This window comes from Raoultibacter timonensis, from assembly GCF_022845715.1.
Classification (GTDB): domain Bacteria; phylum Actinomycetota; class Coriobacteriia; order Coriobacteriales; family Eggerthellaceae; genus Raoultibacter; species Raoultibacter timonensis.
In genome coordinates this window covers 3,921,657-3,979,327 of sequence record NZ_AP025564.1, presented here as the reverse complement: position 1 = coordinate 3,979,327, position 57,671 = coordinate 3,921,657, and the positions used below count along the sequence as shown (strand labels likewise).

Genomic DNA, 57,671 nt, shown 5'->3' with positions numbered 1-57,671 from the left:
AAGCAAGAGCTCGCGCACGCGAAGCGCCAGAAGCGCTTCGACGAACTCAAGCTCGAATACCAGCAGGTGACCACGCGCCTTGCGGAAAGCGGGGAAGACCTCGCTCGGCTGCTGCTCGCCAAGCACATGCTTGAAGCCGCCATCACCGCATGGGAAAGCAAGAGCCAGCCCGAGGTGTATCGGCAGGCGAGCCGCCTGCTCTCGCTGATGACGGCGGGTGCTTGGGTGCAGGTTCGCATGAGCGAAGAAGGCAAGCTCCAGGTGATCGACCGGGTGAAAACGGTGCGCGAGCCGATCCATCTATCGCTCGGCACATGCCAGCAGCTGTATTTGAGCCTGCGCATCGCACTTCTGATGACGGCGGAAAACGTAGGGCGCGCTATACCCATCATGGCCGACGACATACTCGTGAACTTCGATGAGGAACGTCGGCACGGTGCGGTCGTGGCGCTCAAAGAGCTATCTGCGCGCAGGCAGGTCATTCTCTTTACCTGCCACGAGGAGATCGTAGAGCTCATGAAAAGCGCCGATCTGGGGTTGAACCTGGTCGAGCTATAGCGTCGGTCGACGCGAACCCGTGGGGCGTTTTATGCAAAGCTAAGCGGCCGCCTTCCGCCGCAACGGGGTAGGCGGCCGCTTTTCACGGTATATCTGGAGATCGCAGTGTATCCGTTATGGTGCTTGCGGCTATTTCTTTCGAACAGCCCTATTTGCCGCTCTCGCCGTTTTCCCAGACGGCGATCTGCGCTGTCGTTCTGTCCTCGGCTGCGGCGTTCCTGCCTGCGATCATTCCGAAGAGAAGCGCCTGTATCAATCCGTTTCCGCTTGAGTACACCGATCCGGCGCGGCAGGAGAATCCTTCGGTGCAGCCTCCTGCGGCATACAGGCCCGGTATAAGGGTGTCGTCGGGGCGGACGACATGCCCGGCAACATCGGTCGGCATGCCCCCTTGCGTATGGCGTATTTCGCCGGTGATCTTCATCGCATAATACGGGCCGTCGAAATTCTCGGGCAGGTTGGACTTATTGAAAGCATCTTCGCCCTTCTCGATGCCCGCCTTGTATGCGTCGAATGTCTTTTCGAGGGCGACGGCGTCGATCCCGAGTGCTTCCGCAAGCTCGGCTGCGGTAGCGCCTGTCGCAACGTAGCCCGCTGACTGCCTATCTGCGAACTCCTTGCTTTTCGATGCCTGTATATCGGTGAAGCAGATGTAGCCGATGTGGTCTGGCTGGGCGAGCACGTGAGGGGAGAGATCCGAGTAGCCGCCGTATTCGTTGACAAACCGCTCGCCATTGGCATTGACGATGATGGCACCGTTGGTAGCGAGAGCCTGATGGCCTGCGGTCGTATTGCTATCGACTCCGCGAAACGCATGCCCTTGGTAAGCACCCATGCATTGAAGCTCTACACCGAGCTCTTCCGCCCATTTTATTCCTTCGCCTGTTGCGCCGAGTGCAACGACCTTTACCGCATCGGCTGTTTCGGGGCAATACTGTGCGATCATATCGGGATTGTTGGCGAACCCGCTCGTGGCGAGTACCGTGTTCTTCGCGGTAACTGCGTATTTTTTCCCGTCATGCGTTCCGTATGCGCCGGCAACGGCATTGGAATCGTCGAGAACGAGGCCCTCTATTTCGAAAGAAAGCATCTGGGTGATCGATTCTTGCGCTGTCATATGTTCGATAAGCGTGTTGACGAGTCCATCGCCAGTGCCTTCGGCTATGTGCATACGACGTGCGGTTTGCCCGAAGCGCCCCCTTTCGTCAAGGGTCCAGACGACCCCTTTCTGTTCCGTCCATTCGATAAGCTCTTTTGCGCGTTCTGCTACGGTGTATACGAGATCGGCGCGGACCGTGTAGTTGGTGGGGCGCAGAATGTCGGTTGCCATGGCGAAGATGCTGTCTTCTACCTCGGCTTCGGTTTGCTGCTTGGTTCCCACGACGGGAATTGCTCCCCCCGATAGGATAGTTGCGCCGCCGAGCTGACTGAGTTTTTCTGCCAGAATAACCTGCGCCCCGTTTTCTGCTGCGCTGATCGCGGCGCATATGCCTGCGCCACCGCCGCCGACAACCAAGACGTCGGTTGAAAGCTGCTCCCTATCGGACACGTCTGACTGTTTTTTAGCGTAAACATAGGAGTCGGCTGTCTGGCCGCTTTCGCTTGCTTTCTCGGCGGTCGTTGACGGTGCGCAGCCGGTAATGCCGGCGAGTGCCGCTATTCCAGCTGCTGCTCCCGCCCCTGCCAAAAACGTGCGCCTGCTCACCGTGCTGCGCGACGAGATGCTCTCTTTTATCATATGTGGTCCCCTTTTCTTTTCGACGGCGCCTCCCGGTGCCTTTCCTGCGCTTGCCTTAGCGGATTGCCCCGCAATGCTCTGCCATCGTATTAAGCGGAGGCGCTTCCGTCTTCGACAAGGATGGTCGAAATTGATCGAAAACGGGGTCAACACCTGTCTGTTTAGCTCGACAAAAAGTGTCTAAATTTAGAGTTTCGCCTAGTCGGCTGATTTCGGATGCATTGTCGATCGGGTCTGCTGTCGGGGTCCGGGGGCGGCCATGCTAGAATGCGGGTTGCGATCCTCGAACTCGGTGGGATGATGTTGGCATTGGGGAAATGAGTTGCGACGATTGGTCGGAGGTTATAGTGGCCTCTTCTAAGGGTAAAAACGGGCAAAGCGCGCCTGATTTGATGGGTGTCGATGACGAACGTGCCGTGCGCTCATCGCTTGAGTGGCGCTCGGGTTCTTTGCTGATCTTCGGGTTTCTCTTCGGATGGATTTACGTTGCCAAGGCTTTTTTCAAAGAGTCGTACTTCGGTATCGTTGATTACGTCGACGGAGTTCTTGCCTACTGCTTCTTTCTCGCGGTGTTGATCGGCTTGGTCGTTCTCGCCTCCGTTCTGAGAAAGAGGTTCGTACGCGTTGCGCGACATCGCTATGCCGTGCTCGGCTCAGGCCTTGTTGGTTCGTTGTGCCTCTTCTTCATTCACTCGATTGCGGGCCTTTTGGGGCAACCGTTCTCGGTAGCCGTATGCGCAGCGTGCCTTGTTGTCTTCGCAGCTTGCTTCGTTGTCGTTTTCTTCTCGTGGATCGTCGAGATACGGGAGCTGATGTTTTCGCAAAGACTCAATACGGTTGTCGTGCTTATGCTTGTCGCGATGGCGCTCGCCTACGTTGCCGCTCCCAGCAATCTGAACAACAGCGAATACCGGGCCGTTATTCCCATTGCGAGCCTGGGGCTGTCGAGCGTGTGCTATGCCGCCTACGCGAAGGTAAGGGGAGATTTGGCGGTCGGCGTTTCGACGGAAAACCTTTTTGAAGAGGGGGATCGCCGAACGGAGCGAAAGGCATGGCTCGTCCCCTTGGCGATGCTTGTGCTCACTATCAATCTGATTTCTTACGTTGAAATATTCGTGCCGGGGTATCACGTAATTACCAGCGAGTCTCCTCTTACGTACGCTTTGCCGTTCGTTTTGTGCCTTATGCTTGCCCTGATAGCCGTGCAATCGGGAAAGACCCCCTTTTTCAAAAACAAAATGTTCTGGCACGCCTGCCTCGGGTTTCTGGCAGTCATATTCTTAAGCTTCTTCATGGCCGTATTCGTTTTGGCGGTGCAGACGAATTTTTGTTTTGAGGTCATGTACCTTTTCCGACGGATGACGAAAATCATGTTCTTCGTCATATTCATGGTCATTGTTTATCAAGAGGATCTGAACCCCATTCCTGTTTTCGGGATTTGCTACATCGCGGCGCTCTTTTTGCCGTCTCTGGTAGTCAATGCCGTCAGGTTCATCCTCGCTCAGTTTGCTCCGACCGTGCTTGCATTGATAGGCGAATATGCGGTGGGTTACGCCTTGATCCTCGGCTTCTGCCTCATTCTCTGCCTCGTGTTCGTTTGCGTCATGTTCGTCAACGGGAGCATTGCGAAGATAACGTTTTCGCCGAGCCAGGCCGATGAAGACCGGGGGCTTGACAGGAGCGATGTTTGCGATCAGATAGGGAATCGCTTTGGCTTGACGCAGCGAGAGAAGGAGATACTTTTCTGCATTTCGCTTGGCTACAGCATGCGGAAAACATCCGAAGTGCTTTATATCTCAACCAGTACGGTCCACACCCATACGGCAACGATTTATCGCAAGCTCGGCGTGCATTCGCGACAAGAAGTGATCGATTTAATCGATGCGGCGGTTTGACGGCAGACGAGCGAACAGTCGTCAGCGTCGTAAGGCGCAGCTCATTCATAAAAAGCCTATGCACAAGGAATGTGGAATACTCCATTCGACCCCATTGGCTACGGAAATCACCCCATAGATTGTTATAATCGGAATTTGCTGAGGTAAGGCGAGCGAGGGCTCGCATATGCGCGGCCGCCGACGTTCGGGAAAGACCCCGTTCGCGCGGCCAGGGAAAGGAACGAACGACATGCCCAGTACGGTTCTCGTCGGCGCCCAGTGGGGCGACGAAGGAAAAGGCAAAATCACCGACATGATTTCGAGCGATTACGATTATGTCGTCCGTTACCAAGGGGGGAACAACGCGGGGCACACCGTCATTCACGGCGATCGCAAGCTTGCGCTGCACCTCATTCCGTCGGGGATCATGTACGAGAACGCGGTGCCGGTCATCGGCAACGGCGTCGTAATCGATCCCGGCGTGCTCGTGAAGGAAATGGCCATGCTCGAAGCCGAGGGCATCTCGTGCGCGCGGCTGCTCATCTCCTGCGATGCGCACGTCATCATGCCGTACCACAAAGATTTCGACGGCGCCGATGAGAAGCGCCTCGGAGAGAACAGGATCGGAACCACCAAGCGCGGCATCGGGCCGTGTTATCAGGATAAAGCCGCCCGCAAGGGCATCCGCATCCAGGATCTGCTCGACGAGAAGATCTTCCGCCTTAAGGTGGAAACGGCGCTTGCCCAGAAGAATCCCGTGCTCGAGAAGATCTACGGCATGCCCACCTACACGGTTGAGGAGATCTGCGAAGAGTACCTTCCCTACGCACGTATCCTCAAACCCCATATGACCGAATCGGCGCAGCTTTTGAACGATGCGCTGCGCGAGGGCAAGAACATCCTGTTCGAGGGTGCTCAGGGAACGCTTCTCGATATAGACCACGGAACGTATCCTTACGTGACGTCTTCGTCGTGCTGCGCTGGCGGCGCGGCTACGGGAAGCGGTGTGGGACCCACGGCCATCGACAAGGTGCTCGGCATCCAGAAGGCTTACGTCACCCGCGTGGGCGGCGGCCCCTTCCCGACCGAGCAGCGCTACGCCGAGGATGGCGGCGCCCCCGAAGAGGCTGAAGTCGGCGAGACGTTCTGCCAGGTTGGTGGCGAGTTCGGTGTAACCACCGGTCGTAAGCGCCGCTGCGGGTGGTTCGATGCGGTCATCGGACGCTATGCAGCCGAGGTAAACGGTCTCACCGACGTTGCGCTCACCAAGCTCGACGTGCTCTCCGCGTTCGAGACCATCAAGGTATGCGTTGCCTACGAGTGCGAGGGCAAGACCTACGATTACTTCCCCATGCAGCAGAGCGTGCTCTTCCATGCCAAGCCCATCTACAAAGAGCTTCCCGGTTGGAAGGGTGTCGATATCACCGGGTGCAAGACGTTCGAGGAGCTGCCGGAAAACGCGCAGGCGTATGTCGAGTACCTCGAGGAGATCACCGGTGTGCCGATTTCGATTATCGCCGTCGGCCCCGATCGCGACCAGACCATTCTGCGCGGATGGCAGAGCGTCAAGTAAACCGAAGCTGCGGCAGGTTTGCGCGGTCTCGCGCAGCCAAGCGTTTCAGGCGCCGTCCACCTGGGCAAAGATGGTACGGCGCAGAGCAGAGATCGATGTGTTTCACGTGAAACATTTGTTCGTATAGAACAAGAGGAAAGGACAAGCAGTGAACATCTTGGTTTTGGGAAGCGGCGGTCGCGAGCATGCGATTACCTGGGCGCTTGCGAAATCACCGAATTGCGATGAGCTGTTCGTGGCTCCCGGCAATGGGGGTACTGCTCAAATTGCCGAAAACATAGCCACCCTCGATGTCAACTCGGGAGCTGCCGTGCTCGGCTTTTCTCGCGATCACGATATCGATCTTGTGGTGATCGGCCCCGAAGCGCCACTCGTGGCGGGCGTGGCCGACGTGTTGCGCGAAGCGGGTGTTGCCGTGTTCGGCCCCGATGCGCAAGGCGCGCGCCTCGAGGGCAGCAAAACCTACAGCAAGCAGTTCATGGATGAAAACGGCATTCCCACTGCGCGCTATGCGAGCTTCACCGAGCTCGAGCCCGCACTCGCTTACATCGAAGAGCTCGGCGCTCCTATTGTGGTGAAGGCCGATGGATTGGCGGCTGGCAAGGGCGTTTTCGTCGCAGAGACCGAAGAGGTTGCCGAGGATGCGGTTCGCAGCTGCTTCGACGGCGAGTTCGGCGAGGCGGGATCCACCGTGCTCATCGAAGAGTGCCTGACCGGCCCCGAATGCTCGCTTCTCGCGTTCGTCACGAACGGCAAAGCGTTCTGCATGACCACCGCGCAGGATCACAAGCGCGCGTTCGACGGCGATCGCGGCCCGAACACGGGCGGCATGGGCGTGTACTCGCCGGTGCCGATCGTGACCGACGAAGAGCTTGCCGAGATGCAGAGCATCATGCAGGTCGCCGCCGCGGCGACGGCCCGGGAACCGTTCGAGCACGATTATCGCGGTGTGCTGTACGGCGGATTCATGCTGACCCCCGAGGGCCCCAAAGTCCTCGAGTTCAACGCGCGCTTCGGCGATCCCGAGACGCAGGTGGTGCTTCCCCGTCTCGAAAACGATCTTGTCGAGATCATGTACGCGGTTGCGCAGGGTCGCTCGGAAGACATCGATCTCGTTTGGTCGGATGCCTGGGCCGTGTGCGTGGTGCTTGCGAGCGAGGGGTATCCGGGCTCGTACGAAAAGGGCAAGGTCATCCTCGGCATCGACGAGGCCGAGGATCTCAAGGGCGTCACGGTGTTCCACGCGGGAACCGCGCTCAACAACGACGGCGAGCTCATTACGGCAGGGGGTCGCGTGCTCAACGTGGTGGCCTTGGGCGATGATTTCGACGATGCGCGCGAACTTGCCTACGATGCCGTCGACCTCATCAATTTCGAAGGCAAGCAGTACCGCACCGACATCGGCAAGCGCGCCGCATCGGGCCGCGGAGCTTGGGAGTAGCCGGTATGCTATCCGAACGAATGCTTTCCGCCGTTGTAGGCCAATGCACGAAAAGCTACCTTAAACTTGAGCCGACCGAGGACGCGTTTGTTCCCGCTCCTACCCCGGGGCAGGCCTACATGCTCTACATGCACGTGCCGTTCTGCGAGCGACTCTGCCCGTACTGCTCCTTCAACCGCTTCCCCTTCAACGAGGACCGCGCGGTGCCGTACTTCGAGAACATGCGCAAGGAAATGCTCATGCTCAAGGATCTCGGTTACGATTTCGAGAGCCTGTACGTGGGCGGCGGCACTCCCACCATCATGATCGACGAGCTGTGCGATACGATCGACCTCGCGAAGGAGACCTTCTCCATCAAGGAGGTTTCGAGCGAAACGAACCCGAACCACCTCATCCCGTCCTACCTCGATAAGCTGCAGGGCCGGGTGCAGCGGTTGTCGGTGGGCGTGCAGAGCTTCGACGACGGACTGCTGAAGCAGATGGATCGCTACGACAAGTACGGGTGCGGCCAGGAGATCCTCGAGCGCATCCGCGAAGCGAGCCCGTACTTCACCTCGCTCAACGTGGACATGATCTTCAACTTCCCTGCGCAGACGGAGGATGTCCTCATCAGCGATATCGAGCGCGTGGTGGAAAGCGGCACGAGCCAGACCACGTTCTACCCGCTGATGGCCTCGCCGTCGGTGGCCCGCTCGCTCGCTAAAACGGTCGGCAAGGTGGATTACCAGCGCGAGCAGCGATTCTACAAGATCATCGACGAGCTCTTGGCCGGTGGTCCGGATCCGCTGTTCAAGCACGGCAGCGCATGGACGTTCAATAAGGCCGAGGTTGCAGAGTCGGGCGAAGACGTCATGATCGACGAGTATGTGGTCGATTACGAGGAATACCCGGCAATCGGCAGCGGCGGCATCACGTATCTGGGCGAATCGCTGTACGTGAACACGTTCTCGGTCAACGAGTACAACAAGGCTATCGAATCGGGCCGCATGTCGCTCATGGGCAAGACCACGTTTTCGAAGCACGATCGGATGCGCTACCGGTTCATGATGCAGCTTTTCGGGCTGCGTCTCGACAAGAAAAAGTTCGAGCACGATTTCGGGTGCACGGTCGAGCGCGGCCTTCCCGTGGAAATGGCGTTCATGAAGGCGTCCGGCGCCTTTGCGACCGACAACGACAACGAGCTCACGCTCACCCCGAAGGGCCGTTACCTCATGGTGGTCATGATGCGGCAGTTCTTCATCGGCGTGAACAACCTGCGCGACCAAGCCCGCGCGGCGTTGACGGGCGAGGAGCGCGAGCTGATCTTCGGATAGCTTTGCGTTGCACGCCTGCCGATTCGCTCAAAGCGGTTGGCGGGCGAATGACAAATGCTTAACAAAAGGGGCCTTTGCGGGTCCCTTTTTTGTTCGAGCCGTATACTTTATATTCCATGCGAAGGATGTGATGCTTGCATGATCGTAAGGGACGGAAGGCCGAACGGGAGGCGAAAGACCGCATGCTGGACGATACACAGATCGACGAGTTGATTGCTCATGGCATCGACTATCGTGGCGGAGTCGACCGCTTCGGAGGCAATGCCGCCATGTTCGAGAAGTTCATTTTCCGCTACCTGAACGACGAGCACTACGACCTGCTTACCCAAGCGATTGAAGCAGGGGATGCCGAAGAGGGCTTTCGCGTTGCCCATACGCTTAAAGGTGTAGTTGGGAACCTGTCGTTCTCATCGTACTTCGCTGTTTTGGAGCCCGTCACTGAAGCGCTCCGATCAGGCAATATAGATGCCGCCCGCCGTTCGATGCCCGACGTTGAGAAAGCACATAAGGAAACGGTGGCTATTTTGGGGCAGTTAAGCTAAACTAGCGTCTTCTTAAATACCACGTTGTATACTAATCATTAATGAAATTGATGAGGTATACGGGGGCGCGGGCGCTCCTGTGGGCGGAGACAGATGCTGGTTTATGCTTGACCGGGATAGGAATACTCAGGGTTTCACCCTTGCCGAACTGCTGCTAGCCATTGCAATAGTCTTGGTTCTTGCGGCCTTGGCCGCTCCCTCTATATCGAACATCCAACGCAACATGCGCATGCTCGAGCTCGATGCGGCTGCGAGCGACATTGCTGTAACCGCCCAGCAGCAGATGACTTCGATGAAGGTGTCGGGAACGTGGCTCGCCCTTTTCGATGGCGACTCCCCGCAGCTTCCCACGGGAGATCAGAATGCGTTGAACGTTCCGTCCGGGGTTGTCGATAACCATCCCGAACAGAACGATCTCTATTACATGACCGCCGACCAAGCACGAACCGCTGGAATCATCCCGGCGGGATCGATCGACGCAGCGGTGCGCAACGGCGATTACTTGATCGAGTACAGCCTCTCAACCGCGACGGTGTTCGGGGTGTTCTACACCGATGGGAGAACGGGTTTCTTCCAAACGGCACCTGCGGATATCGGAGAGACGAAGCCTGCGCAGGCCTACTATGCATCGATGACGTCGGAGGTCGGCCGTATCCAGGATGCGCGCATCAAGGCCGACCCCATGATCGGGTACTTCGGCGGTACGCCTGCGGGAGCTACGAACGAAGTGGCGCTCGCCAATCCGAACATCTGGGTCGATGAAGACGGCATGCTGTGCATTCAAGATGCAAACCTGTCGAAGCATCCCGAATGGCTTACGAGTTTAGAGGTTTATTTTGAAAATCAGGAAGACGGCTCAACGGCTACGCTTGCGTTTGCCGGTTTGCAGGGAGATACATACACGGGAACGTATCTGGCGGGCGTGAACCTCGATCAAGAGAATTTGAGCCTATACGACAACGACGACAACACGGCTCTCTACGTCGTCGTCAATCGCGACGATGCGATCGCGGTCGATCAGGGAGCCGATGTATACAGGTTCAACCTCGATATGCTTAAATCATCGTCAGACGTAAACCTGAAAGCACTCGGTGGTGGGTTCACTTATGGCGATTCGGTTAAGGTAACCGCTACTGTCCGAACCGGCCAAAAACCATTTGTCCCTACGGACTCGACGGCGTATATCAAATGGCCTGAACCGATTACGAAGCTGAGCGTTGTGGTGACCGACCCTGCGAACCCCGAAGGCGAAGCCGGCGGTTCGCACATAACCGGCACGTATGCTTCCCCCGAAGTAAAGGCACAACCCAAAAGCGGAAAACCACTGGTGCTCGATAACATGAAGCCATGCACCGAAGAGCATGAAATTGCAGGCACCGATGCGGCATTGACGGACGTGGACGATGGAAAACCCGGAAACACCGAGGCGGCATACCAACGGTACTCAGGTTCTAGCATAAGCGTCGACCAAGCGATATTGGACGAAGTATCGATCGAAGCTTCGGTTGGTTCGTATACGAGCAGCAAGCGCAACGTCCACTACTACCAAATCCACGAGCTGTGGATCGGCGTTGGGTCTGATCCTCAGACGAGCCGAAAAGAACGTATCGGCTATCTGATTGACAACAAGTGGCAGTGGACGGGTTCTGGAAGCACGCTTGCGTCAAGTGTAGGCGTAACACGAAACGGTGAGAACGTTCCCCTTAACGATGGGGATGGCACTTCGGGAATCATGACGCTGAACATCGATCCGGTAGCGCTTAAGCAGGCTCAATCGGATCTGGGGATCGGCGATCAAACGCTGACGCTGTATGTGCGCACTGCGCCGAGCGTCGACGAGGCGCGTGTCTTCTTTACGGGAAAGGAAAGCGTTTACGGCGGTTCCGGGCAAGGCGGCTTAATCCCAACCATTATCGCTCAGATGGCGGACAACCTCGCCACCGGTGCCCGAGGGGTTAATCACGGAGCGGTATTCCGTGCGGCGTTCGAGGGCGAATTCGGCTGCGCGTCGTCGGTTGCAATGTGGTCTATAGCACGCAAAACCGAATCAGGTCAGTATTCCTATGACAACAAGGCGTTTCCTACGGATAAGCGCGATATTCGCATATATTATGCGATTACCCCAGGGTATGGCTTTGACGGAAACCTTTCTGCGAAGGATAACGAGTCGACCAACACGGCGCTGTGGTATTTCTCAAGAGCGGAAGACGTTGTATACCCGCAAGCCATGGTGAACAATCACGGAGACGGTTCGAAGTACGGCAACTATTTGGTTTCGACGAAGGACGGCCGAAACGTGGTCGCCGATTTCGAGTTTCGCTACGATCAGGACTACCTGTTTTATCGCCTGCTCAAATACTACGTTATGACCGAAGCCGATGGTGATTACTCCGCCGCCAGCACGGTTCCCCAGTACGTTCCGTTTTCGTTGCAGGACGATGAGCAAGTCGCAGAGATCGAGGCTGCCGATCCGATTAAGGATGATTCGGGAAAGCTCACCAAGCTTTTCTCGCATTGGACGACCGATGAAACAAGGCCGGAAAGCGTCGGTTCGATAGCCGTTGAAGCTGGAACTCTGCTCGGGCAATACCATGATCAGCTCAGCTACGTGGGAACGTCTCTGTATGCCGAATACGTTGATGCGGGCATTGGCATGATGTATTTGGAGTTTGGGGCCAAGGAGGACGGCAACCAGGTAATGGGTTATTCAGGTTACTTGACTTCTAGTCAAAGCAAGATCGAAAGCTTGCTTGAAAACGATGCGGCCATACAAAGCTGGGGTTATTACGTCTTGGTTCCCACCGCTATGAATGCTCCTCAAGCCCCGAAGGTTTCAGGCAACGATATGTCGGTGGCCACCATAGCGAAAGCGGTTACGATCAAAGGCGTTCAATACCAAGCGTATCAGGTGACGGCGCGCGGCAACGCCGCCAAGGCGCGCAACCTTACGGGAGCGTTTACGCTGCCGATTCTCGGAAACCAGAAATACCAGTATACGATCAATGCCAACTTTGCCTGTGCGGTTGAATCCTCCGAAGTCGCACAGGAAGAGAAAAAGGCAGACACCTGGGGCGATTCCGAGAGCAATCCGTGGCAAGTCAGACACGCTACCCAATTCATCGGGACGCTTTCGCTGCTCGACAAGGTGCAAGCGAGCTATGTGGGCGACTGCTTTTTGCAGACGCATACCATCGATATGAAAGATACCTCCGATCCTGCCTTGAGGGTAAGCCTCAAACTCGATCACGAGTTCTCTGGGATTTACGACGGTGGCAGCGATAAAGGAAACTCCATCAGGAACATCCAGTATTGCTTGTGGAGCTATTACGTTGTCAACGGTGGGGATACTGCGCTGGGCCGTGGCAGCGGAATGTTTCCGAAGGTGGTGGGAACCGAAAAGAAGCATGCTGAAATAAAGAATATGAAGGTTGAAATCAAGTGCTCGGACTTTGTCGACGATTCGTATACGTGGGACACTCTCAGCCCGTTCTCCCACGCGGGGATACTCGTGGGCTACATGTCGAATTGCACCATGAGCAATTGCGTAATCGAGGGAGATAGCGCAGTAAGGGACGGTAAAAAGGTATCCCCCTCGATCGACATCGCATTCGGAACCGACTCGATACGGGGATGGGGCGCGCTTTTCGGCGGCGCCACCATGAGCGAAGTATCGAATTGCGCGGTAAAGTCGATTAACTTTACCGCGTCAAGGAAGAACGGCGGCGTATGGAACAGCAACCCCAAGATCGGAGCCCTTGGAGGTCAGGCTATTGATACGACTATAAGGGACTGCAAGGTTGACGATGTGAATATAGGCACCGGTTCCAAGACGAACACGATTTTCCGCGATGACCGAGGCGTGATGTCGGTGGGCGCGCTAATCGGTGACATATCAGGGGAAAAAAGCTCATGCAGCAGCGTTGAGGCGAACAATGTGAGCATGCAAGTTGCCAACGAGCAGTACGATGCCAAATGGGAACGCGGTTTGTTCTACGGTGGATTGGCGGGTACAAGCACAATCGAATTCGATGCTACCTGCACGTTTAGCGGCATTACGCTCAAGGTGGGTTCGGATACGGTTTACGATGTGCTTGAGGCTGCAAAAAAGACTGCACGCGACGCTGTCGCTTCCTCGGACAAAGAACCCGACCAGGAAGGCGAAGGAGCTGTTGTTGAAAGCGGCGGCTCAAGTTCAAAAGAAGAAGAGCCTGCAGTTTTCCAGGATGCCGAACCCGAGGATAATGCCGCCAAACCGCCCGGCGAGGCGGTGGTGCAGCAATGAGCGTTCGGCTGCTGTCGAAGAGATTTCCTGCCATCCGCCGTGGGTTTGGGAAACCGATCGGAAAGCTCGAAGACACTTCGGGTTCATCGGTTGTCTTGGCGCTTGCGTTCTTTCTTATATGCGCGATTGTCGGATCGATTATTCTCACGGCGGCCTCGGTGAACGCAAAGACGGTGGCCACGTACAAGGAGACGCAGCAGGCGGAGTATACCGTGACAAGCGCGGCGGGCCTCTGGGCGGATTGGCTCAACGGCAGCTCGGCGGAATGGGTGCTGGGGGATGGTGGGCAGCCAGATTTTGTCAACAGCGTTTACGGTGTTGACGCTGCCGTTAATCCGACTTACCCGACGAAAAGTCTCATCAAAAGTTTGTGGGTTAATTACGGCGATGAGATCTGGCCGAAGCGAAACGTCGAATCATACACCATTCCCGCGACGTTCACCGTGAAAGCGACATCTCTTACGGGCGAGCAACCAGTTGACCCCGTATATGCGCAAGTGACATTCGATCGCGACTTCAATATCGTTGTGGTTTTCTCTCTCAAGGGGTTTGCGAACGGCGCCGTCGACCAAACAAGCCTCTACAACTTGCAATTGACGATGCAGGCAACGCCGACATTCGACAGCGACGGCTCTTTGACAAGCATATCGTGGGGGTCTCCGAAGATGGTGAAGCTCGGATCGACCTTGCAGGAGGTCGGTTGACATGAAGCGCAGCACTCGGAAGCATGCAAGCATGCCCTCGGCATTAAGCGGGAAGCTTGCCTCGGTTGCGGGCGATACGCTTGCCGAGGTACTCATTGCGTTGCTCATCGTTGTTCTTGCCACTACGTTGCTTGCGACGATGGTCGTAACCTCTACGAAGGTAACATCGCAAAGCGAAGCGGCGATGAGCGGCGCATATGCCGCCCAGAGTAATCTTGCAAGCAAGGGTGGCGCGCAGGGCAACATCGACGTGTCGATCACTTCGAGTGACGGAAAGCTCGGCACTTCGACAAGCGATAGCGTCGTATGGAAGGTTCCCCTCTACGAATCCGACGGCTTCGCTTGCTACGAAGCAGCGGAATTCTAAGGGAATTGCGCATGAGCCGTTTTTCTCGACATACAGCCTCCGTTAACCGTTTTCGGTTGCGCTTGCGCCCATCGCTTTGCGGAGCGAGGCCGAAGCTTTGCAGGCGGCTGCACGATACGCGCGGGTTTACGCTTGCCGAGCAGTTGATCAGCATCGTATTCCTCGGACTTTTGTGCGTTGTGATTGCCGTTGGCTTGAATACGGCATTTCAATCGTACCGGCTCGCAAACGAGTCCACGCGTGCGAACGAACTGCTGACCCGCGCGGTCGAAGAGGTGGGCGACGAGCTGGCGTTTGCTTCGTCGGTTGATGTTACGGGGGCAGGTCCGACATTCGTAAGCCCAACGACTAAGCAACCGGTCGCGATCGGCAACGATGCCGACGGCAGCGGCATCGTGCTCGTTTCCCAGAATGCGGGGGACGATTCAGCATTCGATCCGGTGCTGTTCGTCGCTTCGTCGCACGGTTTAACCGTAGAGGTATTTGATGTGGCGTTTAACGATGATAAAACTGATAATGGTAAGAAAAATACGTGGGATTTCAGGATCGATATAAAACAACAAGGACGCGACACCGTCATTGCGTCAACCGCCATGACGGTAGCGTGGATAGGATAAGGCTATGGCATACAAGCGTCTCGGCGACTTACTTATAGATGCGGGGCTGATCAGCAACGATCAGCTCGATTTGGCTCTTTCTCACCAAAAGGGCTCGAACCGCCGATTGGGCGAGGTCCTCATCGACGAGGGCATCATTACCGAAGCGCAGCTTATCGAGGCTCTGCAAATGCAGCTCGGCATCGAGTTCATCGATCTTTCCCAATACGATATCGATCCTGAGATGAGCAGGGTCATCTCGAAGAATGTCGCGCGTACGTACAGCGTTGTGCCGGTCAAGGCAACTCCCGAAGAGGTTTTCTTGGCCATGAGCGATCCGCTCAACTTCCTTGCTATCGAGGCGGTGAAGACCGCATCGCGCAAACGCGTGGTGCCTATGGTGGCGACCAACGATGCGATCCAGCGCGCCATCATGACGCTGTACGGCAACGAGGGTGCCGCGCGCGCCATCGAAGAGATGAAGCGCGAAGTCAAGACGAGCGACGAGGCGACCACGTTCACATCCTCGACGCTCGGCGACGATGCCGATGCGCAAAGCGCGCCGACCGTGCGCTTGGTGAACAGCATAATCGAGCGGGCGGCCACCGAGCGTGCGAGCGACATTCACCTCGAGCCGCGCGAAGCCGACATGCATGTGCGCATGCGCATCGACGGCATCATGCGCACCATCCTTACGGTGCCGAAGGAGCTGCAGCAAAGCGTTATCGCCCGCTTGAAGATCATGGGCACGATGAACACTTCGGAACGGCGCATTCCCCAGGATGGCCGTGCGAATGTTCGCATCAAGAAACAGGACATCGATCTGCGCATATCAACGCTGCCGACCATCCACGGCGAAACGGTGGTTATCCGCCTGCTCGATAAAGACGAGAAGCTTCTCGAGGCCGAGGGAATCGGTTTGGCGGGCGGCGATCTCGAGAAATACCGCACGCTCATCAACGCGAGCAACGGCATGGTTCTGATCGTCGGCCCCACGGGATCGGGTAAGAGTTCCACCATGTACACGATGATCCGCGAGCTCAATACCGATGCGGTCAATCTCGTTACGCTCGAAGATCCCGTCGAGTACAACATCGATGGCGTCAACCAAGTGCAGATCAACGAGAAGGTGGGCATGACCTTCGCCGAGGGTTTACGTGCGGTGCTGCGCCAGGATCCCGATATCGTGGCCGTCGGCGAGATCCGCGACGGGGAGACCGCCGAGATAGCCATGCGCTCGGCCATTACCGGACACCTCGTGCTTTCGACGGTGCATACCTACGATGCGGCTTCGACGATCGACCGCCTCATCGACATCGGGGTGGAGCCCTACCTTATCGCGAGCGGCGTGCGCGGCATCGTATCTCAGCGTTTGGTTCGCTGCGTATGCCCCCATTGCCGCGAAGCGTATACGCCCGACGAAGAGGATCTGGCCATGCTCGGCCTTTCACCCGATCCGTCCATCAAGTTCTACCGTGGAACCGGATGCCCCATGTGCTTCAACACCGGGTATCGCGGGCGAACCGGTGTGTTCGAAATCCTCATGCTCGACCGCGATCTGCGCTCGCGCATCACGGGCGGCGCTACGCGCGAAGCACTGCAAGATGCGATAGAGGCAACGGGTAAATACCAGAACATGCAGCACGGCCTTCAAAGGCTCGTGCTCGGAGGAACGACCACGGTTGAGGAAGCCCGCAAAACGATGACGGCGTTGGAGTAAGGCGTACCCATGAATATCGCTCACCTGATAAACCAAGCACACGACGTTAACGCGTCGGACATCCATATCGTCTGCGGTTTGCCCGTCAAGTTCCGTGTGGGCGGCAAGCTCATATCGGCAACCGAGGAGACGTTGACCCGCGAAGAATGCGAGCTTATCGCGCGCGATCTTGCCGGGGAGCGCTATGAGGCAATGAAGGACATCGGCGAGATCGACCTTGCCCGCACCATTGCCGGTGTGCGCATCCGCATCAACCTCTTTCGCGCGCAGGGCAACGTAAGCGCAGCGCTCCGTCTGCTTTCCGACGAGATACCCCCGCTCGAAACGCTGGGCCTTCCGCCTGCGGTCATGGATTTTCCGAGCATGCAGCGCGGGCTTATCGTGGTCACCGGCGAAACGGGGAGCGGCAAATCGACGACGCTCGCCGCTTTGATCGATCGCATCAACCATACGCGTGCCGAGAACATCATCACGATGGAGGATCCCATCGAGTACGTGTACAAGCCCGATCAGTCGATCATTTCTCAGCGAGAGATCGGCCAGGATACCGAGAGCTACCACAATGCGCTTCGTGCCGTTTTGCGCGAAGACCCCGATATCATCCTGATCGGCGAGATGCGGGATCTCGACACCATCCAAACGGCGCTCACTGCTGCGGAAACCGGCCACCTTGTGCTTGCCACGCTGCACACTAAATCAGCAGCCGATTCGATCGACCGCATCGTCGACGTGTTTCCCGAGGGTTTGCAGCGCCAGATCCGCATGCAGCTCTCGACGTGCTTGGTAGCCGTGCTCTCGCAGCAGCTGCTTGCGCGCCGCGATGGCATGGGCCGTTCGCTCGCATGCGAGCTCATGATGGTCACGCCCGCCATCCGCAACCTCATCCGCGAGGGCAAGACGCCCCAGATTGCCAGTTCGCTTGCAACTTCGGCGGCGGCAGGCAGCGTGACGATGGACAACGCGCTTCTCAACCTCTACCGCGCCCGCGCGATCGATTCCGAAACCGCGCGGGAGAACGCCCATGACCAAGACTACATAAGGAAGAACACGCTGTAATGCCGACATTCACCTACAAAGGAATCACCGAAGGCGGCATGCCTGCAACGGGCGTCGTCGAGGCGTTCGACGAGATCGGGGCAATGGAGGCCGCGCGGGCTCAGTGTCGCGTGGTCCAGGAGGTTAAGCTTGTGCGCGAGCGCAAGAACCTCCTTACCATGGATATCACCAAGCCCAAAGCCAAACTCAAGAACCTTGCGATCATGTGCTCGCAGTTCTCCATCATCCTGAAAGCGGGTCTGCCGATCGGAAGAGCGGTTGCGCTCGTGGCCGACCAGACCACCGACAAGTATCTCAAGCGCGTGCTTTCCGATGCTTCTTCGGATGTGGCTGCCGGTCACGGTTTTGCCGACAGCCTCGAGAACAAGGGCGAGAGCCTCCCGAACATGTTCATCGAAACCGTGCGTTCGGGTGAGGAGAGCGGTCATCTGCCCGAAGCGTTCGCGCGGCTGCATACGTATTACGACAAGCGCTCGAAGGTTGCGGCGAAGGTGGCGAGTGCGCTTACCTACCCGATTTTCGTGCTTATCATCGCGGTGATCGTGGTTGCGGTCATGATGGTGATGGTTATTCCATCCATGACGAGCATGATCTCGTCGCTCGGGAGCGAAATGCCGTGGGTGACGCAGTTTCTCATCGACGCTTCGTCGTGGCTGCGGCAGAACATCCTGTGGGTGATCTTGGTTATCGCCCTCATCGTTGCCGGGTGCAAACTTTACGGGCGTACCGAATCGGGCAAGACCGTGTTCGCCCTCATGAAGCTCAAAGCGCCGATCCTCGGCGTGGTTTCGGTGTATTCAGGTGCCGCGGAATTCGCAAACTCCATGGCGACGCTGATTGCGGCTGGCCTGCCGATGCCCCGTGCTATCCAGGTGACGTCTCGCGTGCTCAACAACCATGTGCTTTCAAGCGAGGTGAGCATGATGGAAGTGGGTTTGACCGAAGGCAAGAGCCTGGGCGAGTGCATGGGCGAAGCGGAGCATTTTCCGCGTACGCTGATCGAGATGGCTTCGGTAGGCGAACGGACGGGCGAGCTGGAGGAAACGCTCCAAACGGTGGGCAGCTTCTACGACACTGAAACGCAGCGCGTGACCGATCGGGCGCTTTCGCTGCTCGAGCCGGCGCTGTTGGTGCTGATGGCGGTTTTCGCAGGTTTCATCGTTATCGCGTTGTACCTGCCGATGTTTTCGATGTATGCGTCGATGTAGCGCGAGGCCGAACGCGGACGGCCGAGCATCGCATCGTGCAGATAGAAGGATCCGGATAGGGAATGCCGGGATTGAGGATTGTTGTTCGGCCGACAGGCCGAGCAGAAAGAAAGGAAGTGTCATGAAAGAGATGATCAAGCGCGTGCGCGAGGAGAAAGGCGGCTTTACGCTGGCCGAGCTCCTCATTGTGGTAGCGATTCTGCTGGTGTTGATTGCGATCGCAGTGCCGCTGTTCACGGGAGCGTTGGATAAGGCTCAGGCTGCGGTTGGGATTGCGAACGCGCGCTCCGCTCAGTCCGAAGCTTTGACGGCTTACCAGCTGGCAGAAACTTCGAAAAAAACGGGTCTTGCAACTCAATACTTCTATTACGACGATCATGGGAACGAAGTGGGCGAAAACGATGCCTATACATACAAGTATACGGTTACCTTAACCGAATCAAACGGGAAAACGTCAGTTCGCGTTGATATGAACGCCCCAGAGCAGAAGGACAATATTCTTAGCACCACTGGTTCATCCACCGGCGGTTCGGATGGCGGCGAAACGGACAAAAGCTAGGATTTCTTCTATCCTCGGTTTTTGCGAACGAATGTAGAAATATGGAGCAGTCTTAACACCGCATGACCACATCTCTATTCGACATAGCCCCCGGACTCGCAACGTACCTTCTGGTTCTCGTTGCGGTGCTGGGGGCGTGCATGGGAAGCTTTATGAACTGTCTGGCATGGCGGCTTGTTGGGGGGCAGAGCGTTCTTTCGGGACGAAGCTACTGCCCGCGCTGCAAGGAGCAGTTGACGGCGGTCGACCTCATCCCGATCGTTTCTTGGGTGGCGCTGCGTGGCAGATGCCGACACTGCAAAAAGCGCATCCCCGTGCGCTACGTGCTTGTCGAAATCGTTATGGCGGCGGTGTTCGTTGCGATTGTGCTCGTGTACGGATTTACCGTTCAGGCGCTGGCATATGGTGTGCTCGCATGCATTTTGTGCGGGGTTACGCTGGTCGACGCCGATACGTACACGATACCCAACGGGTTTATCCTGGCGGGAATCGCGACGTGGGCTCTCACGGTGTGGTTTATGGGCGTTCCGCCGCAAGGTTTTTGGCCAGGTAGCGATTTTGCGACTCAATTCGGCGACGGATTCTTACCGGTGCTCATCGACGGTATCGCGGGCGGCTTGTTGCTCGGCGGGGGCATTCTCGCGTTTTCGCTTTTGTTCGAGCAGGTGACGAAAAGGGAGTCGCTCGGCGGCGGTGATGTGAAGCTTCTGTTTGTAACGGGGCTGTTCCTCGGTGCTCCGCTCGGGCTGTTCGGTTTGCTGTTGGCCTGCTTTGTGGGAATCATTATCGCGTTTGTTTTGAGGCTTTCCGGCGGGTTGCCGGGTTCGGACGTTCTTAACGAATCCGATGGCGGCCCAGGGGAGCCGGAAAGCCTCAAAACAAGGGCGATACCGTTCGGTCCGGCTATAGCCGTGGCCACGGTGCTGACGCTTTTGATTGGCTCCCCGTGCATGACGTGGTACGTGGGGTTGTTTATGTAATACCGAGCCGTTTCGGCGGATGAACGCCAACGGTTGCGGGTGAATGAGAAACGGAAGATCGCGCGTATGGGAAAAACGTATACAGGAATCGATATCGGGAGCAGCACGCTCAAGATGGCCGTTTGCGACGGCGGTTCCATAAGAAAGATCGCGCTCGAAGAGCTGCCCGAGGGGCTGATGTCCGAGGGACGCATCACGAGCTTCGAAGCCATGGCCGATTTTATCAAGGCTGCCGCAAGGCGATCGGGTGGTATGACGAAGCATGCGGCATTTGTGATTCCGCAGGCAGATTGCGTAACGCGACGGATCCAGATGCCCGCCATGAGCGTGCGCGACCTCGAGATCAACCTGCCCTACGAGTTTCGCGACTACATCACACAGGGCAAAGATAAGTTCTTCTACGACTATGCCGTCGTGGGCACGAGGGCGCTTCCCGACGGTACCCCCGAAGTCATGGATCTGCTAGCCGTTGCGGCATCGAAGCAGGTGATAAACGACTATGCGCGCATGTTCTCGCGCGCTGGCATGAAGCTCGCCATCGCTTTGCCAACCGCTGCGGCATTGCAGAATCTCGTGATGGGCAACGTTTCGGCTCGGGCAAACTGCTGCATAATCGATTTCTCCCACGCAACAACGCAACTCCATTTCTTCGCCGACGGTGCCTACGACGTGTCTCGCGTAATCGAGATCGGAATGATCGATTTCGATCGCGCGCTCGGCGAACTCCATGGCCTCGACGCCCATGCGGCAAGCGGTTATCGGCAGGCAGGGCTTCGAGACGAGAAGGATCTTGAGGCAATCCGAGGCGTATGCGAGTCCATTGCCGTGGAAGTGGGCCGCGCCCTCAATTTCTACGGGTTCAACAATCCCGAGACGACGATCGACACCGTGTACACCTGCGGAGGCGGTTCGATGGTCGAGCCCCTTGTAGCCAAAGTGGCCGAACACATCGATCTTGAGCAGCGCAGCATCGCCGAGATCATGCCTTCTGCATCCGAAAACGGTTCGTTGGCCTGTCGCTGCCCTGCGGCAGTCGGTGCAACGATGGGCGGGGGGAGGTAGCCATGGATTTGCAGAAGGAGATATCTTTCAAAGGCGCAAAGAAAGTCGACTACCCGGTAAAAACCGATATCAACCTCATGAAGGCAGAGGTCGCGAGGGGAAACACCGTTGTGAACGTACTGCTGTTCCTCGTGTTCCTCGTTCTGCTTGCGTTGTTCGTGAAATTTGCCGTGCTCGATCCGTTGTCGGCAGGCTCGCAGAGCAATCAGCAGCTTGCACATGCGCGAGCGCAACTTGATGCCCTGACCGCAGAGAACGAAAGCTACACCGAATTGAGCCAAGAGTATTCGAAGTATGTTGTCACGGGGCTGACCGAAGAGGAGATGGACCTTTCCGATCGAAACGAGCTCATCGACCTTCTTTCCGATACGGTCATGCGGGCAACGTATCTTTCATCGGTGAAGGTCGTTGGGAATTCTGTGGCAGTTACGTGTGTGGGGGTGGGCTTGCAGGACGTTTCCGGGTTGGTGCAGGAGCTTGAGCAAGACGAGCGCGTTGCGTATGTGACCGTGTCGACGGCGCAAGAGAAGGATGAGGCCGCCTCGTCGGCAACCATTCAAATCGTATTGCGGGGATCGCTCGCGGCGGATGCGCAGGAGCTTCTCGAGCAAAGCGCCCAATCCGAATCGTCATCCAACAACCAATCGTCAACCACTCCCGGCGAAGATCTCGCTGGCGCCTTGGGAGTGAAGGGAGGTAGCAATGGGAACTAGCATTCTCAACAGATCGTTCTCCACGAGGGAAAAGGCGCTGATCCTCGTTCTTGCTATCGTTTTGCTCGTTGCCGCCTACTACTATTTCGTGGTTCGCAGCGTTGCGGAGACGCAGGAGGCCAACGCCGCCGCTCTCGAACAGGTGCAAAGCGAGATCGATACTCAGTTGGCGATCGCCCAGGTTCGTTCCAAGATGCAAGGCGAGCTCGAGAAGCTCGGAACGCTTGAGAACCTACCCGAGGTTGCGGTGTACGACAATCTTCGCAACGAGCTCGACGAGCTCAACAAGGTGCTCGAGCAAACCAATTCGTACGACATCAAGTTCTCGACACCCGAGATCGATGGCGAAACGGTACGGAGGATCGTGAACATAACGTTTTCGGCTCCCTCGTACGAGGAATCTCTTTCCGTGGTAGAGCAATTGCAGAACGGCAAGTACCGATGCGATGTGACCGATTTCTCCCTCGTCGGTACGCTCCTTGCCGATGGCAGCGTGAAAAGCGTGAGTGCAAACCTCAAGGTGACGTACTTCGAAACGGCGAACGGTGCGCAAAGTCTGAACGGATTGGTTGAAAAGGCCGAATCGTAAGCGGTTCCTGCGGAAATAGCTTGACCGCATCGTATCGCACAGGTAAAATAATGCTCCGCGTCTCAAACTGTGCGTTTGGGATACGAAAATGGTCGGGTAGCTCAGTTGGTAGAGCAGCGGACTGAAAATCCGCGTGCCGAGGGTTCAAGTCCCCCTCCGACCACCATTGAAACTTCTGGTAGACCTCGCGTTTGTGGGGTCTACTTGCATGTTCGGGACACGATGGCTCGCCGGATCCCATTTCTTGAAATATTTACTTGAGACAACCAACCATATAGGGGCAGAACGATTCTGTCACCTTCAACCGAAAGCTCCTTCGGGCAGGCGATATATTGATTGCCGATCTGCTTGCTAAATTTTCTTTTGAATTTATCAAGCGAGGATGTACTAAAGCGCTTTGACGACTTTACCTCCAGGGGGCTCACCCGAGGCTTTAGGCCTGCATTCTCATAGCCTTCTACAATCAGAAAATCTATCTCCATGTTTTGTGAGGCATCCGTCCGATCGCTGCGAGCGTAGAAAAAAGTTCCTGAGGCATACCCCCACAAGCATGTATCCTCCGAAAGCCTCATCGCTTTTCAATGAGGGGATGCTGGTATGGGTTTTCGTCGGACAAACGAGTCTTCTATTGCATCGGCAATGGGTTTTTCGTCCATAGCCCACAAGGCTTTTTCGAAATCAAACTGAACAAGCTGCATCGGTCGTTCCTCAGAAGAAATCAGGATGCCCTGCGCGCTTTTTCGAATAGACATCAAAGAATCAGTTCGATATAGTCATAGCGTCTATCGGCGACCAGTTGCTTAAACGCCTCCCGGGCTTTTGCGAAAGCTTGTACTTCGTCAAATATTGTAAGAGATTTACGATCATGCAATGAAACCTGGCAGTAAGCAGAAAGATATAAAGAGAGGGCCAAATGCAAAACACTGAGATCAAATACCCCGCAAACGTCTGCGAACAACAGAAGACCGGCGATGAGCCAGTACTTTTGGGAAACGAGGCCATCGCGACAGTGTCAGACTATTGGCGATGGGCCCACTCGGACCTCAACAGCAACGCCGAGCGCGGCAAGTTCGCCGAATTCTTAGTGGCTTGCAGTCTCGATCTTAAGCACGAGGTCAGTCAGGAATGGGGAGCGTACGACATCTGTTGGGCGGATGGCGAAGACGAGATCAAGATAGAGGTCAAGACCTCCGCGTACTTGCAGATTTGGGGACAGAAGAAACTCTCGTCGCCCTCTTTCAGCACCAGGCCTTCTCGAAAATGGAACATTGAGACAAACGAATACGAAGAGGTCGTTCGAAGGCAGGCCGACGTGTACGTGTTTTGCCTTGAAAAACAGAGGACGCAGGAAGGATGCAACCCCAACCCGCTCGACCTCGCCCAGTGGGAGTTCTACGTTCTGCCGACTTCGGTGCTTGATAAACGGGGTATGCAGGGGAGAGTGGACCTCGCCCAGCTCGATGCCCTGAAAGCCGAGAAGGTACTGAGTCTTCGTGGTTTGCCCGATGCCATACGCCGGGCTTTTCATGCATAGCCAAGCGCTGTTTAGAAAACGCGAACAAAAATGACCCAATTACCGGTTCGCTGCTTTTCTAGAGATTCCGCGCCTTCCCTCTGTCCGCGCGTAGTTCCCCGTATCGCGGTGTAACTGCTTGATCAGGGAGGCATACAGCGGGTTCGAGTCCCCCAACCACCATGTGCACCACGCAGGCTTCTTCGGGACCTGTTTCATTCGGGTTTCATTACGCTTGCAAGAAGCATAGCGCCTGTTCGGCCCAGGGCGATTCGCATCTCGCGCTCGAGGCTCGTATCCCATGGAAGCGCATGCTCAGCACGCAAAAGAAAGCGGAACCGAGTTGGCTCCGCTTTCACTGAGTTGGTTCTGCCTTCAGCCATGGGGCTTTTGTCGCAGACCCCCATTATCTTGGCGGGAATGGGGGTCTGCGACGTACGCAATGACTCGGGGGCTACTCGTTTTCGTTGATGTAGCGCACCGCGTGGCGACCCTCGGTCATCGTGCGGCCGACTGCGCAACCGACCAGGTACTCGGGATAGTTGCCCGAGAACATGCTGCCACTACAATCGCCTGCAGCGTACAGGCCGGGAATGGGCTCCAGCGACTGGTCGAGAACCTGCATATCCGCGTTGATTTTCAAACCGTCGAGCGTGGTGAGAATGGAGCCGCCGAACCAACAGCCATAGAACGGAGGCGTTTGGATTCCCGAAAGGCGGAAAGCCTCTTTGCCGTAATCCTCGTCGTCCTGCTTGTCGTAGAGCTCGTTGTAGCGATCGACCGTGGCAAGGAAGGAATCCTTGGGCACTTCAAGGAGATCGGCCAGCTCTTCGAGGGTGTCGGCCTTGAAGAAAGCTCCCTGTTCAAGCAGCTGCTGGCCGCCTGGGAACGCGCTGACGGCTTCTTCCGGGGAAGCGGATTGCAGCAACTGCGAGGCGATTTTCGCGCAACCGACAACCTGGAACCGTGCAGCGTCGGCAGCTATGTTGGCATCGAAGACAGAACACCACACGCCGCCCGGTTGGTTTGCCGAAGCATTAGCGCACCAATCATACGGAGCGGACTCATTGAAGAAGCGCTTGCCGTGGCGATTGATTTTGAGGAAAGGCAAGCTGCCCAGAACATTTTCCGAGCAGACGCTGGGGAAATCAGCATCCATGCCCTCGCCCACGAGACCGCAATCCACGCCGGGAAGAACGGCACCGCGGTCGAAGATCATCGGTGCAGATTCCGCATCCATCCGAGCGCCAATCCAGATGCCCGCTTTGATGCCATCCCCGGTGCAGTTCGGCATCTTATCGATCGCGGTGCAGGATTCCAAGACGGCGGGAGACAGCGCTTCGAGCATCACCGGATTCGCTGCATAACCGCCGGTGGCAAGGAGGACGCCCTTGGTTGCGTTCACCTGAACATAGCCGTCACGGGTTTCGAAGATCGCACCGGTAACGCGACCGCCTTCTTCGCGAACGAGCTTCGCCAGCGTATAGCCGAACGCGATCTCGTTGCCCTTGGATGCGATGTAGTCTGCCAAGACTTTGTTGCGGGAGAATCCGGCCTCCGCAGAAGCATTGCCCCAAAGGGCAGGGGGAGCGGCGTCGGCAACGTCAGGGAGATACCACATGTGCTGTTGGGGCGGCACGTAGAAATCGGTGCCGCCGGTCGGGTGATCGTAGCCGTCTGTATCCAAGTATATATCCATACCGGCAGCCGCCATGATGTCGTGCACGTACTCGAACGTCTCGCCGCTCTCGTTGATCCAAACCTTCCATACGTCCTGGGAGCATTTGCCCGAAGCGTAGCGGGTCAACTCGTTCAGCAGTTTGCCCTTGTCGGTTTCAACGCCGGCTTCTTTCTGCCATTTGCTGTCGATGGCGCCCGCGAAGTGACGGGTTGCCTGCACGGCGCCCGCCTTGTCGCACAGCAAAAAATCCATGTCCAAGTCGGCAGCGGTCGCTGCGGCCACCATGCCGGCGTTACCTGCGCCCACGATCAGCAGATCGGTGGTTTCGGTCTTAACGATCTGGTCTTCGGCGATTTCAGGAGCCTCGCCCAACCAAGAAGCAGATTCTTCCTTGCCGTTCGATTCGTCGCCTGCCTGCGCCTTCGGTGCTTGGCACCCCATAAGGCCCATGGCGGCAAGAGCACCTGCGCCGATACCCGCGATAGACACGAATTGGCGCCTGTTCATTTCGATACTGCTCACGATATCCTCCTCTAATGTTTTCGGGTTGGTCCCTCCCAAAACCCATTGCCATAAGTTAACAACCTGCCGAACAAAAAGAGAAATACCGATTCGAGTATGATTTATAATGGTTTGGTATGAATGATAGGCCGAGAGGGGCGTCTATGCGTACCGAACAGCTCAGAAGCTTTATCGCCCTCTACGAAACGGCGTCCTTTACCGCAGCCGCTGCGCAGCTCTACACCTCCCAACCGGTGATCACCAGGCATCTGGCGCAACTGGAAGAGGAGCTGGGCGGACCGCTTTTCACCCGCACGACACGACGAGTTGCGCCTACGAAGGCGGGGGATCTGTTCTACGAAAAAGCCCGCGAGGCGATCCTGCTTATCGATAAGGGGATTGCAGAGTGCAAAGCCCTGAACAACCACAGCAGCAGGATCGCCGTTGGATACGAGTACCTGTACATGGATCAGATTACGACACCATGGCTCGAGGAGTACGAATCGAACTGCGGCGAGGGCATCGCGGTGGATGTTATCGAGCAACCTTCGCCGCAGCTCTTTGACGCGCTCTTCGCGGGGAGCGTCGACTGCGTTTTCGTCGGCGTGACCAGTGAAGAACTCATACCGGCCTATCTGGAAAAGCGCCGCGTTGCATCATCGATGGGAGAAAACATCTTTGTCGGGAAGACGCATCCGCTGGCGAACCGTGCATGCATCACCATCGATGACCTGCTGGACGAGGGTTTCGTGTATCCGCTTACCAAGCCCACGCCCCGCGAAAGCGTCGTCGCCCGAGACTTCGAGGAACGCGGAAAGACCCCTCATTCCGTCGTTACCCTCCACCAGCCGAGCGCTCTGAGCGTGGTTGAACGCGGTAGCGCAGTCATCAACCTCCCTGAAGGATACGGGATCGAAAGCCCCAACCTGGTTCGGATTCCGTACAAATCCAACCATCACATCGACTATTTCTTCGTTTGGAATCGCGGAAACGACAACGAAGCCTTCGAGCAGTTCCGCGCATTTATCGAGCAGAAAATCACGGAATTCAACGGCTGAAGGAAGGCGTTTCGAACTAAGCGCTTGATTTCGAAGATCTGGCAGAACGGTTGGGTACGACAAGGGTTTTCGTGGTGAATCCCGTGCGGCAGCATGGCGCAGGTTGCGTTTCTCAGCCGATCTCCCGTTCGTCAACCATCACGCCCTTCAAGAGCTTGTGCACGTCCTTGAGCGAATGCGCATCGATCTTCGCGTACAGGTGCTTGATGTGCGATCGAACCGTGTCGACGGAAACACCGAGCTCATCGGCGATCTCAAGCGCCCGCATGTTTTTCCCGAACAATAGCAGCATCTCGCTTTCTTTCGGCGATCGAGCTGTTTCGGCTATGTGCGCAACGGTATAATCATTTCATGGAGAAACTCCTCGACAGATTTACGGGCAACATATCTCCTGTTGCGTTGCTTGTGTCGTCGTTCTACTGGTCGTGGTTCGACGTCGTGCCCTTCAGTCCCGCGTTGTTTTCGGCTGTGGGCATACCTGCCGACGTTATGCCGCTTGCTCTTTCGCTAGCGGTGAGCGCTGTCGTTCTTTGCATACTCGCATTGTGCCCAGCCTGGCGTGCGCGGGCCGTATCCGCAAAAGCGTTTTCTCTGGTTTCGCTCGTGGCGGGCGGCGGCGGATCGCTTCTCATGTATCTGGGCGCGCAAACGGCTTCTGCGCCGCTTCTCGTTGTCGGTGGCGTATTGGTGGGTGTCTATCAAGGTGCTGGGATCGTAACCGTTGGCGGACTTATTACCTGCGAGGGAACGACGAACGCTCTCGTGCATATCGCTACTGCGCTGCCGCTCAATCTGCTTGCGATTCTCTTTGTTATGTTTCTCCAGCCGCAGCCCTCGGTGGTTTTCGCGCTTGCTCTCCCGCTCGCTTCCGCGTGTTGCTATGCGGTTTTTTCTGCGCGCAGGCAGAACAGGATGCTCGTAGATGCGCTTGCGGATGAAACCGAGAAGAAGCTGAGGGGTTCTCGCGCCTTGAGCGGCACGGGGATAGCGCGGTATAACCCGCGGTTTCTCATCATATTGCTTGTTGTGTGCTGTTCGTTCGGATTCGTGAATTATCGAACGGTTTTCGACAGCGGGTTCGGTGGGTCGGATCTCGACTACCTATCCCTTGCCATCCGCGCCGTTGTAAGCCTGGCTGTACTGGTGGGCTATATTCGCTATTCTCAGCGGCCGTATTCCATTTTGCGTTTTGCGTTGCTGTTCATGACGTTTGGGTTGCTGGCAAGCCCGTCGTTGGCAATGCTGGGCGAAGCAGAAACCATCGTGCCGGAGTGTTTGTTTCTTGCCGGATACGCATGCTTCGATCTTGTCATTTGGGCGATAATCATCATCTTGCGCAGAAAGGCGAACCTCTCGCTTCTAAAAACCATCTGTATTGTTGACGCAGTCGATCAACTGGGGATATTCGTGGGGACCGTGCTCGGCATCGCCTGTGGAGAAAGCAGTGCTGCGTTGGCGGTTTGCATCATCTTCGGTGGGCTCTTGTTCGTTCTCATGCTGAGCTTTACCGAGAAAAGGGACCCTGTCAACGATGATCTGAATTCGCTTGAAATCGAGTTTGCGTCTGCGATCAATGTTGCAGACAGCAGTGACGAGCGAGATTCTGCGAGCGCCTTTCAGTCGGCATCGGTTTCGCCGGGCGGGTCGGTCGAAGAGCTTGCGGGCCGTCATTTTCTCACGAAGAGAGAGACGGAAGTGCTTTCGTTTCTTGTCGAAGGGCGGAGCGTTCCGTATATTTCCGAGCATCTGTGCGTATCGGACAACACTGTGAAAAGCCACGTGCGTCATATCTATACGAAGCTCGATGTGCACAATCGCCAAGAGCTTTTGGATCTTGTGCTACACCGCTAATGCGGGCGCTCGGCGAATTGCCCCATCCTCCTTGTTTTGCCGATAACGATTTCAGCAATTCTTGGGTGACATATCGTCTAGTCCGTTCGTAATCTCATCACAATCGGGTGATTTATTGAAAAACGCCCGCAAGTGATGAAGAAACTCCTTCGTGAATTTCCTTCAATTGACGGGTGTCGTCACCTAATGCATGGGTGGGGCATCTAGGGAAGGAATCAAGGAGAAGGGAAGTACCATGAAAGAAAAAGCAAGAGGCAACGCGTGCACTCGCTTGGCAACGATCATTGCATTGGCAGTTGTTGCGGTTCTGTCGTTTGGCATGCTTGCGGCATGCAGCTCGGGTTCGAGTTCTTCAGGTGGTGGTGCGACTGCTACCGATGAGGCAACCATGACTACGAAGACGTTAGTGAAAACTGCCGCAAACGAGCTCGCGCTTGTTGATTGGGATGTGTCGGCAGATGATAGCCCGCTTACCATTTCAAGCGATGATTCTCAATATGCAGATTACATCGCCGATCTGAGCAAGCTTACCGGATTCAACATCGAGAGCCTGACCATGACAGTGGATATTGCGACGACCCAGGGTGCGGAAATCGGCGCAACCCACGAGTTCACAAAACTGAACACCTACACCATCAAGAGTTTGGATGCCGTTGTCGATTCGAAGAACATCACGTATGCCGACGGCGATTTCAAATAGCTCCGGGAATACTGACCAACAAACCGCTACGTTTTGAAAGAGGGAAGAAACATGGCTGAACTTACGAGAAGAAACTTTTTGCTTGGTGCGGGCGCAGCCGGTGCGGCCATAGCTATGGGCGCTGCTACGAATCTGGCATACGCTGCCGACAAGAAGGCCGATGAGAAAACCGACTACGCTAATCAGGTATCCGAGGAACTTACTTGCGATGTGTTGATCATCGGCGGTGGCCTTTCGGGCACGTGCGCGGCTGTGCAGGCGGGCGAAAACGGCGATAATGTGCTGCTAATCGAGGGGCAATCTGCTCTGGGCGGCAACGGTACTGGCGTCGAATGCACGAACGCCTATGGCCTGCATCCCAATTCTTCGGAGACTACGCTCGGCGAAATGGTCGCATTCGAGACCAAATCTCAGGCATATACCATTAATCCGCTGCTGGTTCACGATATGGTTGGACATGCAGCTGAGAACGTGCAGTGGCTTATCGACAATGGCGTCGAATACGAGGCGATCGAGGATCTTGACCCTGCGTATCTCGAGATGTACAAGGCAGGACGTTATCGTGCTGAATTCAGTTTCGACTTCGTGTACAAAGGGGGAGCCGCTGGCGTAGGCTACTTCCCGGCAATGAAAAAGAAACTGCGCGAGTACGGCGTGAACCTCCGTCTCAATACGCGTGGACGTGATCTTATCTTGGACGAGTCGGGTAATGTCATTGGCGCGTATGCCACCGACACCTACGGTGACACCATCAAAATCAACGCGAAAGCCGTCATTATTGCAACGGGCGGATTTGGCGAAGACGAGGAGCGCATGGGCAAGTACGGAGTCGATCTGAACGACATTCGCATCATCGGCACGCCCGGGCACTACGGCGACGGCGTCACCATGGCCATCAATGCGGGCGGCATTGAGCACGGAGCATCGGCTTTCGGTATGACCAACATCATCGGATCCGCTGGACCTTGGGGCCCCATTTGGGACAAGCTCTGCTGGGGCGGACCGAGCCTGTGGGTTGATATTCACGGCGAGCGTTTTTCCGACGAAGCGTGCTCGGCATACACGCATAACATGGAGCTCCAGAACGTTCCCGTACGCTTGAACGGCGGTACGTGTTGGACCATCATGGATTCGAAAATTCTCGAAACGATGCTCGATGGCGACGAGGAAGCCGCCCAGCTTTGGGATGAGATGATCGAGAAGGGCGATGATGCCTACAAGGCGGATTCGCTCGAGGAGCTCGTTGATATCATGGGAGTTGAAAAGGACTTGTTCCTTGAAAATGTGAAAATCTACAACGAGCATGCAGCAAAGGGAAGCGATGACGACTATGGTAAGGATCCCCAGTATTTGATGGAGATATCCACTCCTCCGTTCTATTGCGGCCTTATTCGCGGCGCTCTTGAGGGATTGTACTCCGGCGGCGTGAAGACTGATCGTCAGTTCCGCGTGAAGAAGCCGGGTCGCGACCAAGCGTTTGAAAATCTGTTTGCCGTCGGAGCAGATGGCGGCATGCTGTACAACCACGTATACGGCCTCGATATCAACGGTTCGATGAGCTGCCATGGTATCAACAGCGCCCGCACGGCCGCCAACACGGCCCATGCATACATAAGCGGGAAGTAGGCGAGTACAACCAGCGAAATCCGAAAGTCTGCACATAACGCCGAATGCGTACCGCCTGAAAAAAAGAGCGGATGCTTCATGCGGGCATCCGCTCTTTATGCAACTAATAATCGAACCCCCTACGCTTCGGCGCTGCGTTTGCCCACAAGATGTTCAGCGTCGGTAAGGTGCGAATCGTCGTAAATCTTCTCGGTTGGCGCGAATCTGCCGGTTCCATGCTCTTTGTCGAAGGCGATTTGAGCTTGGGAAAGACCCTTCCAAACAGGTTTGATGTCCCGCGATTTTTCAACTGCCTGCGCAACAAGAGAAGGAGCAATGTAGCCGATCCAGCAGAAAATCGCGCCGTAAAGATTTGCTCCGAGCATGTCGGCGCACTCGCCGCTTATCTTGTGGCCGAGCAGCATCGGTGCATCTTGCGCGGTGAATTACGAGAGGATCGCGAAGGCAGAATCGAGTGTCGAACCCGCCGCCAATATCATGAGAATGCACATGAGCGGATATCCGGCACCTCCCATAGCCTGGCCGAGCGCTGCGGGGGCGTTGCTCAAGAGCGCGTAGCCGCTTAGCGTGCGGTACATGCCGATCGTGCTGATGCCGAGTTCCAAGGGGAGATGCGATAGCGCCCTTTGCGTTACGGCAGTCCCGAACCTTGTTGGCGACATCCGAGGCGATGTCTGCTATACTGCCACCTCGTGTTTGGTTCCAGTGATTTCGGGTGCATGTGCCCGTCGGAAGCCGAGCACCCGCGTTTGCATCGATGGGCCCTGCTCTCGCGGTTTATTCGTTGCCCATAGCCCGCGGCATATGCCGTGAGGAAAAAGGAGAATACCGTGAGAAACAAGAAGACGTCCTACGTCGCCCAAGCGGGCATGATCGCTGCTGTCTACGCGGCGGCAACGCTCATCACCATGTTCCTGTTGCAGGGCCTTGCTTGGGGCCCGATTCAGTTCCGCATCTCGGAGGCGGTATGTGTGCTCGCCGTGCTCACCCCGGCAGCGGTGCCCGGTCTTACCATCGGGTGCGTTATTGCAAATCTCGTTTCGCTTGCCATCAACGGAACCGGTGCGCTCGGTCTGCTCGATGTCGTGTTCGGCAGTTTGGCTACCTGCGCGGGGGCTCTGTGGTGTTGGAAGTTCCGCAGCCGCCCGAAGGTCGCGCTTCTGGGCCCCGTGCTGGCAAACGCGCTCATCGTTCCGGCATATCTCCCGATCTTGCTCCAGGGGCTTGGCTTCTACACGATTCCTTTCACTGACATCAGCCTCGACGGGGCGTATCTTCCCATGTATCTGTTCGGGGTGGTTGCAACGGGCATCGGCGAAGCGCTTGTCGTCTATGTGTTGGGCTTGCCGTTGCTTAAGGCGCTGAAGAGATTCGGTATAGCTGATGAGCCGCGTATCGAAAAACGGGCTTAAGAACAACATTCCGATATACCCGAAATAATTCCCTCGATTGGGTTCGCCGTAGCCTTTAGTTTGGCAGACTGCTATTTCGATGGAGCGCGGTGTTGCAGAGTGCAAAACGGATACAATATCTGCGTATATCCATCGTTATAAGGAAACGAATGAACCCGGTAATCGTCATCCCGACTTATATATCGGCGCGCCGCAGAAAAGAAGGCGGCAACATTCTCGCCACGTACGATCACACAACGCCGCTTACCCAAGCGGGGGAGTTGGGTCGTTGCCTCGATTCTCTGCAGAAGGTGCAGGGTCTCGGTCAGATCGCGATTCTCGTTGTGAGCGAACCTTCGATAGAAAACCAGGCTGCCGAGAAGGTGCAGGCGATAGCCTCCCAGTTCCCGAGCCTGAACGTCGTGGTCATCGGGGCTCCCGAGCACGCACTCATCCAACAGCGCATGGAGCAGCTAGGGCTTGGTCGCATGAACAAGGAGATCGGCCTTTCCGGGTACGGAGCGGTTCGCAATCTCGGGTTGGTGGTAGCCAATACGCTCGGTTTCGATTCGGTCGTATTCGTCGACGATGACGAGATCATCGAGGATCCGGATTTTCTCCAACGGGCAATGTACGGTATCGGGAAGCTTACGAAGAAGGGCATCCCGATTCTCGCCAAGACGGGCTTTTACTACAATTCCGAGGGCACCTACCTCTCGAAGAGCATGGACAAGTGGTACAACCACTTTTGGCAGCAGGGTAAAGCGTTCAACAAGTGGATCACCAAGGCCATGCAGGGGCCGCGGCTTTCGCGATCGAACCACGTATGCGGCGGTTGCCTCGCGCTTCATAAAGAGGCGTTCAAGCGCGTGAGCTTCGATCCGTGGATTCCGCGCGGCGAAGACCTCGACTACCTGTTGGGCTTGCGCATGTACGGCTCGGATATCTGGTTCGACAATCAGTGGAGCCTTGTGCATCTGCCCCCCGAGACGCCGAGCGAGGGTACGCGCTTTCGCCAGGACATCTTCCGTTGGCTCTACGAGTACCGCAAGATGGAGTACAGCCGCACGCAGATCGACCTCATGCAGGTGAAGCCGTCGTCGCTCGAGCCCTATCCGGGGCCGTTCCTCGAGCCCGGCATCAAGAGCCGCATTCGCACGACGGCGTTTCTGCGCAGCCTCGCGCGCCCCGACAAGAAGGCTTACCGCAAGGCGGCAAAAGCCGCGACGGGCGAAGCTACGACGTACGCTCAGCGCAACTGCTCGAAATACTTCGAGTTCCAGTTCGTATGGCCCGAGCTCATGGCTCGTATCGAGAACGACAAGATACTGCGGACCGCCCTGCTGCAGTCGGCTGCGAACCGCCAAGCGAGCGGAAGCGGGCAGCCGAGTCAGCAGCGGACCCGCGCGGCAAACCCCGCGCCCGCAGACGTGGCAGCCGTCGGCATCGATCCCGGATCGACAACGGAGATCCGCCTCAACATCGCCGATTAGGCTCGGATGGGAAACGATCCTGTGACAAGGGGAGAAGCGCTCCTGCTGTAGTGGCACAATCTTCGTGTGCCCAGCGCTTTGCTGCAAGAACGCGGCATTGCACGAGGGATGAACGGCTTTCGGTTTGCGACAGGTGAAAGAAGCGATTGATCGATGGACGTCTTTGTAGCATATATTGCTCCGGTGCTTGTGGGCATCGGTATCGGCATCCTGTCGGGTATGCTCGGCATCGGGGGCGGCACCGTCATGGTGCCGATATTTCGCCTTGCGTTCGACATGAGTGCGATCATGTCGACGGCTACTTCGCTCTTCACCATTATCCCGACCTCCATTTCGGGGGCGGTGTCCCACATCCGCGCTAAAACCTGCATCGTCTCGCTCGGCGTAGCAGCCGGTATCGGTGGCGCCTGCACCTCTCCGCTCGGTGTGTGGTTGGCGACTATCTCGCCCGCATGGTTGATCATGGCGGCTGCAGCGCTGATCATCGGATATTCGGCTGTCAGCATGCTGCGCAAGGCTTTCAAGATGAAGCCCGCGAAGGCGGCGGTGAGCGGAGCGGCCGTGCCGGAAACGTCGAGCACCCCGAACGTCGCACGGCCCAGCGTGTCCGATGAGCAAAACGCGAGCGTTAAGCTTTCCCGCAAGCAGCTGCTCATCGGTGCGTGCATCGGCCTTGGTGCGGGCCTTGCTTCGGGATACGTTGGCGTGGGCGGCGGGTTCATCATGGTTCCGCTCATGCTCTCGCTTATCGGCATCCCCATGAAGAAAGCCTCGGGCACTTCGCTGATCGCCGTGATGATTCTCGCAATCCCCGGCGTTATCGAGCAAGGCTTGCTCGGCAACATCAACTACGCGGCAGGCATTATGGTGGCGGTCGGCTCCATTCCCGGTGCGGTTATCGGAGCGCGGCTTGTGCGCAAGGTGCCAGAGCGTATACTGAGGCTCATCTTCGGCGGCTTCCTGATCGTGGCGGCGATTCTGCTTGTTTTGAACGAAACGGGCGTCATCGCATAAACGGCCTCGGAGGCCAATGGCAAGCACAACGCGGAGGAGATGCGCCTCATGGCCCAACCTAAGAAAACCGACAAGAATCGGCAATCGTCGACGCTGCCCCGCTTCTTCACCCTCGAAATGCTCATGTTCACGTTCGTGGTGCTGTCGGGCTTCATTCTGCTGTACTCGATCGCCATGCCCAACAAGAACATCGGCATTATGGTGGGTGCGGGCATCGTGTTCACGTTCTCGCTCGTTGTGGTTATCCGCTTGCTCATGGACCCCGATAACGTGCGGGCTCGGCAGTCGGACGCCATGCTCAAGCTGGCCAGCCAGACGCTAGCGTGCATGAAGGAGGGGCTGAACAAGTCGTCGGCACAGAAGGTGTGCCGTCTGCTTTTGCCCTCGACGGCAGCGATAGCCGTTGCCATCACCGATAAGGATCAGATACTCGGGTACGCGGGCGTCGAAGAGGACCGCAACCCCACTGGCAGCGAAATCCGCACGCATGCCACCCACGCAACGCTGCAAGATGGGCGTATGCGCATTCTGCTGACCACCGAGGACATCGGGTTTCCTACGGAAACGAGCATCAAAGCGGCTATCATCGTTCCGCTTGCGATGGGCGGTCACGTGGAGGGTACGCTCAAGTTCTACTACCGCCGTCCCCATCACATCAGCGAGACGCAGAAGTCGATCGCCGAGGGATTCGGCAAGCTGCTTTCGACGCAGATGGCTGCCGCCGCCCTCGAGCAGCAGACCAAGCTCGCGACAAGCATGGAACTTAAGGCGCTGCAAAGCCAGATCAACCCTCATTTCCTTTTCAACACCATCAACACGATCGCTTCGCTTATCAGAACGAACCCCGAGAAAGCCCGCATCCTGCTCCGCGAGTTCGCGGTGTTCTACCGCCGCACGCTTGAAGATTCGGCCGAGCTGATCCTATTTGCTCGCGAACTCGAACAGACGCTGCGGTACTTCTCGTTCGAGGTGGCGCGTTTCGGCGAGGATCGCGTTTCGATCGATGTCGACGTCGAGCCCGAGGTCGAGGATATGATGGTGCCGCCGTTTTTGATCCAGCCCCTAGTGGAGAACGCGGTGCGTCATGCCATGCCGTCAGAGGGAATGCTCGAGATCGAAGTGAGCGGTGTGCGCGAAGGCGACGATGTGCACGTGCGCGTGAGGGACAACGGCGTAGGCATGACCGAAGAGGCGCGACAGAACATCCTCCATCCGCAATCGTCAAAGGGGCTCGGCATCGCCGTCAAGAACGTGAACGACCGCATCCGCGGGTACTTCGGGCCCGGCACTCATATGGAAATCGAGAGCGAACTGGGCAAGGGAACCGTGGTAACGCTTGTGCTCAAGAACGGAGCGATTCGCGATTTTCCTTCGATTGAGGATGCCCGCTAGAAAGCGGCTGTATGGCGTCGGATTGTCCGCAAGCCAATCATCAGGATAAACGAATGCAAGGCGGCCCGGGTACAGGGCCGTTTTGTGTTTTGATCCACCACATCCGCAAAAAACTTAACTAATTATATAAAAGTTCTTGCATTCTTACCTAAAAATAGGTAATTTATTAATCAATTGAGCCGGAACCCAGAAAGGATTCACTATGGCGAAATCTGTGCAACAGCGTGGCATGGCTGTCGTGCTTGCAGCATGTCTCGTTCTGCAACTGGGGGGTAGTAATTTCTCCGCCTTCCGCTAGTGCAGAAGACGACCCAAGCGCGCACCTGCTAGCAAGCTATGCCGATCGGTCGGAATCCCGATTGTCGACCGATCAGTACAACGATCTTTTGACTCCGGCCAAGTTCGGTAAACTCTCCGGTGGAATCGAGATAGAGATTCCCGGATGGGGCGGCGAAGAGGTGGGCGTCGGCTTTTCCGAGGCCGCTAATACAACTTCTTACATAGCTCCCCTCGCGGCAACCCAGGTTTCCACCGAGGCGGGGTTGCAGGCGGCCCTTTCGGCTCAGGAGCCGGAAATCGAGATAACCGCCGGCTTTCCCATCACATCCACCAACACCATACAAGCGAATTACGACGTGCTTATCTTCAGCGATGAGGCGAGCCCCGTAACGCTTACGCGCGATTCAGGATTCAAGGGCGCGTTCTTCCTGACCACCGGCGGCGGCAAGATCACGCTGCAGAACATCGTGCTCGACGGCGGCGGCGATGCCATTGCGGGCGTTACCGGATCGCTCGTCGAGGCGAACGATCAGGGCACAATCACCCTCAATACCGGTGCGGTGCTGCGCAACAACGTGAAGTCCGCAGGCAACGGCGGCGGCCTCAGCGCCATCGTCAACTCGACGGTGCACATCAACGAGGGATCGGTTGTCGAGTACAACAAGACTCCTGGTGAAAACCACGGTATTGGCGGCGGCGTGTACGTGAGCCAGTCGTATCCCTACAACGACGCCTCGAAGCTGTTCGTTTCGGGCGGTACGATCCAGTACAACGAAGCCAAGGGCGGCGGCGGTGGCCTGGCAACCGGCTCGACCGTTGTCGAGGTGCAGATGACGGGCGGCGATATCGTCTACAACAAATCGACCCCCGACTACCTTGGCGGCGGCGTGTGCACAACCGGTTTCTTCGAGTTTTCCGGCGGTTCCATCTCCCACAACATCGGTACGCGCGGCGGTGGCGGCGTCTATGTCAGCAGCGGCGAGTTCACGATGACCGGGGGAGAGATCTCCGAGAACGAAGCCATCGTCGGATCCGGATGGGGCGGCGGCATCTGGCAGGGCGCAGGTGGATACACGCAGATCCTCGGCGGTTCCATCTCTGATAATAAGGCGAAGTACGGCGGCGGCATCTACCATGAATACTATGAGCCCTATAATGCTAAAACCGGTATCGTGATCTCGGGCAACGCGGTCATCAGCGGAAACAGCGCCACCACGACGGGCGGCGGCGTAGCCATCCTCATGCCCGACAGGAGTGCTACGCATCAGCGCGTCTTCGAGCTTTCCGGCAACGCGAAGATCACCGGCAACACCTCGAAAGACGTGGGCGGTCTTTCCATCCAGGCTGAGAATGCGAACGTGAACGCGCTCATCACCCTCGGTGGCGATGCGGAGGTTTCCGGAAACACTGCAAGCGGGCAGGCCGGAGGCATCTACCTGTGCGGTGTCGATGCAGAAATAACCGACGCGTTCACCGTATCGGGCAACACGGCGAAGTACGGCGGCGGCATCCGGCTCATGCCGTTCAGCTCCTCGCTGTCCACCGTGCTGAAACTCAGCGACGACGTGACCGTGTCGGGCAACACCGCAGAGCTCGGCGGCGGCGTGTGCCTGTCGAGTGGCGTTTCGCTCGAAACGGCCGACAGCGTTGCTATCGACGGCAACTTCGGCGATCTGGGAGCCGGCCTGTTCTTGCTCGGCAGCACGGCTACCGTCGGCGGCGCGAGTACCATCGACGGCAACAATGCGAATCTGACCGGCGGGAGTACGGCGAACAACGCGGCCGGCGGCATCTATCTCACGCAGACGACCGCTGGCGATACGTCGACGGTGAACCTGATCGATACCGCATCGGTGTCCGACAACGATGCGGTCAATGAAACAGGCGGCATCATCATCGACAAGGGCGGCATTCTGAACGTCTCCGATTCCGTAACGATTCTCGGAAACGGTTTGGCGGGCGGGTCGTCCGGCATCGCCGTATATCCGAACTCGACGCTCAACGTATGGGATACGCCGCAGATCGGCGCATCCGACACCGATAACGGCGTGTTCCTTGCATCGGGCATGTCGGCTACGGTTCCTGCGGGTAAAGATTTGCTTGCGGGTGCTCGCATCAATTTCGAAGGTCTCGAAGACGGTGCAGCCGAAGGTGCGCTCGTTGCCAAGCGTGCCGACGCATCGGCGGCGGTTACCGACGAATCGGCCTTCATGGCTTGGACGGCTGGAACCTATTCTGTCGTTCGCAATGCATCGAACACGTCCGAATATGTGCTTGAAGCCAAAACGGATGTCGATGTTCTCACGATTGCACGGCTTTTCGGTTCCGAGCGCTATGAAACTGCAAGGCAGGTGGCAAATTACGAGCGCGATATCTCGATGGAGGATGTGTTGATCGTCGCATCGGGGCATAACTACAACTTCCCCGATGCCCTTGCGGCCAGTTCGCTTTCGGGAGCAAATGGCAATGCGCCCATTCTGCTTACCGATCCAAGTGTGCTGCCCGCGTCAACGCGCACGCTTATCGGGCAAGCAGCTTCGGCGACGAAGGTATACATCATCGGCGATACGCCTTCTGTTTCATCTGCCGTAGAGGCTGAGATTGCCTCGGTGCTCCCTTCGGCGCAAATCGTTCGACTTGCCGGGGAGACGCGCATGCGCACCGCAGAGCTCATTTTTGATGAGATCGGGACGAAGGCGTCGAAAACGGCCATTATCGCACGTTCGATGGATTTCCCGGATTCGCTGTCTGCGTCTTCGTGGGCGGCTTACACGGTAAGCCCCATCTTCTTGACCGACTTCGCGGAGACGGGACTTGCGCAGACTACTATTGAGGCGCTTGCTTCAGGTGGCTTTGAGCGAATCGTTGTGATGGGCAGCGAGCTTTCAGTGCCCGCCTCGGTGGTCAACCAGGCACTTGCCGCAACAGGCCTTGCTGATGTTGATGTTGTTCGCCTTGGAGGCGCTGATCGCGTGGAGACCTCGGCTCTATTTGCCGAGTGGGCAACTGATTCAGCACGTGGTGCCGAGGCCCTCTCCTACGATAACCTTGCACTTACTCGAGCCGACTCGCACTCAGATGCGCTTGCTGGTGGTGCGCTGCAGGGCATGCACGGATCGGTGATTCTTCTTACTTGGACCGATCGGGTTCACCCCGCTGTTCTCTCAGCGATTCAGGCCGCCGAGTCTTCGGTTTTGGAAGTTCGATTCTTCGGTGACGAAAAATCGGTTGCCGTACCCACCATGCGTGCATATGTAAACGCCATTCAGTTCGATGAACCTTCTTGGAAGCCCGATGATTCGGTGGCTTTCGATCTCAGTTAGAAACAGACTGGCAAGGCGCAAACCGCTTACATATCCCGCCCGACTACGGTTGGGCGGGAATGGACGAAGCATTTTTGAAAAACAGTAGTGATTGGAGCTCGCAATGGACGAATTGCTCGCTCTGAAAGCCGACATCGATGCGATGCTCAGAGCAAAATACGGCCACTTAACAGGACGAGAGTATCTCATCCTCATTGCCGTTGCGGCTCGTAAAGGGCACGCGACCCTCACCGACATCGCGCGCGCAAACCGGTGTTCTACGCAGGCAACGCGAGCGTTTGTCGAACGGCTTGAAGAGAAGGACTACCTCGTGGTGTCCGATCCGGACATCGGCGACAAGCGCACGATCGATATCGCGCTCACCGAAACAGGCGAGCAGCTCATCGAAAGCTGCCCGATCGATCTTGAGACGAGAAAACGATTGGTTGATCTACCTCCCGAAGCGCTCAATGCGGTGTCGACGGCGGTTGAACTGTTCAGCGAATGGGGTTCGGTCGACGAACCCGAGCAACGGGCGTTTTGCTATTTCTGAAAGGAAACTCTATGATTAAATCGATGAAGGCGCGGGGGATGGCGGTGCTGCTCGCTGTTTCCCTCGTGCCGTTCACAGGAGCCGGGCAGGCGTTTGCCTCGCCAGGCGGCGAATCCCTCGGATTGGATGCGGCCTCCCCGATAGAAGTCGAGCCCATCTATCTCGATATTCCCGAAATCGAGCGACCCTTCGACGGGCCGACCCAATATGTAGCCGATGAGTCTGCGCAAGCGGTCGAGCCGGGCATTGGGTCATTGTCGGCCGACGAAGGCGGCATCGGGCTTTTGAGCGCGGTGACTACGTTCAGCGATCTCAAGGCTGCCATCGCGGCGGCACCAGACGGTGGCACCGTCGAGGTGGGGGCTGATATCGAGCTTGAGGGCCTGATCGCTCTTGCGGCTAACAAAACCGTCACGCTCACAAGCGAGGCGGGCGGCACCTACACGTTGAGCCGCAGCGCCACGGTTCCATACCTGAGCGATCTGTTCCAGGTATCCGGCGGTGCGAAGCTCGTGCTGACCGACATTGTCATCGACGGCGGCGGTGCTGCCATAACCGATGTGACGGGCTCGCTTATCAGGCTGGGCGCAGACGGCCACCTTGAGGTGAACGACGGAGCTGTGCTGCAGAACAACATCATCGACATGGCCAGTTCGAGCGGCTACAACCTGCGTTACAACGGCGCTGCCGTGAACGCGGTCGGCGAAGGCGCCACGATGGTGTTCAACGACGGGTGCCTGATCGACGGTAACTCGGCTCCGAAGCAGGAGGGCGACAGCGGCCACGGCGGTGCGGTTTCCGGATCGCATCATTTCGAGGGCACTCCCTCGATTGAGATCACCGTAAACGGCGGGACGTTCTCGAACAACTCTGCAGGTTCGGGCGGTGCGTTCTGCGTCGGTCGCAACTCGACGCTGACCGTCAACGATGGCGAGTTCCTCAACAACACCGATCTGAACTACTTTGGCGGCGCGATCTGGTCTGCCGGTGTGCTGAACATCTACGGCGGTACGTTCGACGGCAACGTGGGCAGCCGCGGCGGCGGCGCTGTCAGCTACATGGGCGATGTCAGGTACGGCAGCTCGTTTACCATGACGGGCGGAACCTTCACGAACAACACAGGAGGCGGCTTGGGCCTCGGCGGCGCCATCAATTTGTGGGGCAACGGACCGGTCTCTATCACCGGCGGTACGATCGGAAGCACCGACCCTGCCGATGGAAACGCCGGCGTAGCCGGCGGCGGCATTTGCGCTGTCACCGAAAAAGGCGGTTCCCCTATTGTGATCGGCGGAACGACGAAGGTTCTCGGCAACTCCGCATCCGACGTTGGCGGCGGCATAGCCTACACCACAAGCGATAACAACGAGGATAACGGAACGCTTACGCTGTCGGGCGATCTTGAGGTCGCTTACAACAGCGGAAACCAGGTTGGCGGCGTGTACATCAACAACGGCGACGAGAACGGCGGCGCTATCATGAGCGCCAGCATCCTGGACAACGTGTCGATCCACGATAACGAGACCGATACCAACGCGGGAGGCCTGTACATGGCAGGCTACACTGGTACCGTTTCTGGCAACGTTTCGATTGCCGACAACACGGCTACGAGTACGGGCGGCGGCGTCATCCTCACGCAGCGTATCGGTAAAACTACGGGCGACTTCACGTTCTCCGGCAACGTGGAAATCTCCGGCAACGAGGCGAACATCGCAGGCGGTATCATTCTCTCGGGTGGTTGTACGGCAACGTTCGCCGATGATGCTTCGGTAACCGATAATGCGGTCGCTGGCATCGGCGGCGGCGTGTACATTGCCAAAAACGCCACGCTCAACATGACGGATCGTTCGGTTGTGTCGGGCAATACCGCTGACGTGCTGGGAAGCGGCGTTCTCGTTATAGAGCCTTCGACGCTCAATGTGCAAGACACCACGCAGGTCGGAACGTCTGGCACCGATAACGGGATCTATTTCGATTCGAGCACCTACACTACGATTCCCGTGGGCGAGAACCTGCTTGCGGGCGCGCGCATCAACGTCGAGGGCCTTGAGGACGGCGCGGCGATCGGATCGCTTATCGCCAAACGCGCCGACGGTTCGACTGCGACTACCGACGAGTCGACCTATATGACCTGGACGCCAGGCGGGTTCAGCGTTGCACGCAGTGCGACGGAGGCATCCGAGTACGTGCTCGATGAGGCGCCTCCTGCAGGTAAGGCGCTTTCTATCGCGCGTCTCTACGGTGCCGACCGCTATACGACCGGCAAGCAAGTTGCCACGTATGGACGTGATATCTCAACTGAGACTACGCTCATCGTTGCTTCCGGCCACAACTACAATTTCCCCGATGCGCTTGCGGCGAGCTCCCTTTCGGGCGCCCTCGGCAACGCGCCGATCTTGATGAGCGATCCAAGTTACTTGCCTTCGGCGACGCGCGACGTGATGGCTGCGGCAACCTCGGTTTCCAAGATCTATATCATCGGCGATACCCCTTCGGTGTCGGCAAACGTTGAGGCGGAGATCGCGGCCTTGCTGCCTTCCGCTGAAATCGTTCGTCTTGCCGGTGCGACGCGTATGCAGACTGCTGAACTCGTGTACAAGGAGCTCGGGGCGTCTGCTTCCAAAACCGCTGTCATCGCCCGTTCCATGGACTTCCCCGATTCTCTCTCGGTATCGTCTTGGGCAGCACATACGCAAAGCCCGATCTTCCTGACCGATTTTGCGGAAACCGGGTTGACCCAAGGAACGCTCGATGCGCTTGCTTCGGGCGGCTTTGAGCGAATTCTCGTTCTTGGCAGCGAGCTTTCGGTGCCCGCTTCCGTTGTCAGCCAAGCGCTTGCAGCGACGGGTCTTGCCGACTCCGACGCGATCAGACTCGGCGGCATCGATCGAGTGGATACTTCGGTCAAGATCGCCGAATGGGCTACCGATCCTGCCCGTGGTGCAGAAGCTCTCTCCTACGACAACGTAGCGGTTACCCGCGCCGACTCGCACACCGACGCACTCGCTGGTGGGGCGTTGCAGGGCATGCACGGTTCGGTAATTCTGCTTACCTGGACTGACCGCACCCATCCTGGCGTACTGTCGGTTATCGGTTCAGCGGAAGACGGTATTAACGAGATCCGCTTCTTCGGTGACGAAAAGTCTGTTGCCGTCAGCACCATGCAGGCCTATGTGAAGGCAATCCAATTCGAAGATCACGCCTGGAAACCCGATAACTCGGTGGCGTTCGATTTGGGGTAGGCAAGGCGGCAGCTAACCGATAGCTGTCTGGAAGAGTCGCCCCGGGATCGGTCTCGGGGCGACTCGCATTCACGAGTTGAGAAAGGAACAAGGTATGGAATCAACACCAATGCGGAAACCGCTTACGTTTTTTCTCGCAGCGCTCCTCGCTGTATCGCTTGTACCCTTTGCGGGCGCGGCGTATGCCGATCCTGTCGATGGGGGCGAGCGTGCCGAAGAGGTTGCTGCGGGTGAGACCGCTGCGACGACAGACGAGCTTGGGCTGGCAGCGGATGCTGCAGCCGTTCCGCAGGCTCAGAGCGGTTCGAACTCCCAATCTGCCGTCGGCGATGGCATCGGCGCGCTCGCCGTGGCCGATGTTACGGTAACGAATTTCGGTGAGCTGCAGGCTGCGATCACCGCAATCACGAGCGATAGCGACCCCAAAGGCACGATCATCATCGGCCAGGACTTCGCGTTCGACAGCGCGATCGATATCGACAAGCCCTGCGAAATTCTCATCCAAGGCAACGGCAACACGCTCACGGCTGCTTCGAGCAGGCACTTCCAGGTATTGTCGCTGGCCAACGTCACCATCGTCGATACCGTGCTCGACGGCGGCACCACGGCGGGCGGCATCAACCTGATCAACAAGGGTGTGCTCGCGCTCGAGCGCACGACCATGCAGAACTGCAGTGCGCCCTCGGGTCGCAACGGCGGTGCCATCAACACGTTCGGCAACACGGCAGCCGATGCGGTAACGCTGACGATCAGCGACAACTGCCTGTTCAAGGATAACGTCGCCAACACGACCAACCCCCATTCCGCCGGCGCTATCGCGCTGCAGCGCAACACGGTGCTCACGATGTCCGATACCATTCTCGAGGGAAACACCGCGCGCGGCACGGGCGGGGCCATGCACATCATCGGCGGGTCGACGACGCAGAACGTCCAGGCGACGTTCACCAACGTGACGTTCGACGACAACGAGAGCCTCGATTCTCAGGCGGGCGGCATCGCCATCAAGGATTACGCCACCGTCGTGTTCGACAAATGCACGTTCACCAACAACAAGGCCTTGTGGAGCGGCGGGGGATTGTTCTCCGATCGCTACTGCGATATCACCATCACCGACTGCGTCTTCACCGGCAACGAATCGAGCGGATCGAACCAATCGAGCGGCGGCGGCCTCGGCTTGAGCCTGTACGACAACGCGGCAACCGCGTTTACGATGACCGGCACCCTGATCGAAGGCAATACCGCCACACGCGGCGGCGGCGTCACGTTCAGCACGTTTACCGACTACGAGATCTCGGACTGCACGATCATCGACAACACGGCGACCGACGAGGGCGGCGGCGTGTACGTGAGCAGCGCCGTTTCGGGAACGCTTCCGACTTCGGTGACCATTGCCGATTCCGAAATCAGCGGCAACACCGCAACAAACGGCGGCGGCCTGTTCGGCGGCCAGTACAAGACCTACAACTCGCAGATCAAGCTCGAAGGCACGACTGTCTCCGACAACGTGGCAACCGAAGACGGCGGCGGCGTGCACATGCAGGATGCGACGCTTGCGACGCTGTACGCCGATGCAGCGACGGTCTTCTCGGGTAACACGGCGGCTACGCTGCACGACCTGACCGATCCGGCGCTCATCGCGACGCACGGAACGAACATCCTGACCGATACGAAGTCGACGCAGCACGTGGCCTATGCGTACAACAACTACGATGTGAACCAGGTGCTCGGCCCGCAAATCGTTCTTTCGACGATCACGTACGATGCGAACGGCGGCACGGGTGACGATTTCTCCGAAACGGTGCTCACCTCGTCGACGTATGCCGCAAAAACGGCAGCCGAAGTCGGTTTTTCAAAGGGGGCCGACGAATTCCTCTACTGGACTACTACGGCTGATGCCGAAGACCCGTCGGCTCTGACCTACCGCGAGGGCGAGACGGTGGCGCTTCCGAGCGACGGTTCGGCGGTGACGCTGTATGCGCAGTGGAAGGCCGAGGATCCCACAGAAGTGCTTTCTATTGCTCGCCTGTTCGGCAACGAGCGCTACAAAACTGCACAGCAGGTGGCAACGTACGATCGGGACATTTCGACTGAGCCGGTACTTATTGTGGCTTCAGGGCACAACTACAATTTCCCCGACGCTCTTGCCGCAAGCTCTCTTTCGGGTGCCAGTGGCAACGCTCCAATTTTGCTAACCGACCCAAGCTCCCTTCCATCATCGACCCGTGAAGCCCTTGTCGCGGCTACGTCGGCGTCCAAGGTGTATATCATCGGCGATACCCCTTCGGTGTCGGCGTCGGTCGAAGCTGAGATCGCACAGATTCTACCCACTGCTCAGATCGAGCGTCTTGCAGGGGCGACGCGCATGCAGACCGCCGAGCTTATTTATGACGAAATCGAAACCCGTTCTTCCGATACGGCAATCATTGCTCGCTCTATGGATTTTCCCGATTCTCTATCGGTCTCCTCGTGGGCGGCTTATACCAACAGTCCCATCTTCCTGACCGATTTTTCCGAGCAGGGGCTTACCCAGGGCACGCTCGATGCCTTGGCGCGCGGCGGCTTCACGCGGGTTCTAGTGCTTGGCAGCGAGCTCTCCGTACCCGCTTCGGTTGTTGAACAGGCGATTTCTGCTTCAGGGCTTTCGGCTTCCGATGTTGTGCGTCTCGGCGGCATTGATCGCGTAGACACTTCGGTCAAGATCGCCGAGTGGGCTACCGATCCATCGCGCGGAACCGAGCAGCTTTCCTATGACAAGCTGGCAATAACGCGTTCCGATTCGCATTCCGATGCGCTTGCCGGTGGAGCGTTGCAGGGCATGCACGGATCGGTGATCCTGCTCACCTCAACCGCAGTTGTTCATCCAGGCGTGCTTTCGGCTATTGCCGCTGCTGAAGCGGAAATTAACGAGATACGCTTCTTCGGCGACGAAAACGCAGTTGCCGTCGATACCATGCGTTCCTACGTGAAAGCCATTCAGTTCGACCAGCCTTCTTGGAAGCCCGACGATTCGGTTGCGTTCGATCTGAATTAACGCGAACCGCACCGAAGTTCATGCACGTTCGATGCGCCACGCCGGACTCCGGTGTGGCGCATCGTCGCTGTGAGGGGTATGCTTGAGCCGAGCGCAGCAAACTGCGCGCTTTTCGCAGGTAGGTGTTTGATTGGAAGGACGCTGAACATGAAAGAGCTGAGCGACGAGAAGACGCTGTTTGCCTTTGCTCGGGACTTGGAGCCGGCGATGACGGTCGAATCGGGCGAAACCGTTCGTATTCGTACGAAAGATTGCTTCGGCAACCAGGTGCAGACACCCGACGACGTGCTCGACGAGATCGATTGGGATGCGATCAACCCCGCAACGGGTCCGATCTACGTACGGGGCGCGAAGCCGGGCGGCGCTCTCAAGGTCGAAATCCTCAACATCGAACTCGATGCTCAGACCTCGTCGTGCACGGGCAAAGACGAGGGCGTGTGCGGCGATAGGTTCGATGCGTGGAGCACGCACTTGTGCGCCATCGAAGGCGATAAGCTCATCTGGAACGACAGGCTCTCTATCCCGCTCAATCCTATGATCGGCGTTATCGGCGTGGCACCTGCGGGCGAGCCAGTCAACTGCGGCACGCCCGGCTCTCACGGCGGGAACATGGACAACACCGCCATCACCAAGGGAGCGACGCTCTACTTTCCCGTTGCGGCAGAAGGTGCGCTGTTCGGATGCGGCGACATGCATGCCGCTATGGGCGATGGCGAGATCAGCGTTTCGGGCGCCGAGGTTGCCGGATGGGCGACCGTGCGGCTGACGGCGCTGCCCTCTATGCGGGTGAAGAACCCGCTGATCGAAAACCAGACCCATGTAGGAGTGATCGCTTCAGCGGAAACGCTCGACGAAGCGGCGTCGATCGCGGTGCACGACATGGTGCGCATGGTAAGTGAAGCGACGAATACCGCAGAAGACGAACTCGTCATGCTGTTCTCGCTCACGGCTGACGTGCAAGTGTGTCAGATGGTCGATCCCGAGAAGACCGTGCGCTTCATGGTGCCGAAATACGTGCTCGACGCATACGGGTTCGCGCTTTCATAGGCTCGCCCGCTGCTTTCGGGTGCCGACGGCGGCATGCGTCGGCAGGGCGCCGAAAGCGGTTCGGAGGCGAGCGGCAAGGTGCCGGATCGTGTCAGAAAAATACAGTAATTCGTTGCTCGGAGCATCCAGAGCCGCGAATCCGAGGGTATCCGCCCCGAAGCTATGGAACCGTCCCAGATCAGCGGCATGGCCTCGGAATCGGCTATAGAGCGGATATCGAACGGCGACGAATTGCTTCGTTTTTTTGCCAACTTTCCGCCAGCTGCGGGCGGTTCCATCATGAACCCACGCCGGCGCGCCCGCCGTTTTACCGCTGCGCTGCTGTCAGCGTACCTCTCGCGCCGCCGCCGGCTTCCGGCGGATCGAAGTGGGCGGGGTTACTTGCCGGCGATCTTCCCCAGCGCCTCTGCGCTGTCGTCGGTGAAGCCTTCTGCGTAGGCGCTCGGGACTACAACGGCGCCCTTCGACTCCTTGATGCCCTCGTTCAAGAGGTGCATCTGCCGAAGTTTGAGCGCTATCTCGTCGTCCCGGTAGATGTCGCTCGCGTTGTGCAGCATGGCGGCGATGTCCTCCTCGACCTCGGCAAGCATGACGCGGGCGTCTTTTTCGCGCTCGGCTCGGGCTTCGGCCGACATGGCTTCTTGCAACTCTTTCGGGATGACGATGTCGCGGATTTCCACGAATAGGATTGAAACGCCCCAGATGCTCGTCTTGTCCTCGATCGAGGCCTTCAGCTCCTCGTCGAGCTGGATGCGGTGAATGGCAACATCGGTAACGTTCTTGCGGCCGATAGCGTCGCGCAAGGCTGCCTGCGCGGCAAGTGCTACGGAGTCGTAGTAATCCTCGACCTCCATGCAGGCTTTTTCGGCATCCCACACCATCCAGAATACGGCAGCATCGACGTTGACAGGAACGAGGTCGGCCGTGAGGGTTTCTTCGGCGCTGAAGCCGGTGAGCATGACGCGCTGGTCGGCGCGCAGCGCTATGTGCTCGATGAAGGGAATGGTCCAGTAGAGTCCCGGGCCGACGGTTCGGTTGAATTTTCCCAGCCGTAAGATCACGACCTTCTCCCATTGCGGTGCAATGCGAATGGAGAATACGGCCAGTACGGCAAGCGCGATGGCAAGCGCAACGATCCAGATGTTGATACCGCCGAGGGCATAGGCTCCGAAAGCTCCCACGACGAGTGCAACGACCACGAAGAGAAACGCGGAGAAAATGATGCCGGCGTTTTCGTCGGTATGGCGGGTTTTGGGCGAATTGTAATTCTCTATCTGCAAAGGTTCCTGGCGCTCGATGCGACGTGAGCCCATCGGCGCCGCGCTCTTCTGTCTGTTACCCCTCATCGGTGTACTCCATTCTCTCCTCTTGCGCTGCTGCGGTCTTGTCCGCCATGTCCTGCGCGATGCTGGAGAATCGCGCTCTGATGTCTTCGTAGGTGAGTCCGAGTGCCCGATACTGGCGTATACAGTCTTCGAGCTGCACATCGACGGCGATTTCTGCGGGTTCGGCTTCGCCGGGGATGTTCTTCTGGACGTACATACCGCGACCTCGAACGGAAACAATCAGGTTCTCAAGCTCGAGATCGCGATATGCTTTGGTCACGGTGTTGTAGTTGATCTTGGCATCGGCTGCCAGACTGCGCACGCTTGGCAGTTGCTCTCCGGGTTTGAAGTATCCGGTTCGAACGAGGTAGGCGAAACGATTCCGAAGCTGCACCCAGATGGGCAGATCGGACGTTTCGTCTACGACGAAAAGGCTCGGTTGTTTCTCAGCGGTCAAAATGGTACTGGCTCCTTTCGCGCTGCGTTGCTCGATGCGGCGCTTTCATCAGTGTACCCCGCATATGACCACGCAGTAGCGCAAACAGAAACTGCCGATAAGGCAGATGACGTCGGATACGGGGATGGTGCGGCAGTCTTTGTGCATGAGCGAGTTCAGCTCGAGTGCGAATGGCACGAGTATGCCCATGCCGATTACGCCGACAACGGCGGTTGACAGCATGGCGGGATCCATGAGCAGCGCGACCGAGTTTGCCGCTGCCGGTTTAGTGAGGGTGGCATGGACGAAGAACGCAAGCGAGATGCCTTCGAGTACAAGGCAGGCTAAGTGTGCTTTCTGCAGAGGCCTCGCCGCGCGCAGGAGCAGCGTTTGACCCTGGATGAAGTAGTCGATTAAAAGTACGACCGATACGCCCGACGAGAGGGCGGAGAAGAAAAACAGGGCAACGAGCGACCACTCGTGCCAGAGGGGAACAGCAGCCTGACTTGCCAGGAGCACACCCGTATATCCCATTACAGCGATAGAGCAGATCGCGCAGAGAACCTCGAGCACGCGCTTTACTCGTCCATCGAGGAAGGGAATCTTGAACACATTGGCAAGCGCGAGGAGCAATCCCAGGATGGCCTCGACGGCAAGCGCGTAAGCGCCGAATGTCATGGGTGTCGGTCGGGGGCGAAAAAAGAGCAGAAGCGCACGATCGGGATATTGCAGATCGAACACGAGGCAGGCAAGCGAAACCGCGAGCATGATAAGGCCGATGGTGTATACGCGCCCCTTAAGCGCTTTGAATGCAGTGCGAAGGCGTATGTGGTGGCGTGCGGCGGTGTCGGAACGATAGAATCCGAGGCTCCAGGCGGACATGACGAAGAACGCGCCAGCGGATGCCCCGCCGAGGAACAGGTATGCAATCACCAGGGAACCGAAGAAGGATGTTTCCATGCGGTGCTCGGGTACTCCTGTTCTCAGCGTCTTACGAACTTCTCCCATTATCGGTCATTTCGAGCCAAAGTGGAATACCCATTGACTGAATTGGTGAATCGGTATAGTATGACACCATGTCGGGTGGATCCATGCACCGAGCACGTTCCTGCAGGCTTGCTGATGGGCAAACGGACTCGTACCCGCTACTATGGAACCAAGGCAAAGGGGGATTTATGTCTTTACTGGATGGAAGTATCCGCCGCCGCGATTTTCTCAAGGGCGGTGCCGCTGCTACGGCAGCCGTCGCAGCGATGGGCCTTATCGGTTGTGCGCCGAACGGAGGCAGCGAAGCGGGTGCCAAAGAAACCGACGCCGATGGAATGAACCCGCATGTCGTGGAATCGGATACGGCGATTCTTGGCGACGAAGGCTCATGGGTAACGGTTGAATGCTGGGCGAACTGCGGAGGCCGCTGCGTCAACAAAGCGTTTGTCAAAGACGGCGTTGTGCTGCGCCAGAAAACAAACGACGATCAAGAAGATACGCTTGAAACGCCGCAGCAGCGTTCGTGCCCGCGCGGCCATTCGTTGCGCCAGCATGTGTTCAACGCCAACCGTTTGAAGTATCCCATGAAGCGTAAAAGCTGGCAGCCGGGCGGCGGAGAGAACGCCCATGGCGACTTGCGCGGCGAAGAAGGATGGGAGCGCATCAGCTGGGAAGAAGCGCTCGGATACGTTGCCGAGGAACTGAAGCGCGTCTATGCCGATTACGGACCCCGTTCGGTTGTGTGCATGGGAACGGAGTGGCAGGTGTTGAACCTGCTTGGGGGCAGAGTCGAGTGGAACAGCACCGAATCGTACGGCAATTGGTATCTGGCACCGATCCAAATGGGCACCACCGTTGGCAATGGCTTTCCCGATGCGCTGCTCATCAACGACCGTCTCGATATGCTCAACGCCGACACCATCGTGCTGTACGGCATCAACCCCGCTTGGCACAACGGGGGCAATCCTTCGTACTACTATCGCCTTGCCAAAGAAAACGGGACGGAATTCGTATTCGTGGGGCCCGACTACAATGTATCCGCTGCCATGCTGGACGCTCGCTGGATTCGCGTGCGGCCCGGTACCGATACGGCATTTCTTCTGGCAGTCGCCTACGAGATGCTGCGACTCGACGAATCGGGCGAAAGCGTCGTCGATTGGGATTTCCTGCACACGTACTGCGTCGGGTTCGATGCCGAATCCATGCCCGAAGACGCTGCTCTGGATGAGAATTTCAGGGAATACGTGCTCGGCACGTACGATGGGCAGCCGAAGACGCCCGAGTGGGCGGCCGAGATCTGCGGAACGCCGATAGAGGATATCACCTGGTATGCGCAGAAAGTCGGGAAGCAAGACAACGTGACACTGCTCCACAGTTACGCGCCGTCTCGATACAAGGGCACGATCGATTTACCGCAATTGTTCATGACCGTAGCCTGCATGGGAGGTCATCTGGGGCGTCCCGGCAACGCATGCGGAAGCGTGTTTAATACCGAATCGGCCAACGGCGGTCCTCGTCTTGTCAAACTGGGAAATCCGAGCAAAAGCGCTACGGCTCCCAATCCGCTTGAGCGACCCGAGATTTGCAAGCCGGAAATCTGGAGGAGCCTCGATGAGGGCGTGTACTACAATCGCGGCGGCTACCGCAAGGGCCCGATCGATAACAATTTCCTTCCTCAGGAAGAGATCCGGTTCGACCCGAAAATCATCGTGAACGATTTCCATAATCCTCTTCAAGCGACCGAGGACATCAATCGCGGCATCAAAGTCTTCAAGAAGATGGACATGGTGGTTGATGTTCACTACCGCTATACGCTGACAAGCCAGTACGCCGACATTCTTTTGCCGTGCACGACGCCGTGGGAAGGCAACCTCGATAAGAACAAGGGCGAATTGGATGTTGCTACGACAAGCACGATGCGTCTCTCGCGTTTCCAATGCAGCCGCGATATGATCCTTGTGACGCAACCCATCATTGCGCCTATGTACGAAGCGAAGAACGAGACGTGGATCTTCAGCGAGCTTGCGAAACTACTCGATCTCGATCCGAGCGAACTGTATCCGATCAGCGACATCCAGTCCTATTACGACAAGATCGCCGGAGCCGAGGTGATCGATGTCGACGGAGTCACCTACAAGACGCTCGTTACGATCACCCAAGACGATATCGATGCATGGGATGTGGAAGGCGAACCGCAGGAAGGCGTGATCTCCCTGCAAGATCTTCTCGAGCAGGGCATGTACATTGTGCCGCGCGAACAGGGCGACAACCTCGGCTATATCGGCTATAAGGATTTCATCGACGATCCCGAGGCGAACCCGCGAGGCTCCGCAAGCGGCAAGATGGAGATCTACTGCCAGGCGAAAGCCGATAGCATCAATGGAATCGGGTATGCTCAAGAAGAACTCAAGCCGTACCCGACGTATCATCCCTCGACTTACGAGAACAGTTTTTCCAATTGGGAGGCCAAGGAGAGCGGGACCTATCCGTTTCTTATGTATCAACCTCATTATCTCAGGCGAGCCCACACAAACTACGACGAGAACGTGTGGACTCAAGAGGCGTTCCAAAATCCTGTATTCATCAGCGCAGAAGATGCCGCCGCCAAGGGAATTGAAACCGGAGATACAGTGCTGGTGTTTAACGATGCCGGCAAGGTTCTTCGCCAAGCGAGTGTAACCAACCTCATCATGCCGGGTGGTATAGCTATGCCTCATGGGCCGCGAACGTATCTCGATCCCGAAACGGGCATCGATTTCGGCGGCAACGAGAACATGTTGGTTGATGCGAACACGCAAGACGAGTTCTTCCCCCATATGAACGGCTACAACAGCTGCCTTGTTGATTTTGAAAAATACGACGGTGAGGCGCTGTCAGCTGATTGCATGAGGGAACCTGTTCTTTGGACGGAGGAGTAGATCATGAGCGAAGGCTTTTATTTTGATCAGACCCGCTGCATTGGGTGCCGTGTCTGCCAAGTGGCATGCAAGGATCGCTTGGGTCTCGAGCAGGCTGGACCGCAGACGAGGGGGGTGGTAACGTTCGAGGCGGGTGCGTACCCCTCTGCTACGATGTACCACACTTCGGTGTCGTGCAACCACTGCGAGAATCCTGCGTGTGTTGCAAACTGCCCGACGGGAGCCATGTATAAAAGTGCCGACGGGATCGTACTGCATGATGACGACGTGTGCATCGGCTGCAAAACCTGCATGTCGTCGTGCCCTTACGGTGCGCCGCAGTATTCTGAAGAAAAGGATCTGATCATCAAATGCGATAGCTGCAAGGCGCTTCGGGAGGCTGGCATGAATCCCGTCTGCGTCGACGCTTGCATGACTCGCGCACTCGATTTCGGCGATACGGAAGAGTTGAAGTCGATGTACGGGAGCGATCTGGTAAGCGAGTTGCCGTGCCTTGGTGGTGCGGATATTACAGCTCCGAATCTTCTTATAAAACCATCCGACGCTGCGATGGGGGAGGATTATCGGGAGATAGTGCTATGAGCGAGAATCCGGATTCGGCAATCGAGGAGACAGCGGTTCGCGATGAGCTGCTGTCCCTCGAGGCTCTGCTGATAAGCAGATGCTATTTGTTCGCCTTGTTTCATAAAGCTTTCGGAGGAGAGCCGAATTCGCTGTTTTTGGAGTCGATGGCTTCGACGATAACCGTTGATGTAGTCAACGAGTACGCGCATGCAGACGAAACAATGGGAAAACTCGAGGTTTTTATCAGCGGCCTTTCCGATAAGGCGAGGGATGCTTCGTTTCTCGATGAGGCAATTACGGAATATGCGCTCTTTTTCGAGGGGCCTGCCGATCTTCCGGCCTATCCGTGGGAGGCTCCCTACATCAGTCACGATGCAACTGTCTTTCAGAAAAGCACGCTGACGATTCGGGAGGCGTACCGATCATACGGTCTTCAGGTAAAGCTGTTCCAGCACGTACCCGACGATCACGTTTCGACCATGTGCGCGTTTATGGGCCATCTGGCGGATCGATCGCTGACCGCTTTTCGGGATAGGCGCTTCGGCGATCTCGGCGTTTTGCTGGGGGATCAGTACAGGTTCGTTCGAGACCATTTGAACAACTGGATTCCCGAATACGCAAAGCTCGCTCGCAACGCGAAGACGGCTTGCTTGTATCCGCAGCTCATCCATGGGATGCAGGCTTTTGCCCGGTTGGATGAGGTTTTTTTGGCAGAAACCCTTGTTTGGCTCGGCGGCTCTTCCGCCGAAGCTGCTGTTGCTTGCAACATGTCTTATGAAGCGCCCTCGGCGTTCGCAGCGGTTGAAAACATCCTCGCTCGGTTGAACGAAATCAGGCTTGTCGGCATCGAAGAAAACGAACTCGTCGAGGTAGCCTAGATACTGAGGTGTTCGCTGGCTTGGCGATGATGCCCGGGAGGCGGTCGGTGTGCGTTGCATGGCCGACCGCCTCTGGTGTTTGCAAGGGCGTTTTGGTGCTAATCGACGCCACTGCGTGTAGCACGACTTCGCGGCAGCCGCCCAATCGCCACCGGCCTGTTTCCCTCCGCTTACCGCCCGCCTCATTCCTGATTCTTCGCGTTGCGCGTGATTCTCATGTGATCGGCTCAACTTGCTCTATAATGGGGCTTGTTACATCAGCCTTGCGCAGCGATTTGGAGGCCCCATGTTGAAAGCAATGATCGTAGACGACGAAGCGCCCGCGCGGTCAGAACTCAAATACCTGCTTGACGAGCTCGGCCAGACCGAAGTGGTTGCCGAGGCTGCCAGCGTGCGCGAGGCCATCGAGAAGCTCAAAGAGTATCCATGCGATGTCATGTTTCTCGACGTGAACATGCCCGAGGCCACCGGTCTGCAACTAGCCGAAGCTTTGCAGCATCTGAAGTTTCCGCCCGCCGTTGTGTTCGTAACGGCCTACAGCGAATTCGCGCTCGACGCCTTCAAGGTGAACGCGATCGATTATCTGGTGAAACCCGTTGAGACCGAGCGCCTTTCGCAGGCTATCGCTCGTGTGCGCGAACATGTTTCGCTGCACGTCAAGGCGCAGCGTTCCGAGCGCATCCCGGTTGAAAAGGGCGGCAAGAAGATTCTTATCGGCATCGACAAGATCCGCTTCGTCATGGCGCGCGACGATTACGCGTACCTGCAAACCGATACCGACCGCTATTTTTCGACGGTGAGCTTGGCTCAGCTCGAGAAGCGCTTGGACGGGCACGGGTTCTTCCGCGTGCATCGCGGCTACCTCGTGAACCTCTCGCTTGTCGAGGAGATCGAATCGGTTTCGGGCGGCACGCTGCTGCTCACGCTTGACGGCACCGATGAGAAGATCCCCGTTTCGCGCCGCCGCGTTTCCGCACTCAAGAAAGCGCTCGGGCTATAAAAGCAAAAAGAAGTGATTGTTCGAGGGGTCGGCGTTTTTATAGTGCCGACCCCTTGTCGTTGCACTTTTAAAGCGCCGACCCGCGCTTGCATGCGGATCGGCGCGAACGTGCGCTACCGCTCTTCGTCCTCCTCGTTGCCGAGGTCTTTTGCGGCGTTCTTCTGCTCTTCGTTGAAGAGGTCGGCTGTGCGCTTTTCGGCTTCAGTCGCCTTGCGGTACTCGACGGGTTGGTTGAGTACCACCTGCGGGTACGGAATGCTGATATCGTACTTGTCGAAGAGGAGCTTCATCTCGCGGTTCAGGTCGCGTTCGAGCTGTATGCGGTCCGATTCGTCGCACTGGACGACGATGCGGATGTTCACGCTGTTGTCGCCGAGCGAGACGACGCCCTTGTAGAACGGGCCGTCCTGGATGGCCGGCAGGCGCTTGCGGATGAAGGGGAGCTCCTGCGCGAGGATGTTCTCCACGCGTTCCAACGATTCACCGTACTCGATGCCCACGTCGCATGAAGCGTAGGACGATTGCTTGGTCATGTTGATGACGTCGCTCACGTTGCTGTTGCGGATGACCTTGATGTTCTTGGAACCGTCTTCGATCTTGGTGGTGCGTACGCCGATTTCGACAACCGTGCCGCGCCAATCGCCGACCATGATGATGTCGCCGACGCGGAACTCGCCCTCGAAGATGATGAACAGCCCCGAGAGGATGTCGGACACGAGCTCTTTCGCGCCAAAGCTGATTGCGATCGACAGGATGCCGGCTGAGGCGAGCAGCGTCGTCGTATCAACGCCGATGAGCGCCAGGCAGTAGTACAGCATGCCGATGATGGTTCCGTATTTGATGAAGCTCCCCACTAACCTGCATACGGTTTCGCCACGTGCTCCGAGTACGCCCGAAAGCAGACGCAGGAGCTTTTGGACGATGGTGGCAACGGTCATGGCCACGCAGGCAAACATGATGCAGGCGGTGATAGCGAAGATGTTCAACCCGCGCTGCCATTCGCCGCTCAAGATGTAG

45 protein-coding genes and 1 tRNA gene (2 of these 46 cut by a window edge) are annotated in these 57,671 nt (G+C 57.3%); 37 read left to right on the top strand and 9 right to left on the bottom strand.

Going from position 1 to position 57,671, the window contains the following annotated elements; all coding sequences use genetic code 11:
• Positions 1-558, top strand: partial view of an ATP-binding protein gene (locus MWL89_RS16105; RefSeq protein ID WP_244387405.1) — the 3' end only. 1,680 nt of this gene lie to the left of the window's left edge; the window shows 558 of its 2,238 coding nt (coding positions 1,681-2,238); its start codon lies beyond the left edge, outside the window; its stop codon occupies positions 556-558.
• A gap of 148 nt (positions 559-706) precedes the next feature.
• Here MWL89_RS16105 and MWL89_RS16100 read toward each other — a convergent pair whose 3' ends face one another.
• Positions 707-2,296 (bottom strand): FAD-dependent oxidoreductase, encoded by a 1,590-nt coding sequence (locus MWL89_RS16100; protein WP_244387404.1) that lies wholly within the window; start codon positions 2,294-2,296, stop codon positions 707-709.
• A gap of 347 nt (positions 2,297-2,643) precedes the next feature.
• Between MWL89_RS16100 and MWL89_RS16095 the strand changes: the two genes are divergently transcribed.
• The 19 genes from MWL89_RS16095 (at position 2,644) to MWL89_RS16005 (ending at position 24,409) form a co-directional block, all read left to right on the top strand.
• Complete coding sequence (locus tag MWL89_RS16095) at positions 2,644-4,191, top strand: helix-turn-helix transcriptional regulator (protein ID WP_244387403.1); 1,548 nt, start codon at positions 2,644-2,646, stop codon at positions 4,189-4,191.
• A 229-nt stretch (positions 4,192-4,420) separates the two neighbouring features.
• Positions 4,421-5,743 carry an adenylosuccinate synthase gene (locus tag MWL89_RS16090; RefSeq protein WP_102380321.1) on the top strand — a complete coding sequence of 441 codons (1,323 nt, stop codon included), beginning with the start codon at positions 4,421-4,423 and terminating at the stop codon, positions 5,741-5,743.
• Positions 5,744-5,891: 148 nt separating this feature from the next.
• Positions 5,892-7,184: a phosphoribosylamine--glycine ligase gene (purD, locus tag MWL89_RS16085; RefSeq protein WP_244387402.1), complete on the top strand. Its 1,293-nt coding sequence runs from the start codon at positions 5,892-5,894 to the stop codon at positions 7,182-7,184.
• Between the two features lie 5 nt (positions 7,185-7,189).
• Positions 7,190-8,497, top strand: a complete 1,308-nt coding sequence (locus MWL89_RS16080) for a coproporphyrinogen III oxidase family protein (protein ID WP_244387401.1) — start codon at positions 7,190-7,192, stop codon at positions 8,495-8,497.
• A 182-nt stretch (positions 8,498-8,679) separates the two neighbouring features.
• Positions 8,680-9,039, top strand: a complete 360-nt coding sequence (locus MWL89_RS16075; RefSeq protein ID WP_219724330.1) for an Hpt domain-containing protein — start codon at positions 8,680-8,682, stop codon at positions 9,037-9,039.
• A 103-nt stretch (positions 9,040-9,142) separates the two neighbouring features.
• Complete coding sequence (locus MWL89_RS16070; RefSeq protein WP_244387400.1) at positions 9,143-13,321, top strand: prepilin-type N-terminal cleavage/methylation domain-containing protein; 4,179 nt, start codon at positions 9,143-9,145, stop codon at positions 13,319-13,321.
• Positions 13,318-14,025, top strand: coding sequence for a hypothetical protein (locus tag MWL89_RS16065; RefSeq protein ID WP_244387399.1), 708 nt, complete (start codon positions 13,318-13,320; stop codon positions 14,023-14,025). The genes MWL89_RS16070 and MWL89_RS16065 overlap by 4 nt, the downstream gene beginning before the upstream one ends.
• A 31-nt stretch (positions 14,026-14,056) precedes the next feature.
• A complete protein-coding gene (locus MWL89_RS16060; RefSeq protein ID WP_244387398.1) occupies positions 14,057-14,392 on the top strand; it encodes a hypothetical protein in 336 nt (111 codons plus the stop codon).
• 179 nt (positions 14,393-14,571) lie between these two features.
• Entirely contained in the window at positions 14,572-15,009 is a 438-nt protein-coding gene (locus tag MWL89_RS16055; RefSeq protein ID WP_244387397.1) for a hypothetical protein, read from the top strand.
• Between the two features lie 4 nt (positions 15,010-15,013).
• Entirely contained in the window at positions 15,014-16,708 is a 1,695-nt protein-coding gene (locus tag MWL89_RS16050; RefSeq protein WP_102380313.1) for a GspE/PulE family protein, read from the top strand.
• 9 nt (positions 16,709-16,717) lie between these two features.
• Positions 16,718-17,764, top strand: a complete 1,047-nt coding sequence (locus tag MWL89_RS16045; RefSeq protein ID WP_102380312.1) for a type IV pilus twitching motility protein PilT — start codon at positions 16,718-16,720, stop codon at positions 17,762-17,764.
• Complete coding sequence (locus tag MWL89_RS16040) at positions 17,764-18,972, top strand: type II secretion system F family protein (RefSeq protein WP_244387396.1); 1,209 nt, start codon at positions 17,764-17,766, stop codon at positions 18,970-18,972. The genes MWL89_RS16045 and MWL89_RS16040 overlap by 1 nt, the downstream gene beginning before the upstream one ends.
• Before the next feature lie 121 nt (positions 18,973-19,093).
• Positions 19,094-19,531 carry a type II secretion system protein gene (locus tag MWL89_RS16035; protein WP_102380310.1) on the top strand — a complete coding sequence of 146 codons (438 nt, stop codon included), beginning with the start codon at positions 19,094-19,096 and terminating at the stop codon, positions 19,529-19,531.
• Positions 19,532-19,593: 62 nt separating this feature from the next.
• Complete coding sequence (locus MWL89_RS16030; RefSeq protein WP_244387395.1) at positions 19,594-20,511, top strand: prepilin peptidase; 918 nt, start codon at positions 19,594-19,596, stop codon at positions 20,509-20,511.
• A gap of 66 nt (positions 20,512-20,577) precedes the next feature.
• A complete protein-coding gene (gene pilM / locus MWL89_RS16025; protein ID WP_244387394.1) occupies positions 20,578-21,573 on the top strand; it encodes a pilus assembly protein PilM in 996 nt (331 codons plus the stop codon).
• 2 nt (positions 21,574-21,575) lie between these two features.
• Entirely contained in the window at positions 21,576-22,286 is a 711-nt protein-coding gene (locus MWL89_RS16020; RefSeq protein WP_244387393.1) for a hypothetical protein, read from the top strand.
• Positions 22,276-22,875: a hypothetical protein gene (locus MWL89_RS16015; RefSeq protein WP_244387392.1), complete on the top strand. Its 600-nt coding sequence runs from the start codon at positions 22,276-22,278 to the stop codon at positions 22,873-22,875. The genes MWL89_RS16020 and MWL89_RS16015 overlap by 11 nt, the downstream gene beginning before the upstream one ends.
• 90 nt (positions 22,876-22,965) lie before the next feature.
• Positions 22,966-23,041, top strand: a tRNA-Phe gene (locus tag MWL89_RS16010).
• Positions 23,042-23,788: 747 nt separating this feature from the next.
• Positions 23,789-24,409, top strand: coding sequence for a hypothetical protein (locus MWL89_RS16005; protein WP_244387391.1), 621 nt, complete (start codon positions 23,789-23,791; stop codon positions 24,407-24,409).
• Between the two features lie 433 nt (positions 24,410-24,842).
• On the opposite strand, the gene MWL89_RS16000 is transcribed toward MWL89_RS16005, so the two are convergent.
• Positions 24,843-26,630 (bottom strand): FAD-dependent oxidoreductase, encoded by a 1,788-nt coding sequence (locus tag MWL89_RS16000; RefSeq protein ID WP_341801926.1) that lies wholly within the window; start codon positions 26,628-26,630, stop codon positions 24,843-24,845.
• Positions 26,631-26,734: 104 nt separating this feature from the next.
• Here MWL89_RS16000 and MWL89_RS15995 point away from each other — a divergent pair, with 104 nt between their 5' ends.
• Complete coding sequence (locus MWL89_RS15995) at positions 26,735-27,628, top strand: LysR family transcriptional regulator (RefSeq protein WP_244387390.1); 894 nt, start codon at positions 26,735-26,737, stop codon at positions 27,626-27,628.
• 112 nt (positions 27,629-27,740) lie between these two features.
• On the opposite strand, the gene MWL89_RS15990 is transcribed toward MWL89_RS15995, so the two are convergent.
• Positions 27,741-27,956: a helix-turn-helix domain-containing protein gene (locus MWL89_RS15990; protein WP_279611973.1), complete on the bottom strand. Its 216-nt coding sequence runs from the start codon at positions 27,954-27,956 to the stop codon at positions 27,741-27,743.
• A gap of 23 nt (positions 27,957-27,979) precedes the next feature.
• On the opposite strand from MWL89_RS15990, the gene MWL89_RS15985 reads away from it, so the two are divergent.
• The 3 genes from MWL89_RS15985 to MWL89_RS15975 all read left to right on the top strand — a co-directional run bounded on the left by MWL89_RS15985 (position 27,980) and on the right by MWL89_RS15975 (position 31,805).
• Positions 27,980-29,479: a response regulator transcription factor gene (locus MWL89_RS15985; protein WP_244387388.1), complete on the top strand. Its 1,500-nt coding sequence runs from the start codon at positions 27,980-27,982 to the stop codon at positions 29,477-29,479.
• Between the two features lie 235 nt (positions 29,480-29,714).
• On the top strand, positions 29,715-30,179 hold the full coding sequence (locus tag MWL89_RS15980; RefSeq protein ID WP_102380301.1) for a hypothetical protein: 465 nt from the start codon (positions 29,715-29,717) through the stop codon (positions 30,177-30,179).
• Positions 30,180-30,230: 51 nt separating this feature from the next.
• A complete protein-coding gene (locus tag MWL89_RS15975; RefSeq protein ID WP_244387387.1) occupies positions 30,231-31,805 on the top strand; it encodes an FAD-dependent oxidoreductase in 1,575 nt (524 codons plus the stop codon).
• Positions 31,806-31,924: 119 nt separating this feature from the next.
• On the opposite strand, the gene MWL89_RS15970 is transcribed toward MWL89_RS15975, so the two are convergent.
• Positions 31,925-32,209: a hypothetical protein gene (locus MWL89_RS15970; protein ID WP_244387386.1), complete on the bottom strand. Its 285-nt coding sequence runs from the start codon at positions 32,207-32,209 to the stop codon at positions 31,925-31,927.
• A 21-nt stretch (positions 32,210-32,230) separates the two neighbouring features.
• Positions 32,231-32,410 (bottom strand): hypothetical protein, encoded by a 180-nt coding sequence (locus tag MWL89_RS15965; protein ID WP_244387385.1) that lies wholly within the window; start codon positions 32,408-32,410, stop codon positions 32,231-32,233.
• Positions 32,411-32,635: 225 nt separating this feature from the next.
• Between MWL89_RS15965 and MWL89_RS15960 the strand changes: the two genes are divergently transcribed.
• From MWL89_RS15960 to MWL89_RS15920, 9 genes are all read left to right on the top strand, one after another.
• Complete coding sequence (locus tag MWL89_RS15960; RefSeq protein WP_244387384.1) at positions 32,636-33,217, top strand: QueT transporter family protein; 582 nt, start codon at positions 32,636-32,638, stop codon at positions 33,215-33,217.
• A 149-nt stretch (positions 33,218-33,366) separates the two neighbouring features.
• Positions 33,367-34,689, top strand: a complete 1,323-nt coding sequence (locus MWL89_RS15955; RefSeq protein ID WP_244387383.1) for a glycosyltransferase family 2 protein — start codon at positions 33,367-33,369, stop codon at positions 34,687-34,689.
• A 153-nt stretch (positions 34,690-34,842) separates the two neighbouring features.
• The gene (locus tag MWL89_RS15950) at positions 34,843-35,703 is read left to right on the top strand and encodes a sulfite exporter TauE/SafE family protein (protein ID WP_244387382.1); all 861 of its coding nucleotides are present in this window, start codon (positions 34,843-34,845) and stop codon (positions 35,701-35,703) included.
• 48 nt (positions 35,704-35,751) lie between these two features.
• Positions 35,752-37,095: a sensor histidine kinase gene (locus MWL89_RS15945; protein WP_244387381.1), complete on the top strand. Its 1,344-nt coding sequence runs from the start codon at positions 35,752-35,754 to the stop codon at positions 37,093-37,095.
• Positions 37,096-37,454: 359 nt separating this feature from the next.
• Complete coding sequence (locus tag MWL89_RS15940; protein WP_244387379.1) at positions 37,455-40,697, top strand: cell wall-binding repeat-containing protein; 3,243 nt, start codon at positions 37,455-37,457, stop codon at positions 40,695-40,697.
• 103 nt (positions 40,698-40,800) lie between these two features.
• Entirely contained in the window at positions 40,801-41,229 is a 429-nt protein-coding gene (locus MWL89_RS15935) for a MarR family winged helix-turn-helix transcriptional regulator (RefSeq protein WP_244387378.1), read from the top strand.
• Positions 41,230-41,240: 11 nt separating this feature from the next.
• A complete protein-coding gene (locus MWL89_RS15930) occupies positions 41,241-44,468 on the top strand; it encodes a cell wall-binding repeat-containing protein (protein WP_244387376.1) in 3,228 nt (1,075 codons plus the stop codon).
• Between the two features lie 94 nt (positions 44,469-44,562).
• Positions 44,563-47,499: a cell wall-binding repeat-containing protein gene (locus MWL89_RS15925; protein ID WP_244387375.1), complete on the top strand. Its 2,937-nt coding sequence runs from the start codon at positions 44,563-44,565 to the stop codon at positions 47,497-47,499.
• Between the two features lie 147 nt (positions 47,500-47,646).
• Positions 47,647-48,546: an acetamidase/formamidase family protein gene (locus tag MWL89_RS15920; protein WP_244387373.1), complete on the top strand. Its 900-nt coding sequence runs from the start codon at positions 47,647-47,649 to the stop codon at positions 48,544-48,546.
• A gap of 377 nt (positions 48,547-48,923) precedes the next feature.
• Here the strand turns inward: MWL89_RS15920 and MWL89_RS15915 are convergent, their stop codons facing one another.
• The 3 genes from MWL89_RS15915 to nrfD are packed head-to-tail and all read right to left on the bottom strand — an operon-like array spanning position 48,924 to position 51,315.
• Entirely contained in the window at positions 48,924-49,892 is a 969-nt protein-coding gene (locus tag MWL89_RS15915) for a slipin family protein (protein ID WP_244387372.1), read from the bottom strand.
• The gene (locus tag MWL89_RS15910; protein ID WP_244387371.1) at positions 49,882-50,328 is read right to left on the bottom strand and encodes a GntR family transcriptional regulator; all 447 of its coding nucleotides are present in this window, start codon (positions 50,326-50,328) and stop codon (positions 49,882-49,884) included. Before MWL89_RS15910 ends, MWL89_RS15915 begins: the two co-directional genes overlap by 11 nt.
• Before the next feature lie 48 nt (positions 50,329-50,376).
• Positions 50,377-51,315 carry an NrfD/PsrC family molybdoenzyme membrane anchor subunit gene (nrfD, locus tag MWL89_RS15905; RefSeq protein WP_244387370.1) on the bottom strand — a complete coding sequence of 313 codons (939 nt, stop codon included), beginning with the start codon at positions 51,313-51,315 and terminating at the stop codon, positions 50,377-50,379.
• A gap of 167 nt (positions 51,316-51,482) precedes the next feature.
• Here nrfD and MWL89_RS15900 point away from each other — a divergent pair, with 167 nt between their 5' ends.
• From MWL89_RS15900 to MWL89_RS15885, 4 genes are all read left to right on the top strand, one after another.
• Positions 51,483-54,212, top strand: coding sequence for a molybdopterin-dependent oxidoreductase (locus tag MWL89_RS15900; protein WP_244387369.1), 2,730 nt, complete (start codon positions 51,483-51,485; stop codon positions 54,210-54,212).
• A 3-nt stretch (positions 54,213-54,215) separates the two neighbouring features.
• Positions 54,216-54,794, top strand: a complete 579-nt coding sequence (locus MWL89_RS15895; RefSeq protein ID WP_244387368.1) for a 4Fe-4S dicluster domain-containing protein — start codon at positions 54,216-54,218, stop codon at positions 54,792-54,794.
• Positions 54,791-55,654, top strand: a complete 864-nt coding sequence (locus tag MWL89_RS15890; protein ID WP_244387367.1) for a TorD/DmsD family molecular chaperone — start codon at positions 54,791-54,793, stop codon at positions 55,652-55,654. Before MWL89_RS15895 ends, MWL89_RS15890 begins: the two co-directional genes overlap by 4 nt.
• A gap of 286 nt (positions 55,655-55,940) precedes the next feature.
• The gene (locus MWL89_RS15885; RefSeq protein WP_102380284.1) at positions 55,941-56,654 is read left to right on the top strand and encodes a LytR/AlgR family response regulator transcription factor; all 714 of its coding nucleotides are present in this window, start codon (positions 55,941-55,943) and stop codon (positions 56,652-56,654) included.
• 113 nt (positions 56,655-56,767) lie between these two features.
• Here MWL89_RS15885 and MWL89_RS15880 read toward each other — a convergent pair whose 3' ends face one another.
• Positions 56,768-57,671, bottom strand: partial view of a mechanosensitive ion channel domain-containing protein gene (locus tag MWL89_RS15880; protein ID WP_244387366.1) — the end only. 2,171 nt of this gene lie beyond the right edge of the window; only the last 904 of its 3,075 coding nucleotides appear in the window; the start codon falls outside the window, past its right edge; it ends in the stop codon at positions 56,768-56,770.

Bases quoted from the DNA above. Each gene is read 5' to 3' on its own strand.
- MWL89_RS15935 (WP_244387378.1), top strand. From the start codon at position 40,801: ATGGACGAATTGCTCGCTCTGAAAGCCGACATCGATGCGATGCTCAGA.
- MWL89_RS16050 (WP_102380313.1), top strand. From the start codon at position 15,014: ATGGCATACAAGCGTCTCGGCGACTTACTTATAGATGCGGGGCTGATC.
- MWL89_RS16090 (WP_102380321.1), top strand. From the start codon at position 4,421: ATGCCCAGTACGGTTCTCGTCGGCGCCCAGTGGGGCGACGAAGGAAAA.
- MWL89_RS15885 (WP_102380284.1), top strand. From the start codon at position 55,941: ATGTTGAAAGCAATGATCGTAGACGACGAAGCGCCCGCGCGGTCAGAA.
- MWL89_RS15970 (WP_244387386.1), bottom strand. From the start codon at position 32,209: ATGCTGCTCGGCCACAAGATAAGCGGCGAGTGCGCCGACATGCTCGGA.
- MWL89_RS15890 (WP_244387367.1), top strand. From the start codon at position 54,791: ATGAGCGAGAATCCGGATTCGGCAATCGAGGAGACAGCGGTTCGCGAT.
- MWL89_RS15985 (WP_244387388.1), top strand. From the start codon at position 27,980: ATGGAGAAACTCCTCGACAGATTTACGGGCAACATATCTCCTGTTGCG.
- MWL89_RS16060 (WP_244387398.1), top strand. From the start codon at position 14,057: ATGCCCTCGGCATTAAGCGGGAAGCTTGCCTCGGTTGCGGGCGATACG.
- MWL89_RS16045 (WP_102380312.1), top strand. From the start codon at position 16,718: ATGAATATCGCTCACCTGATAAACCAAGCACACGACGTTAACGCGTCG.
- MWL89_RS16015 (WP_244387392.1), top strand. From the start codon at position 22,276: ATGGGAACTAGCATTCTCAACAGATCGTTCTCCACGAGGGAAAAGGCG.
- MWL89_RS16065 (WP_244387399.1), top strand. From the start codon at position 13,318: ATGAGCGTTCGGCTGCTGTCGAAGAGATTTCCTGCCATCCGCCGTGGG.
- pilM (WP_244387394.1), top strand. From the start codon at position 20,578: ATGGGAAAAACGTATACAGGAATCGATATCGGGAGCAGCACGCTCAAG.
- MWL89_RS16035 (WP_102380310.1), top strand. From the start codon at position 19,094: ATGAAAGAGATGATCAAGCGCGTGCGCGAGGAGAAAGGCGGCTTTACG.
- MWL89_RS15975 (WP_244387387.1), top strand. From the start codon at position 30,231: ATGGCTGAACTTACGAGAAGAAACTTTTTGCTTGGTGCGGGCGCAGCC.
- MWL89_RS15925 (WP_244387375.1), top strand. From the start codon at position 44,563: ATGGAATCAACACCAATGCGGAAACCGCTTACGTTTTTTCTCGCAGCG.
- MWL89_RS16030 (WP_244387395.1), top strand. From the start codon at position 19,594: ATGACCACATCTCTATTCGACATAGCCCCCGGACTCGCAACGTACCTT.
- MWL89_RS16080 (WP_244387401.1), top strand. From the start codon at position 7,190: ATGCTATCCGAACGAATGCTTTCCGCCGTTGTAGGCCAATGCACGAAA.
- MWL89_RS15930 (WP_244387376.1), top strand. From the start codon at position 41,241: ATGATTAAATCGATGAAGGCGCGGGGGATGGCGGTGCTGCTCGCTGTT.
- MWL89_RS15950 (WP_244387382.1), top strand. From the start codon at position 34,843: ATGGACGTCTTTGTAGCATATATTGCTCCGGTGCTTGTGGGCATCGGT.
- nrfD (WP_244387370.1), bottom strand. From the start codon at position 51,315: ATGGGAGAAGTTCGTAAGACGCTGAGAACAGGAGTACCCGAGCACCGC.
- MWL89_RS16100 (WP_244387404.1), bottom strand. From the start codon at position 2,296: ATGATAAAAGAGAGCATCTCGTCGCGCAGCACGGTGAGCAGGCGCACG.
- MWL89_RS15945 (WP_244387381.1), top strand. From the start codon at position 35,752: ATGGCCCAACCTAAGAAAACCGACAAGAATCGGCAATCGTCGACGCTG.
- MWL89_RS16040 (WP_244387396.1), top strand. From the start codon at position 17,764: ATGCCGACATTCACCTACAAAGGAATCACCGAAGGCGGCATGCCTGCA.
- MWL89_RS16005 (WP_244387391.1), top strand. From the start codon at position 23,789: ATGCAAAACACTGAGATCAAATACCCCGCAAACGTCTGCGAACAACAG.
- MWL89_RS15995 (WP_244387390.1), top strand. From the start codon at position 26,735: ATGCGTACCGAACAGCTCAGAAGCTTTATCGCCCTCTACGAAACGGCG.
- MWL89_RS15900 (WP_244387369.1), top strand. From the start codon at position 51,483: ATGTCTTTACTGGATGGAAGTATCCGCCGCCGCGATTTTCTCAAGGGC.
- MWL89_RS15895 (WP_244387368.1), top strand. From the start codon at position 54,216: ATGAGCGAAGGCTTTTATTTTGATCAGACCCGCTGCATTGGGTGCCGT.
- MWL89_RS16020 (WP_244387393.1), top strand. From the start codon at position 21,576: ATGGATTTGCAGAAGGAGATATCTTTCAAAGGCGCAAAGAAAGTCGAC.
- MWL89_RS15915 (WP_244387372.1), bottom strand. From the start codon at position 49,892: ATGAGGGGTAACAGACAGAAGAGCGCGGCGCCGATGGGCTCACGTCGC.
- MWL89_RS15920 (WP_244387373.1), top strand. From the start codon at position 47,647: ATGAAAGAGCTGAGCGACGAGAAGACGCTGTTTGCCTTTGCTCGGGAC.
- MWL89_RS15955 (WP_244387383.1), top strand. From the start codon at position 33,367: ATGAACCCGGTAATCGTCATCCCGACTTATATATCGGCGCGCCGCAGA.
- MWL89_RS16070 (WP_244387400.1), top strand. From the start codon at position 9,143: ATGCTTGACCGGGATAGGAATACTCAGGGTTTCACCCTTGCCGAACTG.
- MWL89_RS15980 (WP_102380301.1), top strand. From the start codon at position 29,715: ATGAAAGAAAAAGCAAGAGGCAACGCGTGCACTCGCTTGGCAACGATC.
- MWL89_RS16075 (WP_219724330.1), top strand. From the start codon at position 8,680: ATGCTGGACGATACACAGATCGACGAGTTGATTGCTCATGGCATCGAC.